Raw genomic sequence first — 57,671 nt, forward strand, 5'->3', positions numbered from 1 at the left:
GTCTTATTCATTATAATTTTAAATCAAATATTAAAAAACATCCTCCATAAAAATAAATTATGGAGTCATCAACCATTTATAAGGATTAGTGATAATAAATTATGGAAAATACAAATAAATCAAGAAAATACATATTAAAAAAAAGCCCTGTCGCTAAATTTGTTGCATCCGCGCTGTTTATATTAGGGAGTCATTCAGCGATAGCTAACGTGAATGGACAGATAACTCACAGAGATAATGTTAATGGCCGCAATATAGCCCTAACTAATAATGAGATAGCACAAAACTCAGTAATCAATGGAGTAGGTAGCTTAACACTCACTGATAAAGCCAAGGCAATTAATACCCAAGTTAATACAAGTAACCCTTCCGCAATTTTTCATTTAACAGATAACAGTAGTGCTAAAAATAGTAAAATCAGCCATGGTCTTATGGTGCTATCAGACCAAGCCACAGCTTTAGTGACGTTTGTTGGTCTAAAAAAAGGTGAAAAGCCTGGAGATAATAAATTACCTGGGAAAATGTATATACGTAAAGACGGAAAAGCCCAGAATACAACAATAAGTTCAGGAGGCGTCGTCCGCATCGAAAATAATGGCACAGCAGAAAACACGACTGTACTTAAAGGAGGAAAACTACTTATTACAAACGAAGGGGAAGATATAAAACTGGTTGGGACGATAATGAAAGGAGGAGAGCTGATACTAGAGAGTGATGTTACGCTTGAGGGTGAAACAAAAATCCTCCCAAATTCAACGATAAACACTGATGGTCATAAAATTAAAAATAATGGGGATCTTCACTTCGCGGGAAAGGGTAGAGAGATCACCGCCACTATAGAAGGTTCTGGCTCATTAACAATAAATAATCCAAAAGACACATTCATCTTAAAAGGAGTAAATATTGATACTAACCACAATGATTATTCATATTCCGGCTCCACAAATATAACAGCAGGACACCTTAAATTGTCACAAGCAAAATTCACTAATAGTACAATTACCGGAGAGAAAGACACAAAACTAATGTTAGAAAACAGTTTCCTCGATACTACTGTTTCAGGGGGATATATTAGTGTCGATATTGATGGGGAAAGCACATGGCATAATAGAGAGAATTCCAGTATCGGAAACCTGAATATACATGGAGGCGGGAATTTAAATCTCAGTTCTTATCCAATAAAGATAGGCGCCCTTAACATACCTGATCAACCGTTAGCTAACCAACTGACCATTAACGGAGATTATCACAGCGACGGCGGCACTCTGACTTTTTATAGCAAGCTGGCGGGGGATGACTCCGAAACTGACCGTATGATAGTTGAAGGTAATACATCGGGTCATACCAAGGTCAAAATTAATAATTTAGGCGGTGCAGGGGCGAAAACTGATTTAGGTATTCTATTAATCGAGGTTAAAGGTCAATCTGATGGTGATTTTAAACAAGTGGGCCGTAATCCCGCCGGTGCATATGAATATTTTCTCAGACGTGGTAGTGAAGTTGATAGTAGAAAGAACTGGTATATGATCAGTGATGCTCCAAGTGTTGATAAGAAACCTATGGCAGAGGAAAAGATAGAGGAGGCTATACCAAAAGTAGGTAACGAAGGAGATAAAGCCAATAAACCAAACGTTAATCCACCCACTACTGAAAAATACTCTGACAAGACAGTATATGAGTTACTAGCTACTACTATTTCAGAGATCCTAGAACATAAAGAAAAAGAGAAGACTGCATCAGCTAATGCATTTCAAACAACCGCTCCAACAACTGAAATAGAAAACGAACCAAAGAATATTTCAGTGGGTAAATCTCCTGAAGCTACAAAAAATATCTCGCCAAAAGATATTAATGTTGTGGCAACATCAAACAAACCCGCAGTCGCAGTTGAAAATAGAAAAAATATTCCGCAAAAATCCTATAAGCCCATTTATCGACCTGAAAATGGCAGTTATATTGCCAATCTCTCAATGGCAAGAAATCTATTCACTTCTGACCTGGAAAACCGCTCTGGTAACTATAAATATAAAGATGCCGCTACCGGAGAATGGCGTACCTCCAGTATGTGGATACAGACTCAGGGCGGAATAAAACAGTTTGGTAAAACCGTTGACCAACTGAATATCAAAGGAAAATACTACTCGATTCAGCTTGGCGGCGATGTTGCTCAGTGGGATATTGGCACCCAAGGCAGTGGGCGAATCGGTATGTTGGCCGGATTGGCTAAAGCAACGAATCACAGCAAATCTAACATTACAGGTTATTACTCCAATGGTTCCGTTAATGGCTATAACCTTGGTGTATATGCAACCTGGCTAACCGATCAACAAAATAAGACAGGGCTCTACATTGATACCTTAGCGCAATATAGCTGGTTTAATAATGCCGTTAACGGTCAAGAACTGGCAGAGGTAAAATATAAATCTTCCGGTTTCACCAGTTCAATAGAAAGCGGTTATACCTTTAATATTGGCAGCACTGAGCAATTGAGTTACTTCATCCAACCTAATGCAAAAATTACCTGGGTGGGAATAAATGCTCAAACTCATACTGCAACCAATAAAGACACCATCAATTATACGAATAGAGGCCAATTGATAACGCGTATTGGTGCCAAAACTTACCTGCAAACCACCAATAATTCAGATCAACAATTCATGCCATTTATTGCTGTTAACTGGCTTCACCAAAATCACAATACCGGCACACAACTTTCAGGGAAAAGTGTTGAAAACAGCAGCAAAAATAGTGCTGAACTCAAAATTGGCGTAGAAAGTAAAATTGACCAACGGCTGCATGCCTGGGCAAATATCAATCATCAGATTGGAAATTATAATACCAGCGATACTAATGCCTTGGTTGGCATAAAATACGCTTTCTGATAGCAACAAAAGATACCTGTAAATTTATTGCAGGTATCGTTCCTCTAGCAAAAGTTTACCGGTTTTGTCTAACCCAGCGGAAAACGCTATTATCACCATTAATACACACAAAACCATTGGCAGCCAGAGCACATGCATATGCAGGAACTGACCTATCTGCAAGGTTATCCAGAACACTTACAGTCTCAGGTACAGCAACTTATCAATGAACAGCGGTTAGGGAATGTATTGCGCCAGCGTTACCCGCAACCTCATGATTACAATACAGATAAAATGCTGTATCAATATACTATTGATTTAAAAAACCAATACCTGCGTAATGCCCAACCACTCAGTAAAGTAGCCTATGACAGTAAAATTCAGGTGATGAAACATGCGCTAGGGCTGCACACCGCTATCTCCCGAGTGCAAGGGGGTAAATTAAAAGCCAAAGCAGAAATCCGGGTCGCTACGGTATTTAAAAATGCCCCTGAAGCCTTTCTGAAAATGATCGTGGTGCATGAATTAGCACATTTGAAAGAGAAAGATCACAACAAAGCGTTCTATAGTTTGTGCTGCCATATGGAACCGCAATATCATCAGTTAGAGTTTGATACGCGCCTGTATCTGACACACTTGGATCTGTTTGGCACTATTTACTAGCTTTTAAAAACCAATCCGTTGATCGCGGGGCGGTTCAATGTGTTTTTCTTCGGTAGGAATGGAGTTCACTATGATTCGCTTCGCTGTTATTGGTACCAACTGGATCACCGCGCGCTTTGTTGATGCCGCCCACGAAAGTGGCAAAATGAAACTGGCGGCTGTTTACTCGCGCAAATTGGAGCAAGCTAAAGAGTTTGGTGATAATTATAACGTTACTGAATGCTTTGATAATCTTGAAGCCATGGCAGCAAGCGAGCAGATTGATGCGGTGTATATCGCCAGCCCAAACTCATTACATTACTCCCAAGCCAAATTGTTCCTCAGCCATAAAAAACACGTTATTTGCGAAAAGTCATTAGCCTCTAATTTTGCAGAAGTTGAAGCTCTGGTTACCTGTGCTCGCGAGCATGAAGTGGTGTTATTCGAAGCCTTTAAAACAGCCTATCTGCCTAACTTTATTCAATTAAAACAGTCTCTGCCGCGTGTGGGGAAATTGCGTAAAGCCTTTATCAACTTCTGCCAATATTCCTCACGTTACCAGCGCTATCTGAATGGCGAAAACCCTAATACCTTTAATCCAGCATTTTCAAATGGCTCTATCATGGATATCGGTTACTACTGCCTGGCAAGTGCTTTGGCATTATGGGGTGCGCCTAAATCCGTGCTGGCGAGCGCGAGTTTACTACCGAGTGGTGTCGATGCGCATGGTACGGTTTGCCTAAATTACGGTGATTTTGATGTGGTTATTATTCATTCAAAAGTGAGCCAATCCGATATTCCTAGTGAGATTCAGGGCGAAGATGGTTCATTAGTTATCGAAAGCATCTCTGAATGCCTGTCTGTGGCTTTTACCCCCAGAGGCAGTCACTCTCAAGATCTGACGCTACCTCAGCATATTAATACTATGCTGTATGAAGCTGAGGTTTTTGCCAATCTGGTTGAAACCAATCAGGTGGAACACGATGGCTTGCAACTGTCATTACTGACGTCACGTATCCAGACGGATATCCGCCGCCAAACAGGGGTTATCTTCCCAGCGGATTCCCAACCACCGGCGGTATAACCAAAGTCATTGGTGTTGCTGGTAAGCTGCATATATGAAGGATGTATAGTTAATATTTTGTTTCAGAGATTGACCTGTCGGCCGTTTTCCATTATTTTTGCGCGGCAAAGGGGAGTAACTTCATTGCCGGTTTGCCGTCATTACGGTGCGAAAGCACCCGGTTACCGGGCAACCTCATTAATGTACAGGTACCTGCTGGAGCTTTTACATTAATAGAGTTGTAAGTGAGACCTTGCCGGAAGGCGAGGTTTGCTTGCAGCTCAGACATAGCGGCTGGCGTCTTCCGACGTTGGCCGTTTTTGTTTTTATGAGGTTCCTTAATGATGAATACTGTAGGTACTCCCTTATTGTGGGGTTGTTTTACCGTTGTTGTGACAATTATGCTCGCCATCGACTTATTGTTGCAGGGGCGTCGTGGTTCACAAACCATGACTCTACGTCAGGCTGCCTGTTGGTCGCTGGTGTGGGTGAGTCTGTCTTTGCTATTTAACGCCGGTTTCTGGTGGTATCTGACCGAAACTATGGGCCGCGAAATTGCTGATAAGCAAGCGCTGGCCTTTCTGACCGGCTATCTGATTGAAAAAGCACTCGCTGTCGATAACGTTTTCGTCTGGCTGATGCTATTTAGCTATTTTGCTGTTCCTGCCAATTTGCAGCGCCGAGTGCTGATTTATGGTGTTTTAGGTGCGATCGTGCTGCGTACTATCATGATCTTCGCCGGAAGCTGGTTAGTATCGCAATTTAGTTGGATTTTGTACCTGTTTGGTGCGTTCCTCCTGTTTACCGGTATCAAAATGGCATTGGCGAAGGAAGACAGTACACCGATCGGCGAGAAGCCGCTGGTACGCTGGATTCGTAATCACCTGCGCATGACTGACGAGTTACATGGCGACCGCTTTACTGTGCGCAAAAATGGCCTGCTCTATGCCACGCCATTAGTATTGGTATTAATTCTGGTTGAACTGAGCGATGTGATTTTTGCCGTCGACAGTATCCCGGCTATCTTCGCAGTTACCACCGATCCCTTTATTGTTTTGACCTCTAACCTGTTTGCGATTTTGGGCCTGCGCGCCATGTATTTCTTGCTAGCAAATGTGGCTGAGCGTTTCTCCATGTTGAAATATGGCTTGTCCGTCATTTTGGTCTTTATCGGTGTCAAAATGATGATTATCGATTTGTTCCATATCCCTATTGGCATTTCATTAGGGGTGGTAGCAGGTATTCTTGCCCTAACATTGTTAATTAATACGTGGGTAAATCATCGTGCAGATAAGCGTTTTGCAGCAGATAATACTACCGATAAATAGTTAGCATCACGATACAATATATTATGTGGGGCAGCCTCTGCCCCGCATTTATCTCGCTTATTTCGCCAGCAACCAAACGTTATTGCCATCACACAAATGTAAACAAAATGTTATGCAAATTTGATCTGCATTGGATTTTGCTGATTGTTTCTTTCCTGCGCAACAGATTCCCTTATACTATCAAAGCAAACACACCCAGTTACAAATAATACAAAGTTACAGGTGTGAAAACTCTACCCCAAATAATTCGAGTTGTAGGAAGGCGGCAACTGAGTGCATCCCGATGAGCTTACTTAGGTAAGTGATTCGGGTAAGCGAGGGCAGCCAACGCGCATACAGCTTGAAGTATGACGGGTATCAGTGCGTGGCCCCGTTCCGGCTCATGCGCTAATTAACTAAAGATTGGGAAGAGGTATCACTGGAAACTATGGAAAAAACACAGTCTGGCTTTATCGGATTTATTCTCCGCGGCAGTTTGGTTAAACAGATTCTGGTCGGGTTGATTGCCGGGATTATTTTAGCGCTGCTATCAACTCAGGCCGCATTGGCCGTGGGTTTACTGGGTACATTGTTCGTCGGCGCACTAAAAGCGGTCGCCCCCGTTCTGGTGTTAATGCTGGTTATGGCCTCTATCGCGAACCATAAGCAAGGTCAAAAAACCAGTATCCGCCCTATTCTGTTTTTATATCTGTTGGGCACATTCTCAGCAGCCCTGATTGCGGTTGCTGTTAGCTTTATGTTCCCATCCACTTTGGTATTAGCCACCCAGAATTCGGATATCGCCGCTCCGGGCGGGATTGTGGAAGTAATGAAAGGCTTGCTCAATAGCGTGATAGCAAACCCAATCCATGCGCTGCTGAATGCGAACTATATTGGTATTCTGGCCTGGGCTGTTGGTCTGGGAGTTGCTCTACGTCACGCGGCAGATACTACCAAGGCATTGATTAATGATATGTCTGATGCCGTCACTGTGGTGGTACGTGTGGTTATCCGCTTTGCACCATTAGGTATTTTTGGTCTGGTGGCATCCACGATGGCCGAAACCGGCTTTGGCGTATTGCTGGGCTATGCACAACTGCTGGTGGTATTGATTGGCTGTATGTTACTAGTCGCATTAGTGGTCAACCCACTGATTGTTTACTGGAAAATCCGCCGCAATCCCTATCCACTGGTCTTCGCCTGCCTGCGCGAAAGTGGCGTTACCGCTTTCTTTACCCGCAGCTCAGCCGCGAATATTCCCGTGAATATGGAAATGTGTAAGAAGATGAACCTGAATGAAGATACCTATTCTGTCTCCATTCCATTAGGTGCCACCATCAATATGGCGGGTGCTGCTATCACGATTACCGTGTTAACACTGGCAGCCGTTCATACCTTAGGTATCGCCGTGGATTTGCCAACCGCGCTGTTATTAAGTGTGGTGGCTGCAATCTGCGCCTGTGGAGCATCCGGTGTTGCCGGTGGCTCATTGCTGTTGATCCCACTGGCTTGCGGCATGTTTGGTATTCCCAATGAAATCGCGATGCAAGTGGTCGCGGTTGGCTTCATTATCGGCGTATTGCAGGATTCAGCTGAAACTGCGCTGAACTCGTCAACTGACGTTATTTTTACCGCTGCCGCCTGTCAGGCAGATGATGCCAGATTAGCAAATCCAGATCCGCTGGCGAGCCGTAAATCAGCCTGAAGCACATTATCGAGATAACTATCGGGGGCAATTTGGCCCCCGTTTCTTATTATTTTGCAGCTTTATTTTCGACGAGAAAAGGGTCTATCCCTTGCCGTTGCAGGCGATAAAAACGAATAATATTAAAGCCGTTAAGCAGCAAGAAACTGCCCTCAATCAATGAACCGCCGATCGAACCCAGCCAGACGTTATGAATAACCCAACAAACGGTGGATACCCACATCACGCAGCGGGTTGTCAGGCCTGTGGTGCGAAATATCGCCCAGGTGCTGATAACGGTGCCAAAAATTGGCAAGATCTCGACTGCATGTTGCATACGCCAGAGACCAAAAGCCAATATCAGAATAATAAACACCAACATAGCAATACTGCTGCGGGTCTTAGCCGCGACCAGATTTCGTAGCGCATTCAGCATAGCGCTGCTACCGGCAGCACTGGCTCCCATCAGGAAGAAATGGCAGCCAATAATGGCACTGTAAGCAGAAAGTTGCAGCCTGAAACGCCGCTCATCGCGGTTGAAGAACATGGTAATGCCGACAAAAAATGCCAGCACGCCAACGGCTTGAGCAAACCAATAGAAAGTCATGAAGGGATAATCCTGGTGTACGGTAACCGTACAAATTAATAAGCAAACGGCACTCCCCTTCGTGCTTGAAGTCGCAGGAACTCGCTACCTGCGACTTCAATACCTTGGGCAGAGTGTCTTATCCATAAAAAATAAAACACCGTTTCATATTAATCAAAAGGCACAATATTTACAAGGTGACACCGCTTTTAAAGATTGCCAGTTCACGGAAGTCATTGACTTCATTGCGCGCGGGTTTGCCATTGGCAATGTCGACAATCAAATCAATAAACTCTGTCAGCAAATCATCCATTGACGTACCGTGAATCAACTTACCGGCATCGAAATCAATCCAATGGGGCTTTTTAGCGGCCAGTTCACTGTTAGTTGCCAGTTTCACTGTCGGCACAAAACCGCCATAAGGTGTACCACGTCCAGTACTGAACAACACCATATGACAACCAGCACCCGCTAAGGCACTGGTGGCGACTGCATCATTACCCGGCGCACTGAGTAAATTCAGTCCTGGGCGCTGTAAACGCTCACCATACTTCAATACGTCAACCACTTTGCTCTGGCCCGCTTTTTGGGTGCAACCCAGCGATTTTTCTTCCAGCGTCGTGATACCACCGGCTTTATTGCCCGGTGATGGGTTTTCATAAATCGGCTGGTTGTGCGCAATAAAGTACTGTTTGAAGTCATTGACCATGCTGACAGTCTTTTCAAACGTCGCTTCATCACGGCAGCGGCTCATCAGAATCCGCTCAGCGCCGAACATTTCCGGCACTTCGGTCAGAACAGAGGTTCCGCCATTGGCAATCACATAGTCGGAGAAGCGGCCCAGTAATGGGTTAGCGGTGATACCTGATAGCCCATCAGACCCCCCACATTCCAGACCAAATTTGAGTTCACTCAATTTACCCGCAACCCGTTGATCATTGCGCATCACCTGATACAAAGCATGCAGATGCTCAAGACCAGCTTCAACTTCATCATCCTGTTGCTGACAGACCATAAAGTGCACGCGATCTTCATCCACCGGCCCCAACGTGGTTTGGAAAACGTCTACCTGATTGTTTTCGCAGCCCAAACCAATGACCAGCACTGCGCCAGCATTGGGATGACGCACCATGTTTTGCAGCATGGTGCGGGTATTTTCGTGGTCCTGACCCAGTTGTGAGCAACCGAATGGATGACTGAACAGATAGACCCCATCAATACCTTCAGCGTCTTGTGTTTCTTTCAGAAAACGTTGTTGGATCTGACGGGCGATCCCATTCACGCAACCTACCGTTGGAATAATCCACAGTTCGTTGCGAATACCCACATCGCCATTGGCCCGGCGATAGATCTGCACCTCGCGATCCGCCATTTGTGGTGGTAACTCACTGAATTCTGGCTGATATTGATACTCATCCAGATCACTGAGGTTAGTTTTAGCATTTTGTGAATGAATATGTTCGCCGGGCTGGATCAGGGTTAATGCATGGCCGATCGGCAAACCATACTTCACGATCATTTGCCCAGGCTCAATGGTCGTTAAAGCAAATTTATGACCACGCGCTACTGGTTGAGCCAATTTAACACTGAATTCTCCAATTTCGAGAACATCATCAGCGGCTAAATCTTGCAGTGCGACAGCGACATTATCCAACGGGTGAATTTTTATAATATTTTGCATAGTTAAACCTTTAGCTGTACGCCGCAACCGCAGCTCTCATACCGCTGTCAATGATGGTTTGTAGTTGTTCTGTTACTTGATTTGCCAGTTGTGGTACCGCAGTCAGATCCTGCCCCCAATGGGCGGTATCAGAAAGCACGGTATTCACCAATTCAGCCAGCTTGATATCACCGTGTTTTACACCATTCCACAGGGTGGAATAACGTTCCAACCAGTGAGCATCATCCTGCAACGGGTAAGTTTGACCATCACGTTCACCACGATAAAAGGCAATCAGAGCGGCCAGTGCAAAAGTCAGGCGTGGCGGCAACTTGCCTTGCTGCTGCTGATAAGTTAGCAATTGCGGCAAAATGCGGGTGCGGAATTTGGTCATGCCATTCAAGGCAATAGACAACAACTGATGCTGAATGAACGGGTTACGGAAACGGCTCAATACTGCCTGAGAGAATGACAACAGCTCGTCTTCCGGTAAATCCAGAACCGGGACAATCTCTTCGGTAATGGTTTTTTCGACAAAGCTGCTGATTTGCGCGTCATTCATCGTCTGACCAACAGTGTCCAGCCCAGCCAAATAAGCCACCGGCACCAGCGCAGTGTGCGCGCCGTTCAGAATCGCAACTTTGCGTTCTTTATAAGGTTTGATGTCATCGACGATACGCACATTCAGGTCTAACTTATCAAGACGAAGTTCTTGTGCTAATTCTTTTGGCCCTTGGATAACAAACAGATAGAAGTATTCAGCGGTATCCAGGAAGCTGTCTTGATAGCCCAATTCGGCTTGCAGTGCTGCCACTTCATCACGCGGGTAACCTGTCACAATGCGGTCAACCAATGTCGAGCAGAAGGTATTGTTTTCAGTCAACCACTGCGTGAATGCCGCAGGCAGCTGCCAATGGCTGGCATAGCGCAGAACTAATTCACGCAGTGCTTCACCATTATAATCAATCAGTTCGCAAGGCAGCAGCACCCAACCTTTATCCGCCGCACCGGAGAAATGCTCAAAACGTTCGAACAGTAAACGGGTCAATTTAGCTGGGAAAGAGCTTGGCGGCGCATCGCTGAATTGATCCGCTTCATTCCAGGCAATACCGGCTTCGGTGGTATTTGAGAACATAAAGCGGATATTAGGATCACGCGCCAGCGCCAAATATTCATCAAACTGGCGGTAAATATTGATTTCACGGTTAACCGAACGGATCAGGCGGGATTCACGCACCGCTTCGCCTTGTTCGTTCAGACCGCGGATCACCGCAGTATACAGGCCATCCTGAGTGCTGAGTGATGGTGGAAAATCGGTGTCGATCGGGCGGATCACCACGATCCCGGCATTCAGATCGGTGTGCTCATTCAGTAAATCAATCTGCCAGTCAACAAAGGCTCGCAGGAAGTTACCTTCACCGAATTGAATGATTTTGTCGGGGTGGCTACGGCCAGGAAAGTCACGACGGTTCAAAGTTTGCATCAGGATTCACCTCATAACGCATACAGCCGGGCGTTAAATAAACAACGAGTTAATATTATGCGGGGCTGATATTCAGCCCCGAGATTATTGTTAGATATTTATCACTGAAACAGCTCAGCGATTACAGTTCGATGGCGAAATATTGCTTAGCGTTATCAAAGCAGATGTTTTTCACCATAGAACCCAGCAGTTCAATATCTGCCGGAGCTTCGCCATCCTCGACCCAACGGCCAATCATTTGGCACAGAATGCGACGGAAGTATTCATGGCGGGTATAAGACAAGAAGCTGCGGCTATCTGTCAGCATGCCAACAAAGCGGCTTAGCAGACCAAGCTGTGCCAGTTGAGTCATTTGACGTTGCATGCCATCTTTTTGGTCATTGAACCACCAGCCAGAGCCAAACTGCATTTTCCCGGCTGCACCTTCGCCCTGGAAGTTGCCCACCATGGTGCCGATCACTTCGTTATCTCGTGGGTTCAGGCAGTAAAGGATGGTTTTCGGCAGCGCATTACGCAGACCTTGTGCATCCAACAGGCGAGATAACGGCTGCGCCAATGGCTGGTCATTGATGGAGTCAAAGCCGATATCCGGCCCGACCAGGTTGAACATGCGGCTGTTATTATTGCGCAGTGCACCGATGTGATACTGCTGCACCCATTCACGGCGGTGATATTCGCCAGACAGGAAGAGCAACACGGCGGTTTTGAACTGTGCGGCTTCTTCAATGCTTGGCTGGTTACCCGCCAGGCGGCGAGCAAGGATGCCGTCCAGAGTCGCTTCATCTGCTTCACCGTAAACCACCACATCCAGCGCATGATCAGATACTTTGCAACCGTGAGCGGCAAAGTGATCCATACGTTTATTCAGCGCGGTACACAAATCGGCAAAGCGACTAATTGACGTGTCAGCGGCAGCTTCCAGGCGCTGCATATAGTCGTTGAAACCTGCGGCTTCAATATTGAAGGCTTTATCCGGACGCCAGCTTGGTAAGACTTTGATATTGAAACTGCCGTCAGCGGCAATCGCTTTATGGTGGCGCAGATCATCAATCGGGTCATCAGTAGTACCGACCATTTTGACATTCATCTGCTGCATGATTCCGCGCGCAGAGAAGCTGTCCTGAGCCAGCAGTTCGTTTCCGCGCTGCCAGATTTCGTCAGCGGTGGTTGGGGACAATAACTTACCTGTAATACCAAACGGACGGCGTAATTCAAGATGCGTCCAATGGTAGAGCGGGTTACCAATAGTATGAGGAACCGTTGCCGCCCAAGCATCAAACTTCTCGCGATCACTCGCATCACCGGTACAGAAACGCTCAGCCACACCATTAGTGCGCATCGCACGCCATTTATAGTGGTCACCTTTCAACCAGATGTCATACATATTCTTAAAGCGGTAGTTTTCTGCAATCTGTTCTGGGGGTAAATGGCAGTGATAATCATAGATCGGCTGATCTTTTGCATAGTCATGATAGAGACGACGGGCAAATTCGGTGTCGAGCAAAAAGTCTTCGGTCAAAAACTGCGCCATATTAGGTTCCTCACTTGAGTACATCTAGAGTACTGCTTTCTGTTATCGCGAAGTTATCACACCAATTTCATCTATCGTCCAGTATTTTTTGTAGATAGAGATCGCAAAAATCTAACAAAAAGAACAAATACCCAACATTTATAGTCCATTTAGTCCCTTGCGGCACTAAGTCTGCTGGGTTCTATTATTCCCTAATTGAAAAGTGGTTTTTGTGATATCACTCAACTTTTAAATCTGTATGACAAGTTATTGTTGCGTCGCCATCAGTCATCTCATGCGTATTGTTCATCAAACACACTGATTTGACCTAAATGGAAATATCGAAGAGTGAGCGTCGTACCAGCACTACGGTCGCAAACAAAAGAAGGGATAGCCGAATAGTTGAAGTTGGCACAGCACGGCCAGCCTCAATTCAATAAGAAGAGCCAGGTACCACCGCGATGTCGGATTGGACCAAATTGCGCCATGAAACGTCACGACAGGCGGCGTTTCATGGCAGTAATCTAAGACTGGGAGAAAGTTATAAATGATGCGTAAAATTAAAGGCTTACGCTGGTACATGATCGCGTTGGTCACCGTTGGCACCATATTAGGTTACCTAACCCGTAACGCTATTGCCGTTGCCGCACCAACGTTGCAAGAGCAGCTACATATCACCACTCAGCAATATTCTTATATTATTGCCGCTTATTCAGCCGCTTACACTCTGATGCAACCGGTAGCCGGTTATATTCTGGATGTGATGGGGACGAAAGTCGGCTATGCCATGTTTGCCGTTATGTGGGCTATATTCTGTATGAGTACCGCATTAGCCAGTAGCTGGGGTGGTTTAGCGATCGCTCGTGGTGCTGTGGGTGCAGCAGAAGCGGCGATGATCCCAGCGGGTCTGAAAGCGACCAGTGAATGGTTCCCGGCAAAAGAACGTTCCATTGCTGTTGGCTATTTCAACGTAGGTTCTTCTATCGGCGGCATGATTGCACCACCATTAGTGGTGTGGGCTATCGTGATGCATAGCTGGCAGATGGCATTTATTATTACCGGTGTGCTCAGCCTGATTTGGGCCATTGCCTGGTTAATCCTGTACAAACACCCGAAAGATCAGAAAAAACTGTCTGATGAAGAACGTGAGTACATCCTGAGTGGTCAGGAAGCGCAGCACTCTACTGCAAACTCCAAAAAGATGTCTGCAATGCAGATTATCCGTAACCGCCAGTTCTGGGGTATCGCCATCCCACGTTTCCTGGCAGAACCTGCCTGGGGGACATTCAACGCGTGGATCCCACTGTTCATGTTCAAAGCTTATGGCTTTAACCTGAAAGAAATCGCCATGTTTGCCTGGATGCCAATGCTGTTTGCCGATCTGGGCTGCATTCTGGGTGGTTACCTGCCGCCTCTGTTCCAGAAATACCTAAAAGTTAACCTGATTGTTTCCCGTAAGTTGGTGGTAACAATGGGTGGTCTGTTAATGATTGGGCCGGGGACTATTGGCCTGTTCACCAGCCCTTATGCCGCTATCGCCCTATTGTGTGTTGGGGGTTTTGCTCACCAATCACTGTCTGGCGCGCTAATTACATTATCGTCTGATGTCTTTGGTCGTAACGAAGTTGCCACCGCCAATGGCTTGACGGGTATGGCGGCCTGGACTGCCAGTACGCTGTTTGCTCTGGTGGTAGGTGCTTTGGCGGATACCATGGGCTTCAGCCCACTGTTTGCCGCACTGGCAGTATTTGATGTGTTGGCAGTGGTGGTTATCTGGACGGTGCTGCAAAACCGCCCGGCAGCCGAACCGGCTATCGATCCGGTACAACAAACACCAGCCGGACAGAACTAATTCAAACCTCGATTTAAAGCGATAAACATCACCCGCCCGGTAAAATCTGCCGGGCTTTTTTATACCCGCACCGCCCTCTTTTACCGCACATTTTCCATCATAACTGTGATAGCAATAACTAGAACCCAATAGGGATAAGTGGTATAACAAGTCCCATTATATCTCCTTCGGGATATCATGCCTTCCAGACAAAATGAGCCGCAAAATTTGCGGCCTCAATTGATCCAAGAGCCTTAATCATGGAATTCACAGAAACCAGACGGTTGTACCAGCAGTTAGCCGCAGAGTTAAAGCAGCGCATCGAAGCCGGTGTTTATCCGGTGGGCGATAAATTGCCCGCAGAACGCTACATTTCCGAAGAAATGAATGTCAGCCGCACCGTGGTTCGTGAAGCGATTATCATGCTGGAAGTGGAAGGTTACGTAGAAGTGCGCAAAGGCTCCGGCATCCATGTGATGTCGAATAAACAAAAGCACTTGGTTATGCCAAACCAGGGTATTGAATTCGCCACCGCAGGCCCTTTTGAGCTGTTACAAGCACGCCAATTGATCGAAAGTAACATAGCCGAATTTGCGGCCACGCAAGTGACGCGACAAGATATCGTGCAATTAATCGAGATCCAAAAACATGCGCGGCAAGAGGATCGTTTTCGCGACTCGCAGTGGGATTTGAAATTCCATGTACAGGTAGCGCTGGCGACGCAAAACACCGCTATGGCAACAATTGTCGAGAAGATGTGGAGCCAGCGGGTACATAACCCTTACTGGATCAAACTGCATGAGCATATCGATGATAAGTCGATCGAGAGTTGGTGCGAAGATCACGACAGGATCCTTGAAGCTCTGATGCGTAAAGATCCTTACGCCAGCAAGCTTGCCATGTGGCAACATCTGGAAAATACCAAGCAGATGCTGTTCCGTGCAACCACCGATGATTTCGAGTTTAATGTCGACCGCTACCTCTTCACAGAAAATCCGGTTGTTCACCTTGATATCCCCAGTGTTGCCAATAGCGTTGCTAATAGCAAAAACTGACTTCTAGCCTATAAAGCGATAACCCGCAGGGGGAGAAACTGCCCCTCTTCTTTCTCCTCCCTGCAAGATTAAGCCGCTTTAAGGTCAGCCAATGTCGAGTTCTGTCAGCAAACGTCAGTGTTATACCTGTTTTTTAACTATTGCTTAAAAAACACTCAATTAGCCTCTATATTTCCCTGTTTCATATCCCGCGATTTTGCTAAAGTGGCAGCACTTTTTTATTCGGATGTTTTGGGAGCGAAACGCAAAAATATGCGCTGGTTGTTTGCTCTGTTTATTGCAGTGTCTGGCTGGGTCAGTTCGGCTTCCGGCAACTTGCTATCGCCCACGCATCCCGTATCAGGTATAGCGTCATCTGCACCTGACTGTCACTATGTCAGTGGCGCGTCGTCATCCGTAAATGTATTTTCGTCAGATCTGCGTCTGCAAAAAAAAGCCTTTTATTCTCAATTACGTCTAATGGGTATGCCCGCCAAAAAAACCGCCATAAAAAATCGGTTGGGTACGCTTAAATTTGCCGGTCCAGTTAATCCTTCGCTCGTCAACAACATCTGGCATGGCACATATCTGGCTATGTCTCGCAGTCATCGTGCGGATGAGATCTATAAACAGCCGCGGCAGTCACAGCCTCTGCTGAATTATTCCAATTGGATATTCTATGCATCGACACAGCAAAATCGTGTGGGTGGCTGGAAAGAGAGCAATACTCAATATAGCGGGATGCTTACCTACCACATTATGGCGTGATGCTTTCTCTGTTTTCGTAATACGTGGGCATCGCAACAAGAAGTAAATTTACCTCAAGATATCAGCGAATTGGTTTGCTCTGGTTCATTTATCATAACCATCGCTAAAACACGAAAAACCATCAGATACTTTTGTGATCGTGTTTATATCCATAACGATGCATACAACAAACAATGACGTTTTAGGAATACCAGATGGATATCATTAAAGAACTCTTACATGCTTTATGGGCACAAGACTACGAGACACTGGCAAACCCGTCGTTAGTATGGGCCATCTACATCCTGCTATTTGTGATACTTTTTCTGGAAAATGGCTTGCTCCCGGCAGCCTTTTTACCTGGCGATAGCCTGTTAATTCTGGTGGGTGTACTGATTGCGAAAGGTGCCATGAGTTTCCCGGTAACACTGGTGGTATTAACTACCGCAGCCAGTCTGGGTTGCTGGGTCAGCTATATTCAAGGGCGATGGCTGGGGAATACAAAAGTGGTGCAAGGGTGGCTATCCCACCTGCCCGCTCATTACCACCAGCGCGCTCATAACCTGTTCCACCGCCATGGGTTATCCGCGCTGTTAGTCGGGCGTTTCCTGGCATTCGTGCGCACCTTACTGCCAACAATTGCTGGCCTTTCCGGCCTGAACAATGCCCGTTTTCAATTCTTTAACTGGATGAGTGGTTTCCTGTGGGTGTTAATCTTAACCACCATGGGCTTCGCTTTTGGCAAAACACCGGTTTTCCTGAAATACGAAGACGAAGTGATGTTTGTCCTAATGTTGCTACCTCTGGCACTACTGGTGATCGGCTTGTTTGGTTCTCTCTATGTGCTTTGGCGCAAGAAAAATGCCACTCCAGTGAATGATAACAATGACAAAGGTAAGTCAGAGTGATTAACCTCCGTGGCCGTTTTGGCCGCCCAGTCTGGCACTATCTTATCCTGCCGGTGACCTTGTTGTTGCTGGCAGCACTGCTGTTTACGCCCATTATTATGCGCACAGAAAGCGCGCTAAAAATTCGCCCTAATCAGCAGGGGCTGTCATTACCTGATGGGTTCTCGCTATACCAGCACCTTGATCAGCGGGGGATTCGTATCAAAAGCATCACTCCAGAGAATGACAGTTTGGTAGTGAGTCTTGAGTCTCCGGAACAGCAACAAGAAGCGATTACAGCTTTACAAGATATCCTGCCAAGCGGTTATGTCATTGTCTCCAGTGAGTCAAAGAAACGTCAGCGTTTATTGCCCGCATTCAGAAATAACTTACAAAGTGTAGGGTAATCTGCATCATGGGGAGTTATCTCCCCGTCATTTGATCTTCGTTATTACCAATTTATCCCCGTCATACTTCAAACTGCATGTGCGTTGGCTACGCTCGTTACTCGGCCCGTCCATGGGCCTCGCCTCTGTGAGGCCGCTGCAAACAGCGTTCAAATCGGTTCCCGACCGATTTGTCACCCGAATCACTTACTCATGTAAGCTCATCGGGATTCATTCGCTTGCCGCCTTCCTGCAATTCGAATTATTTAGGGGATATCCTGCTGATATATGATTAATCTATAAAAAATCCTGTAGTAAACTTGGGTATCATATAATTCAGCGCTATGCTTAGTCATTCACGGCAACCTATTTCACCCCGATTCTTGTTGTAAAAGGAAGCAATACCATGTTGTTACGTACCGTTTTTTCCCTACGGGCCTTTCTCCTGCTGGTATTACCGATGATTGCATTTGGCAGTATCGCCCAGACAAATGAATGCGATACCAAAGCCAAAGAGATCCAACAGCAGATTGATTATGCCAAACAACATGGCAATACCCGTCGCGCCGCAGGTCTGGAAACGGCCTTGCAACAAGTTAAGAATAATTGCACGGTTGAAAGTCTGGAAGCCGACCGTCAGAGCAAAATTAAAGAGAAGCAGCACAAAGTCGCTGAGCGTAAGGAAGAACTAAAAGAGGCTCAGCAAAAAGGTGATGCTGATAAAATTACCAAACAACAGAAGAAGTTAACGGAGGCGCAAGCTGAGTTAAAGCAAGCTCAGGCACAGAAGTAGCGACTCCGGGTTTGCATACAGACACAGTGAATCATTTGGGAATTATTAGGATGATTAACCTATCAACTTCCAAAGAAATTCACTAGATTAGATATTCATCTCAGTTATGTTAAGGAGCTATTACATGCCACAAGATAAAACCTCTGAACATTTGCGCGCTGAACTTAAGTCACTTGCGGATACTTTGGAAGAAGTGCTGCAATCTTCGACCGATAAGCCGAAAGCTGAGTTAGATAAGCTGCGGGCCAAAGCGGAAAGCGCGTTGAAAGATACTCGTGAACGTCTGAGCGAAACGGGCGATAGAATCGCCGCCCAAACCAAAGAAATTGCTGATAAAGCTGACAACTATGTCCATGACAACCCTTGGGCTGGCGTAGGCATCGGTGCTGCTGTTGGCGTGGTGTTAGGCGTTCTATTGTCTCGCCGCTGATTATGGCTGAACTTCCTCAAACTCAGGGCCCCGGTAAAGGGGTCCTCGATACTGTCCACCGCATCGCCACCATCGTGGTTGGCATGGTTGAAACCCGTGTTCGACTAGCAGCTATTGAGCTGGAAGAAGAAAAAGCAACACTGATTCAGTTGCTGATGATGGCCGGGATTACCCTGCTGTTGACTGCTTTCGGCTTGATGAGTCTGCTGGTGTTGGTGATATGGGCAATTGATCCTGCTTATCGCTTAGTTGCGTTAGGGTCGACAACGGCAGTGCTCTTAGCACTGGCGATAATTGGTGTTATCTGGACACTCACCAAAGCGCGCCGTTCCACCCTGCTGGGGTCAACCCGCAAGCAACTGGAAACTGATCGCGAATTATTGGAGAAAGAGCGTTGAGTCGCCGTCAATTAGCACAGGAAAAGGCCGCATTGTTACGGGAGATCCAGCAACAACGTCTGGATCTCGCTAACAGCGCCGCGCATTGGATTGAAGTCACCGCACCTTATGATCGTGGCTGGGCGAAAATCGTCAGTATGCGAAAATATTTGATGGTGGGTTCAAGCCTGGTGGCGCTATATGGCATCCGCCATCCCAGTAAGTTAATCCGCTGGTCGCGCAGAGCGGTCAGTGCATGGGGTGCTATCCGATTGTTTCGCAGTACTTTTTTATTACGTTGATCCCCATTCTACTGTACTGTACTGACCAGCAGCCATTATCTTATGTTTGATAAAACCAGTCTATAATTCAGCCTGCTAGCAGTATCTTTCCCTATAAGCAGGCTTTTATATTCTGTCACTTCAATTTTTTTGATAAAAAACGACAGTTTTACTTGCTAACAACTTATCAACTTCTCGACTAACATTCTCTCATCAAGTCAGGGCGTTTGCAGAAATACACCGGCAAACAATCATATATATATTTTTTGATTAAAAATTAACGCCAGCAGATGCCAGGCATTAATACAAAACACTTTTTGGAGAAGTCGTCGATGAACAAATTACAAGATACTGGCCTGTTGGTAGCACGCATTTTGATGCCAATTCTGTTTATTGTTGCCGGTTACGGCAAAATGGGTGATGCCTATGCCGGGACCCAACAATATATGCAAGCAATGGGTGTCCCTGGTTTCTTCCTGCCACTGACTATCCTGTTGGAATTTGGTGGTGGTTTGGCCATTCTGTTTGGTTTCCTGACTCGCACCACCGCACTGTTCACTGCCGGTTTCACCATTCTGACCGCACTGATTTTTCACACTAACTTTGCGGAAGGTGTTAACCAACTGATGTTCATGAAAAACCTGACCATCGCTGGCGGTTACATTGTCTTAGCAGTTGCTGGCCCTGGTGGTTTCAGTATCGACCGCCTGCTGGGTAAGAAGTGGTAACACTGCTTTTACCCAAAGCACACTTAAGCAATTACGCCCTATCATTAGATAGGGCGCATTTTTTAGAGAGGAACATGAGATGGGACAACTTGTAGACGGCATTTGGAAAGACATCTGGTATGACACCAAATCTACCGGTGGTCACTTCAAGCGCAGTACCTCACAGTTCCGCAATTGGGTCACGGCTGATGGCCAGGCTGGGCCGCAGGGCAAAGCCGGTTTTACAGCCGAAGCAGACCGCTACCATTTGTATGTTTCTCTCGCCTGCCCGTGGGCACACCGCACTTTGCTGTTACGCACTCTGAAAGGCCTGGAGTCACTGATTTCGGTTTCCGTGGTGCATCCGCTGATGAAAGAGCATGGTTGGACATTCGGTGATGATTTCCCCGCCGCCACCGGCGACTCGCTGTATCACCTTGATTACCTTTATCAACTCTATTTGCGTGCTGACCCTCACTATAGCGGGCGCGTCACCGTCCCGGTGTTATGGGACAAACAGCAGCAAACTGTTGTTAGTAATGAGTCAGCCGATATTATTCGTATGTTCAATAGTGCGTTTGATGGCGTAGGTGCCAGAGCCGGGGATTATTATCCACCCGCATTACGCCGCGATATTGATGACATCAATGGGTGGGTCTACGATCAGGTCAACAATGGCGTGTATAAAGCGGGCTTTGCTACCACCCAACAAGCCTATGACGAAGCTGTCAATACCCTGTTTGATGCTCTGGCGAAGCTGGAACAGATTCTGGGGAAACAGCGTTATCTGACCGGTGATCAACTTACCGAAGCTGATTTGCGTTTATGGACCACACTGGTGCGTTTTGATCCCGTGTATGTCACACATTTTAAGTGTGATAAGCATCGGATCAGCGATTATTTAAATTTGTATGGTTTCCTGCGTGATATTTACCAGATGCCGGGCATTGCCGAAACAGTAGATTTTGCTCATATCCGCAATCACTATTATCGCAGCCACGGCACTATAAATCCTTATGGGATTATCTCCATCGGCCCACAGCAAGATCTGCTGGAACCGCATGGCCGAGATACCCGTTTTGCTTAGTTAACCGGTTAACGCACAGTAGCCGTTTATTTATTCATAAAGAGTTTAGGGATCTCGCGCAGACACCACGACTTAGCCTCCCCCATACTGTCACGTCGCCAGGCCATAATGATATCGGCCTCGCGGCTGTATTCTGGCCCGACAACCCGTAAGCGCCCCGCTTCAATATCTTTCTCGACCATTTCATACGGCATGGTCGCCACACCTAGACCGGCCAACAATGCCCGCCGTTTATCTTCGATGGTGCTCACCGTCAACCGCTGCTGTTTATCCAGCAATTGCACGGTCAACACCGGCCGTTCACGAGCAGTATCGGCTACAGCAACACCCCGGTATTTCACCCGTGTTAACTCTGACAGTGGCTCTGGCTCCAGATGGATGGGATGGTCAGGGCTGGCCACATAAACGCTGGTGACTTTGTACAATTTGCGGCTGTTAATTTCCGAAGATGCGCGAAAATGCATGTCTGGCGCAATCACAATATCCGCCCGCCCTTGCTCCAGCCGTTCCCAGGCACCTGCCAATACTTCAGTAAAAATAGAGACTTGTGTGTTCGCCTTCTGCGCCAGTCGGTCAACCAGCGGGAACAGTTTCCATGCCGGAGACAAAGCTTCACTGACGATAGTGATATGGGTTTCCCAACCACGCGCCAATGCCTCAGCATCGGTGGTCAGCTTATCGGCAGCTTCCAGCAGCACCCGACCGCGATCCAACAGCATACGCCCTACATTGGTAAACTTGGTGCGATGCCCGGAGCGGTCGAACAGCACCACATCCAACTCTTCTTCGAGTTTTTGCATGGTGTAGCTCAACGCCGAAGGTACACGCCCCAATTCATCGGCAGCCGCAGCAAAACTGCCACGGCGGTCAATGGCATCCATCACTCTCAACGCTTCTAACGTTAGCGCCCGATCTTTGCCCATCGTTTTCTCAATCAGGAAATTTGAATATAGTGACCAGATTAACTGGCTAACAATCTGGCGTCCAGACGCTTACCATTTGTTTATCGATTAATATCAGGAAAGAGCGATCATTGTCATGATTACATGCAGAACAGCAAAACAGTGCGGGCAAGCTGACTTTGGTTGGCTCCAGGCGCGCTATACCTTTTCATTCGGCCACTATTTTGATCCGAAATTATTAGGCTACGCTTCACTGCGTGTGCTGAATCAGGAAGTTCTCGCGCCGGGTGCATCATTCCAGCCGCGAACTTATCCACGGGTTGATATTCTGAATATCATCCTACAAGGTGAGGCAGAATATCGGGATAGCTTAGGTAACCATGCGCGCGGCAAAACTGGCGATGTCCTGTTATTTTCTACCCAGCCGGGTGTGAGCTATAGCGAGCATAACCTCAGTGCAGACAAACCATTAACGCGAATTCAGTTATGGCTCAATGCTTGCCCCGAGCAAGAAAGTCAATCGGCTCAGCAGCTTTCACTATGTACCCAACCATTAAGGCTATTGGCTTCCCCTGACGGTGAAAAAGGCAGCCTGAAGCTGCGCCAGCAAGTGTGGATTCATCATTTGGATTTGGCCGTAGGTGAACAATATACGATTGATTTGCACGGCCCGAGGGCTTATCTGCAATCTATTCACGGAACCGTGGAAGTGGCAGGCCCGCAAGTGAGCGAAGCTCAGCGTTTGACCTGTGGTGATGGCGCTTTTGTGCAAGAGGAACAGCATTTAGTGATTAAAGCACAAACCCCCCTGCGGGCATTGCTGATTGATTTACCAGAATGACCGGGTATTCGCCCGGTCAATTTTAAATGCCGCAGTAGTATTTATATCTATCAGCAATGAGCTACTTACGCTTTCAATGACGCCATATCAATCACAAAGCGGTATTTCACATCACTTTTCAGCATACGTTCGTAGGCATGATTAATGTCCTGAATATTAATCATTTCGATATCTGAAGCAATGCCGTGCTGCGCGCAGAAATCCAACATTTCCTGGGTCTCCGCAATACCGCCGATGCATGAACCCGCCACCGAACGCCGTCCCAAAATCATCGGCAAAGTGCTCACCATCGGGCTGATATCCCCCAGGAAACCGACAAACACCAATGTGCCATTAATATTCAGTGTCGGCATATAGGGGTTGATATCATGCACATAAGGCACAGTATCAATAATCAAATCAAACTGCCCTTTGGCCGCAGCCATTTGTGCATCATCGGTCGATAAAACAATATGATGAGCGCCCAAACGACGAGCATCCGCCTCTTTGTTAGGTGAGCGGGTAAAGAGAGTCACGTCAGCACCGAGCGCATTAGCCAGTTTCAAAGCCATATGACCCAATCCGCCCAGCCCCACTACGGCCACTTTACTACCTTTACCCACCTTCCAGTGGCGCAATGGTGACCAGGTGGTGATGCCAGCACACAACAGTGGTGCAGCCGCTTTCAGATCCAGGCCAGCGGGCATCTTCAACACAAAATCTTGTGATGCCACAATAGCTTGTGAATAGCCGCCATAGGTTGGGGTATGGTCATGGCGGTCAATGCCATTGTAGGTCTGAACATTCCCTTCTTCGCAATACTGCTCTAACCCCTGTTGACAGGGTTGGCAGTGTCGACAGGAATCTACCATACAGCCAATACCAGCAAAATCGCCGACTTTGAACTTAGTGACATCCTTACCCACTGCGGTGACGCGCCCAACCACTTCATGACCGGGAACAATAGGATAGGTACTAAATCCCCAGTCATTACGCGCCTGATGCAGGTCAGAATGGCAAACGCCGCAGTAGAGCACCTCCATCACCACATCATCTGGTCGAGGAGCACGACGGGTAAACTCAAAGGGTGCCAGAGGCACTTTTGCTGACGTGGCAGCATAACCGAGTACTTTCATTGTCATGGTGTATCTCCGGTATCATAAACACTGTGATTTGCAGCTCAATAAACCTTGGTAAACTGTATAACTGTAGACGCTACGAGCCATTTCACCGTGATTCCTGAGGGAGTTCAGGTGACAGATCAAAGTCCGGTCAGTTTTTCCAGTGCTTCAGGGTAGCGCTCCCCGGTTAATGTCACTTTTGCAGCAGCACTGTCAATTTGCTGAAGGTCTGCGGCAGTCAGCTCAAGGTTGGCAGCAGCGATATTTTCTTCCAGCCGATTGAGCTTGCGTGTTCCTGGAATCGGCACGATCCACGGTTTTTTCGCCAGTAACCAGGCCAAGGCGATTTGCGCCGGTGTCGCACCTTTTTGCTGTGCCACATCTTGAAGCAAAGTTATCAGCCCCTGATTCGCTTTTAAGGCCTCCGGCGTGAAGCGCGGCAGCGAGCGACGGAAATCATCACTGGCAAACTCGGTGGTTTCCGTCATTTTACCGGTCAAATAACCTTTACCCAGCGGGCTGTAAGGCACCAGGCCAATACCTAATTCTTCCAGCGTGGGGATAATTTCCAGCTCTGGTTTCCGCCACCACAATGAATATTCACTCTGTAGCGCGGTGACTGGCTGAACCGCATGAGCACGGCGAATCGTTGCCGCCCCCGCCTCGGACAAACCAAAGTGTTTAACTTTACCTTCTTTAATTAAGTCTTGTACCGCGCCAGCCACATCTTCGATCGGCACATTCGGATCAACACGATGTTGATAGAACAAGTCAATAACATCAGTTTTCAAGCGCTTAAGAGAGGCTTCCGCGACTTTCTTGATATGTTCAGGTCGGCTATTCAAACCTACCCATCTTGGCCCACCATTTGGATCGGCCTGAAAACCAAATTTGGTCGCAATTACCACTTTATCGCGCAAGGGAGCCAGCGCCTCACCCAATAATTCTTCATTGGTATAAGGCCCATAAACCTCGGCGGTATCAAAGAATGTCACACCAAGATCTACTGCTTTGCGTAGCAATGAAATCATTTCCTGTTTATCTGTTGCCGGGCCATAACCAAAACTCATTCCCATGCAACCTAAACCCATTGCTGACACTTCCAGATTACTGCGACCCAATCTGCGCTTTTGCATTGTTTTACCCCTGTCAGTTGTTATTTACCATCACAAGGCATTCACCAAATGAATATCGGTTGCAGAAAAGGTAGCAAATGCCTGAATGGAGTATTAGAGGGGTAAATGCGCATGAGTATATGAATATTATTCATAAATTGAGCTACACTCGAAAGTCTCAGTGCTAACAGGCAGAAACCATGATGCTAAAAGAGAATTTCAACGATTTAATTTCATTTCTTATGGTTGCCAGAGAGCGTAGCTTTACTAAGGCTGCGGCAAAACTGGGAGTTTCCCAATCCGCGTTGAGCCACTCGATTCGCGGGTTGGAGGAGCGCCTTGAGCTGCGCTTGCTGACCCGTACTACTCGGAGTGTTGCCCCGACGGAAGCTGGCGAAAAACTGGCAAATAGCCTCGAACCCCGTTTTGCAGAAATTGAGAGCGAGCTGAATGCGCTAAGTGAGATGCGGGCGCGCCCTGCGGGAAATATTCGTATCACTGCCGGTGAACATGCCGTTGATTCAGTGCTCTGGCCAGTATTGAAATCCTTCCTCACCGAATACCCTGATATTAATGTAGAAATCACGGTCGACAATACCTTAACCGATATTGTAACAGGCCGTTTTGACGCGGGCATCCGCTTGGGAGAGCAGGTCGCAAAAGACATGGTTGCCGTGCGGATTGGGCCGGATATGAGTATGGCGGTGGTCGGTTCCCCCTCTTATTTGGCTAAATATGGTATCCCCACCACGCCAGCAGATTTACAAAACCATCGCTGTATCAATATGCGCCTGCCAACTATGGGTGGCCTGTATGCGTGGGAGTTTGAAAAAGAAGGGCGTGAGTTAAAAGTACGTGTTGATGGTCAGCTAACTTTCAATAGCATACGACAACGTATTGATGCCGCCATCATCGGCTTTGGTCTGACAATGGCACCGGAAGATGCCGTGAAAGCGGAAATTGCTAGCGGCAACTTGATTCGCGTACTGGAAGAGTGGTGCGAGCCTTTCCCCGGTTACTATCTTTATTACCCCAGCCGCAGGCAACATACCACCGCATTTTCGTTACTCGTCGACGCCTTGCGTTATCAGCGCTAAATCCAAACAAAAACCCCGCCGAAGCGGGGTTTTGCGGAATGAGTGGAGTTGACCGGTAAGCCGGGTTCTGTCGTGGACAGTCATTCCTCTAGGCCAGCAATCGCTCACTGGCTCAAGCAGCCTACCCGGGTTCAGTACGGGCCGTACCATGTGAACCCCTATTTGGCCTTGCTCCGGGTGGAGTTTACCGTGCCACGGACTGTTGCCAGCCGCGCGGTGCGCTCTTACCGCACCCTTTCACCCTTACCTGATCCCACTTGCGTGGGCCATCGGCGGTTTGCTCTCTGTTGCACTTGTCGTAGGCTTGCGCCTCCCAGGCGTTACCTGGCACCCTGCCCTATGGAGCCCGGACTTTCCTCCCCTTCACCTGTCTCCCCCGAAAGGGACGGCAGCGAAGCGGCGACTGTCTGGTCAACTCCGCGGCGGATTATAGTCACATTAGCGCTGGATGTCATCTTCCTGTTGCACTTGATCGCCATCCAACTGTTCAAGTGCGTACTTATAAAGCGCATTCTTTTTCACGCCGTGGATTTCAGCAGCCAGCGCAGCAGCTTTCTTCAGTGGCAGCTCTTTTTGCAACAGCGCCAAAGTGCGCAAGGCGGCGGCAGGTAGTGCATCATCAACCTGCACTTTATGGCCTTCGACTATCAGCACCATTTCGCCACGGCGGCGGGTTTCTTCTTCCTGAACCCAAGCCAGTAACTCGCCAACTGGCGCGCCGTGGATAGACTCCCAGGTTTTGGTCAGTTCTCTGGCAAGTACCACATAGCGTTGTGGGCCAAGTACGGTTACCATGTCCTGTAAACTTTCCAACAAGCGATGGGTTGATTCGTAGAAGATCAGTGTTCGAGGTTCCTCAATCAGCGCTTGCAGAGTATCCTTACGTCCTTTGGTTTTCGCTGGCAGGAAGCCTTCGTAGCAAAAACGATCTGAGGCAAGACCCGCGGCGGAGAGTGCGGTAATCGCCGCGCAAGCGCCCGGTAATGGCACAACGCGGATGCCAGCTTCACGGCAACGGCGCACCAAATGGTAGCCCGGATCGTTAATAAGTGGCGTACCTGCATCTGAAACCAGCGCAATACTCTGGCCTTCTTGCAGTTTCGCCAGTAACTGATCGGCTTTTTGTTGTTCATTATGGTCATGAAGTGCAAACAGGCGGGCGTTGATCGCGAAATGCTGTAACAACAACCCTGTATGACGTGTATCTTCTGCCGCAATCAAATCAACGCCTTTCAGTACCTCTAACGCCCGGTGGGTAATATCCCCTAAATTACCGATGGGGGTAGGTACCACATAAAGCGTAGATGCAGAAATCACTGCTCGATCGTGTTGATTCATTGTTTCATCCGAATTACCGATTTAATATTGAGCATCTTGAAAAAAACATCACTGGATACAGTATGCTTTCCTCAACATTCGTTCGTTCCAAAGCAGGGCTTGTCCCTGTTGTTCTGGCTGCGTTGATACTGGCAGCTTGTTCAGGCAGAGCGCCACAGACGCCGCCACCCACAAATATACAGGACGAAGCAAGCGCTAACTCTGACTATTATCTGCAACAGTTGCAACAGAGCAGTGATGATAACAAGGCTGACTGGCAATTACTCGCCATTCGTGCCCTGCTACGCGAAGGGAAACTCCCTCAGGCGGCAGAACAGCTCGGCACTTTGCCCGCCAATCTGAGTGACACGCAGCGCCAGGAACAGCAACTACTGACCGCAGAACTGCTGGTAGCCCAGAAAAATAATCCTGCGGCTGCCGATATTCTGGGCAAGTTGGATGCAACACAGCTCTCAGCTAACCAACAGGTTCGCTTCTATCAAGCACAAATTGCCGCCAATCAGGGTAAAGCAACCTTGCCGCTGATACGTGCCTTTATTGCTCAAGAACCCCTGCTAAAAGACAAAGCACATCAAGATAATATTGATGGCACCTGGCAAGCTCTGGCACAGCTCACGCCACAAGAATTGAATAATATTGTCATTAATGCAGACGAAAATGTGCTGCAAGGCTGGCTGGATTTGCTGCATGTATATCAGGATAACAAGCAAGATCCTGACCTGCTGAAAGCCGGTATTAAAGATTGGCAAAACCGTTATCCACAAAATCCGGCAGCAAAAAACTTGCCAACGGCATTAACGCAGATCAGTAATTTCAGCCAGGCATCTACGGCGAAAATTGCCTTATTACTGCCATTAAGTGGCCCGGCACAAGTCTTTGCTGATGCCATCCAACAAGGTTTTACTGCGGCGCAAAATGGCTTACCAGTAAATGCCCCGACTCCTGTCACTCCAGATGTAACAGCCACAGCGCCAACTGATACCACTGAAACACCGGTGACTGATATTGCCACGCCAGCGCCAGTGGCACCCCCTGTTGCCACCAGCAATGCACAGGTAAAAGTCTACGATACCACCACTCAGCCAGTTGCTGCTTTGCTGGCACAAGCCCAGCAAGATGGTGCCACATTGGTGGTCGGCCCACTGCTGAAACCTGAAGTGGAACAACTGAGTGCGACCCCCAGCACCCTGAATATTCTGGCGCTGAATCAGCCGGAAGTTAGCACTAACAGCCCGAATATCTGTTACTTCGCCCTATCTCCAGAAGATGAAGCTCGCGATGCCGCGCATCATTTGTGGAGCCAGGAAAAGAGAATGCCATTGTTGCTGACCCCGCGTGGAGCCTTTGGTGATCGCGTTGCCAAAGCCTTCGCAGAAGAGTGGCAGAAACAAGGCGGGCAGACGGTATTGCAGCAAAACTTCGGTTCAACTGCTGAGTTGAAACAAGCCATCAACAGCGGCGCGGGTATCCGCCTGACCGGCCAACCGGTAAGTGTTTCAAGCGCGCCTGCCGCTGCACCAGAATCTGTCACCATTGCCGGTCTGACCATTCCGGCACCGCCAGTCGATGCACCCGTAGTTTCAACATCTGCCGGCGGTAATATTGATGCGGTGTATATCATTGCTACCCCTGCCGAGTTGACACTGATTAAGCCGATGATTGATATGGCGACCAGCACACGCAGCAAACCTGCGCTGTTTGCCAGCTCACGCAGCTATCAGGCAGGCGCTGGCCCGGATTACCGGCTGGAAATGGAGGGCATTCAGTTTAGTGATATCCCATTGATGGCTGGGGCAAACCCTGCGCTGATGCAGCAAGCGGCGGCCAAATTTGCCAACGACTATTCACTGGTACGTTTGTATGCCATGGGCATTGATGCGTGGACATTATCGAATCATTTTGCTGAAATGCGCCAAATTCCTGGTTTCCAGGTGAGCGGAACTACCGGTGATTTAACCGCATCAGCCGATTGTGTTATCACCCGTAAATTGCCTTGGCTGCAATACCGTCAAGGTATGGTAGTACCGGCGGCGTAAAGTGATTCGGGTGAATAAATGAATCCCGATGAGCTTACTCAAGTAAGTGATTCGGGTGAGTGAACGTAGCTAACAACCCTGCAACTTCAAGGACGAAGGGAATATGAGCCAAAGGGATACTGGCACACACTACGAAAACCAAGCCCGTCAGTATCTTGAGCGGGCAGGTTTAGTGTTTAAGGCGGCGAATGTCACCTATCAAAGTGGTGAGATTGACCTTATCATGCGCGATGGCGCTACCTGGGTATTCGTTGAAGTGCGCTTTCGCCGCAATGCCCTATTCGGTGGCGCTGCCGCCAGTGTCACTTACAGCAAACAACAACGGCTGCTCCGGGCCGCCGCCATTTGGCTGGCGCAGCGAAACGCCTGTTTTGCCACTACACCGTGCCGTTTTGATGTTTTTGCCATCACTGGTAGTAAGTTAGAATGGCTACCAAACGCCTTCAATGCGGATTATTGATGATTTTTCTCCGGTTTCCTGCCGGAATTATAAATATTAAGTGAGTTAAATCAACGTGTTGGATAGAATCAAAGGTTGCTTTACAGAAAGTATTCAAACCCAGATTGCCGCGGCTGAGGCGCTGCCCGATGCCATATCCCGTGCAGCAATGACGTTGGTTCAGTCACTGCTCAACGGCAATAAAATTCTCTGCTGCGGTAATGGGACTTCTGCGGCTAACGCGCAACACTTTGCGGCCAGCATGATAAACCGTTTTGAAACAGAACGACCAAGCCTGCCTGCAATAGCACTGAATGCTGATAATGTTGTGCTGACGGCCATCGCCAATGACCGTTTGCATGATGAAGTCTATGCCAAACAGGTGCGCGCGCTCGGTCACGCCGGTGATGTTTTGCTCGCAATTTCCACTCGTGGCAATAGCCGTGATATTGTGAAAGCGGTCGAAGCCGCAGTTACCCGTGATATGACCATTGTTGCGCTGACAGGTTATGATGGTGGTGAACTGGCTGGCCTGTTAGGTCAGCAGGATGTTGAAATCCGCATACCTTCGCATCGTAGCGCTCGGGTTCAAGAATTACACATGCTGACTGTGAATTGCTTGTGTGACTTAATTGATAACACTCTATTTCCCCATCAGGACGATTAAAGGAGCACGAATGAAGGTTGGTTATATTTTTGCCATGCTATTCAGCGCCCTGCTATTACAAGGTTGTGTCGGTGCTGTCGTAGTTGGCAGTGCGGCTGTTGCAACTAAATCTGCTACAGACCCTCGCTCTGTCGGCACTCAGGTTGATGATGGCACACTTGAAGCCAGAGTCGTCAACGCGCTGAGCAAAGATCAGCAGATAAAGAGCCAAACACGTTTTGTTGTGACCGCTTATCAAGGAAAAGTTTTGCTGACCGGGCAATCGCCAACTGCTGAGCTGTCTAACCGCGCCAAGCAAATTGCGGCCGGTGTTGATGGTGCCACAGAAGTGTATAACGAGATGCGCCTGGGTAAACCGGTCGATCTGACCACGGCATCTATGGATACCTGGATTACCACCAAAGTCCGGTCACAGTTGCTGACCGCTGACTCGGTTAAATCCTCCAATGTAAAAGTGACCACAGAGAATGGCGAAGTGTTCCTGTTGGGTCTGGTGACTCAACAAGAAGGGCAATCAGCCGCTCAGATAGCCAGCCAGGTCAGTGGCGTTAAGCATGTGACTACTGCATTTACTATTGTAAAATAATCAATTAGTTATCCTATTATGGGCTTGGAGAAATCCAGGCCCATTTCTAGCTATCCAAACCATCAAACCATCAAACCATCAAACCATCAATCTAAATCATTCGCCTGTATGAACTCTTTCCCACCCAATTGCCGCATTTGGCGCAAAATCCACTGTTGGCGGGAAATAACATAACCGGATGGTGCATTCACCTTAAAACGCAGTGGATTGGGCAGCACTGCGGCTAATAGAGCGGCTTCTGATGCACTCAATTTACTGGCCGGTTTATTGAAGAAATGGCGAGCAGCCGCTTCAACGCCAAAAATACCGTCACCAAACTCCGCGATATTCAGATAAACCGTCAGAATACGCCGCTTGGTCCATACCAACTCAATACCCGCAGTCAATCCGACTTCCAGCCCTTTGCGCACCCAGCTACGTCCATCCCACAAGAACAGATTTTTGGCCGTCTGTTGCGATAAAGTTGAAGCACCGCGGATACGGTTTTGGTTGCGCTGATTATGGGCTAAAGCTGACTCGATAGCATCGACATCAAAGCCCCAATGCTCAGGGAATTTTTGATCTTCAGCAGCCATCACCGCCAGCGCCATGTAGGGTGAAATTTCATCCATCGGCACCCAATCAGAGTGTGCGACGTACGAAAAATCGCCGGTCACCCAGGCCCCTAACTGCCTTTCAATCATGACCATGGAAAACGGAACCGGCAGGAAAGCAAAAATCAAAATACCGGCCAGCCACAGGGCAATAATGCCAATGACAGCCCGTTTCCCCCAATACCAAAGCCAATTTAATCCGCGGCGGGCTGAAATCATTCGGTTAAATCCAGCACCTTCGCCACCAGCTTATCAATTCCTTTTGCTGCTTCAGAAATGGATTTTGCCGACATATAAGCGGGTGTAGTGACCACTTTATTCTCTGCATCGACCACTACGTCATCAGCAGGGCAAATAACATGCTCGCCCCCCATAATTTCAATCGCCTCAATGGTATCGGGATCGTTACCAATCGTTAGACGAATAGATTTACCCAACAGCTTTGGTAGCATAACGGGAGAAATACACATAAACCCAATTGGTTTGTTCGTCTTATGCATTGATTGAATTAGCTTATATAAATCTGGATCGATAGCACATTCAGAACCCTTAACAGCAAAATCGCTGAGGTTCTTTGCCGCGCCAAAGCCACCAGGAACAATAAGGGCATCCAAGTCATCTGCATCGGCGGAGGAAAGAGGTTTAATCAGGCCACGGGCAATGCGTGCGGACTCCACTAAAACATTCCGCTGTTCGGTGGTTTCTTCACCGATAAGATGATTAATAACATGGAGTTGTGGCTTATCTGGTGCGAAGAATGCAATACGTGCTCCAGCGCGATCCAATGCCAATATAGTTAAGACAGACTCATGTATCTCTGTGCCATCGAAAACGCCACATCCGCTGAGCACCACACCGACTGTTTTCATCACACCTCTCCTTTTCCCACGCTGTCAATTGCTTAACTCGTTCTGGTGACAAAGACGTGTCTCTATCACATATTTTAATGAATCTTGTAACAAGAGCGCTTACATTTGCTATGTTATTGCTTGTATGATGTATGGAAGAATACTGACAACCTGCATATTCACTCGAAATCGAAATTATTACGCAGGTTGACGATTTCCCTGGTGTTGGCGCAGTATTCGCGCACCCCGGCCTCGGTCGGGGTTATTTTTTTTCAGCTTCTGCCGCCCACTCACGTAACACCTGAACATCATTACGCCATTCTGATTTTAATTCATCGACCCAATCTTGCACATTGTCCCACCATGCTGGCAGTGTCGGGGTTTGAATTTGCTGGGCAAGCTGCTGGATATGGCGCAAGCCAACAGAGCCGGCCGCTCCTTTAATTTTATGCGCTTCCTCTGTAATACCTTTTTGATCTCGCGCCGTCATGTTTGAATCCAATACCGCCAAATAGCTCGGCATCATTTGTTCAAACATTTCCAGACTTTGATGAATTAATTGTGGACCAACCAAATCGATGTATTGTTCCAGCATGGCAGTATCAAGTAACGATTCATGGGTTTGCATCACAATGTGTTCCTGTTTTTTAGCGGCAGAAGAAGGCTTATGATCCCAAAATTGCTTAATCATGGCCGTGAGCGCAGGAACGGATAACGGCTTACTCAGCACATCATCCATTCCTGCATCTAAATATTCTTTTTTGTCTTTAAGCACGTTAGCGGTCAAGGCCACCAATGGCGGTAAGGATTGCTGCCCATAATCAGCCCTAATTTGGCGGGCGATATCCAACCCACTCATATCGGGCAATTGAATATCCAGCAGCACTAAATCAAAATCATCTGGTTTGAACATCGCCAGGGCGTCATGGCCATTCATCGCCACCTCGACACTGTTGCCCAGTTTCTCCAACACCGAGCGCGCAACAATGACATTCAGCTCAATATCTTCTACCAGCAATATGTGGAGAGCTGGGAGCGGGGTATCGTCGCCTGATGGGGCGCTAGACGCGGCCTGCACGGCGGGGGCTTTAATGGTCAGGGTAAAGCATGAACCGGCGCCTTGGGTGCTTTTTACCGTGATATCGCCGCCCATGCTTTGCGCCAGACGTTTAGATACCGCCAGCCCAATACCGGTGCCGGTTGCCGGACGGCCGCCATTACTATCTTTTACCTGATAATACATGGCGAAAATCTTGTCCTGCTCATCTTCAGGGATCCCCATGCCGGAATCTTCTACTTCGAAAATCAAGCGGTCATTGCTCTCGCGCCGAACCCGCACCACAATTTCACCTTGCTGGGTAAACTTCACTGCGTTGCCGATTAAGTTCCACAAAATCTGACGCAAGCGGGTGCCATCGGTAATCACTTTCTCCGGCAACGGCAACTGCGGTTCCATAATGAATTTCAGCCCTTTCGGTTGCACCAATAGGCCAGAAAGGTTCTCCAAATCCGCCATAAAACCAGTAAAATCAATTGGTTGATTATCCAACTGAACTTTACGCCGCTCCAACTTATCCATCTCAATAATATCGTTGAAGATATTACCGAGAGTAATCGCACTGACATGAATGGTTTTCAGGTATTTTAGTTGTTCGCTGTCTAATTCGGTGTCTAACAGGATGCGGCTGAGGCCCACAATGCCATTAAGCGGTGTCCGCAGCTCATGGCTGATGGTTGAGATAAAAGTCGTTTTATCCCTACTGGCATTCTCCAGCGCGTCCTGGTAGCGCTTACGCTCGGTTATATCGCGCCCAAACCCCATCAACCCATGTCGTTTACCTACTCGGTCATAAAACGGCACTTTTCGCAATTCAAAACAGGCTTTACGCCCATCGGGATACACCAACCACTGCTCATAGGTCAGAGAAACGTTGTGACGGAAAACTTTCTCATCGGTTTCCATGACTTTTTCGGCGATGTCTGGCGCATAGACATCTTTAGGGGTCAAGCCGACCAACTGTTTCTCACTTTTGCCGGTCAGCAGTTCCATCGCCCGGTTACAGCCGGAGAACTCATTATCCTCGTTACGGTAATAAACTAAATCCGGTGAAGCATCCAAAAAAGAGCGCAATAAGGCTGACTGCTGCCCTAATTCAACCTGTGCCTGCTCACGGTGGCCCATCTCTTCTTTTAGTTTATCGACCACTTGCAGGTGAGCTTTTTCCGCCTTTTCGCGTTCGACAATTTCCTGATTGAGTTGAGCAATGTTTTCCGTCAGTTGCTTATTCAGCTCCAAATCGCGATGACGCATCACTTCAAGCTTATCAACCAATCGGGATAAGCGCTGGCGCGACTCTTCCAGTTGCTCAACCACCACCGACAGGAAATACACCGCCCATGGAGTTATCAGCAGCCCAAAGAAAATGGAACGCACCAGATCGAGGGTTTCCACCGAGCCACTCAATACGAATGTCACCGCCATCTGAACCACCATGGCCAGTAACACCAGCACAGATGCCAGCAGCAGTGAGAAGCGAACCAGCCCTAACTTAACCATTAAATCAACGTAGTACTGGGCTAATACCCTGATTTGCTTCATAGCAACCCCTGTCAGTGTTTATCTGATAAATCATACCGTAAAACCACAAATAGATAAGCCAGGTTGCTCAGAAGTGTGGAAAAGATTGCAAATCACAGGGAGAGATTGGGAAACAACCGCAGTAGCCGATCACAGCGCAGAGGCTTGCCCACCATGGGCCAGCATATAATTATTCAGCTCATTCATACCGGTCCAGCGATTCGCGCACCACAATGGCGCAAGTAACGTTGGCCTGCGGGCACTGGCAGAAATCCGGTGATAAACAATGTCGGCGGGAGTATGACGGATCATTTCACCGGCGGTGAGCACATATTCATCCAGCGTCAGCTCAGGCAGCCGCCCCGCTCGCCATGCCTTGGCCATAATACTGCCCTCGACGATATGCAATGGATGCAGTTTTATCCCATCAACGCCGGTGACCACCACTTTCTCCAACGTTTCCATTGCCTGCGCCTGACTCTCACCGGGTAGGCCGACAATCAAATGGCTGCATACTTTCAACCCTCGGGCACGTGCACGACGGACAGTCTGCTGGTAACAGGCAAAATCATGACCACGGTTAATGCGTTTGAGAGTTTTATCATTGGCAGTCTGTAGCCCCAGCTCTAGCCAGACTTCATAACCTTGCTGGTGATAGCCACTTAATAAATCCAATACTGCGTCTGGCACACAATCGGGCCGGGTTCCCACACACAAGCCGACAATATCAGCTTCTGCCAATGCTTGCTCATACATCACCGCCAGCGCATTGACCTCTGCATAAGTACTGGTATAAGCCTGAAAGTAAGCCAGGTAGCGTTTTGCCCGATTGGCTTTTTTAGCTTGCTCCGCCAATTGCTGCGCAATGCCCTGTTGCTGCATTTGTTCATCAGCGAAGGAGGCCACATTACAAAAAGTGCAGCCGCCACGCCCCAGGGTTCCGTCACGATTAGGGCAGCTAAACCCGCCGTGTAGCGTGAGTTTATGAATTTTTTCACCATAGCGGCGCTGTAAATCCGCACCAAACATATTGACTAATTGCTGCAACTGCATAATCTTGGCACTGCCTGTCAAAAAAGAGCTTTAGGCTACCCGCTAGCGATATAATTCGCGATGACAGAGATCAACTCCCAAGCCCTTGGGTGCAACTGCGCATAACCATTCATTATAAATGCAAATAAAATCACTTGACCGATGATTAAATTTTCTTATTTTCACCCGGTTGTTAGCGCTTCTATTACAATTCAGTGAAAAACAGTGTTAAACACCAAAAAATATAACTAAAGCAGCACATGACTCCGCAATCCCCGCCAGCACTAGCATGGTGCAGAGATTTGTCGATTGCACTATAGTGAGACAGCTCACACTTTGCTGCCTATCCAATGAGGCATGGAATCGAGTAAAAATGCCAATAAAGATATATTTTTCATTGTGATAAACCTCTTCATTACCTTAAAGATAGTTCTTAAGCCTATATTTGACCTGAGTATTCTTTCTCGCTAAGTTGGAAGTCCGCTGGAAGCTTTCTGGACGGGCAAACGTCTAGTCATAATTATGCAGTAATTTAAGACTCCCTCTTAAAACAAGTCTTATACCACTTGTGAGAACCGTCACAAGAGGCCATTGCCGGAGGGCGGAAAAGCAGATTTGCCGCTAAATACGCGCCTGTCAGCCCAACCCGCCTGATGTCGAGATGGCCTTCTGGAGTCGGTTTGTGAGAGTCTCGCAGAGCCTGGGGAGGTTCACTGATATGTTGTACGATAAATCCCTTGAGAGGGACAACTGTGGTTTCGGCCTAATCGCCCACATAGAAGGCGAACCTAGCCATAAGGTCGTGCGTACCGCTATACACGCACTGGCCCGCATGCAACACCGTGGCGCGATACTTGCTGATGGCAAGACTGGCGACGGCTGTGGCCTGCTATTACAAAAGCCGGATCGCTTTTTCCGGATGGTCGCAGAAGAACGCGGATGGCGTTTGGCCAAAAACTATGCCGTCGGCATGATGTTTCTCAGTCAGGATGAAGAACTCGCCAAGGCAAGCCGCCGCATTGTAGAAGAAGAATTGCAAAACGAAACGCTGTCGATTATCGGCTGGCGTGAAGTGCCGACCAACCCGGATGTTCTTGGTGAAATCGCCCTCTCCTCCCTGCCTCGGATTGAACAAATTTTTGTGAACGCCCCTGCTGGCTGGCGTCCACGCGATATGGAACGTCGCCTGTTTGTGGCGCGTCGCCGTATTGAGAAACGCATTGCAAACGACAAAGATTTCTACGTTTGTAGTTTCTCAAACCTGGTCACGATCTATAAAGGCTTATGTATGCCTGCGGATCTGCCCCGTTTTTATCTTGATTTGGCTGATCTGCGTATGGAATCAGCTATCTGCCTGTTCCATCAGCGCTTCTCAACCAACACCGTGCCGCGCTGGCCACTGGCTCAGCCGTTCCGCTATTTGGCGCACAATGGCGAGATCAACACTATCGCCGGTAACCGCCAATGGGCGCGGGCGCGTGCTTACAAATTCAAAACGCCATTAATCCCCGACTTGCAGGATGCGGCCCCTTTCGTCAATGAGACCGGCTCGGACTCCAGTTCACTGGATAACATGCTGGAGCTGTTCCTCAGTGGCGGGATGGACTTGATTCGAGCTATGCGTCTGTTAGTGCCACCAGCCTGGCAGAACAACCCGGATATGGATACCGACCTGCGCGCCTTCTTTGACTTCAACTCCATGCATATGGAGCCATGGGATGGCCCGGCCGGGATTGTGATGTCAGATGGCCGCTATGCTGCCTGTAACCTTGACCGTAATGGCCTGCGCCCTGCGCGCTATGTCATCACCAAAGATAAACTCATCACCTGCGCTTCTGAAGTCGGTATCTGGGATTACCAGCCCGATGAAGTGGTGGAGAAAGGCCGTGTAGGCCCCGGCGAACTGATGGTTATCGACACCCGCAGCGGCAAAATCCTGCATTCCGCCGAAACAGATAACGATCTGAAAAGCCGCCATCCGTATAAAGAGTGGATGGAGAAGAACGTTAAGCGGCTGGTGCCGTTTGAAGATCTGCCTGAAGATCAGGTAGGTAGCCGCCAGTTAGATGACTCACAGCTCGAAACCTATCAAAAGCAATTCGGTTACAGCAGCGAAGAGCTGGATCAAGTCATCCGCGTACTGGGTGAAATTGGTCAGGAAGCGACAGGTTCAATGGGTGATGACACCCCATTTGCCGTGCTTTCCAGCGGCCCGCGTATTATTTACGATTACTTCCGCCAGCAATTTGCGCAGGTCACCAACCCGCCAATCGATCCGCTGCGTGAAGCACACGTGATGTCGCTGGCGACCAGTATTGGCCGTGAAATGAACGTGTTCTGCGAAGCAGAAGGTCAGGCGCACCGTCTGAGCTTTAAATCGCCAATTTTGCTGTTCTCTGATTTCCAGCAGTTAACCACACTGGAAGGGGAACATTACCGCGCTGATCGGCTGGATCTGACCTTTGACCCAGCGGAAACTGATTTGCAACAAGCGGTTTTGGCCTTGTGCGAAGAGGCTGAGCGCAAAGTACGTGATGGTGCCGTGATGCTGGTGCTGTCAGACCGTGCCATTGCACCTAACCGCTTGCCGGTTCCGGCTCCTATGGCCGTTGGCGCGGTGCAAACTCGCCTGGTAGAAAAAAACCTGCGTTGCGATGCCAACATTATTGTTGAAACCGCCAGCGCCCGCGACCCGCATCACTTCGCGGTATTGCTCGGTTTTGGTGCTACGGCGATCTACCCTTATTTGGCTTATGAATCACTGGCTAAATTGGTTGATACCCAAGCTATTGATAAGAAGTATCGCGATGTGATGCTGAACTATCGCAATGGTATCAATAAAGGGCTGTATAAAATCATGTCCAAAATGGGCATTTCAACAGTAGCATCATACCGTTGCGCCAAACTGTTTGAAGCCGTTGGCCTGCATCGTGACCTGACCAACCTGTGTTTCCAGGGCGTGGTTAGCCGCATTGGCGGAGCCAGTTTCAGTGATTTCCAACAGGATTTACAGAATCTGTCCAAACGTGCCTGGCTGAAACGCAAGCCACTGGATCAGGGCGGATTACTGAAATTTGTCCACAACGGCGAATACCATGCGTATAACCCGGATGTGGTCAGCACCTTACAAACTGCGGTTCACAGCGGCGAATACAGTGATTATCAGGTTTACGCCAAGCTGGTGAATGAGCGCCCGATCGCCACGTTGCGCGATCTGCTCGCCATCAAGCCGCAAGGCACGCCGATCCCAGTGGATCAGGTCGAACCGGCAGAATCGCTGTTTAAGCGCTTTGATACGGCCGCCATGTCTATCGGCGCACTCAGCCCGGAAGCCCATGAGTCATTAGCCATCGCCATGAACAGCCTCGGCGGGTTCTCCAACTCCGGTGAGGGCGGCGAAGACCCAGCACGTTACGGCACCAATAAGGTTTCCCGTATCAAGCAGGTAGCATCAGGCCGTTTCGGCGTCACACCGGCGTATCTGGTGAATGCTGATGTTATCCAAATCAAAGTAGCGCAAGGGGCAAAACCAGGTGAAGGCGGCCAGTTACCGGGTGATAAAGTCACGCCGTATATCGCCAAACTGCGTTATTCCGTGCCGGGTGTGACCTTAATTTCTCCACCGCCGCACCATGATATTTATTCCATCGAAGACTTGGCACAGCTGATTTTCGACTTGAAACAGGTCAACCCGAAGGCAATGATTTCGGTAAAACTGGTTTCTGAACCCGGTGTTGGCACCATTGCCACCGGTGTGGCAAAAGCCTATGCCGACTTGATTACTATTGCCGGCTACGATGGTGGTACCGGTGCCAGCCCGCTGTCCTCAGTGAAATATGCGGGTTGCCCGTGGGAACTGGGGCTGGTGGAAACACAACAAGCACTGGTTGCCAACGGCCTGCGCCATAAAATCCGCCTGCAAGTGGATGGTGGTCTGAAAACTGGCGTTGATATTGTTAAAGCGGCAATTCTGGGTGCAGAAAGCTTCGGTTTCGGTACTGGCCCTATGGTGGCGCTGGGTTGTAAATACTTACGTATTTGCCACCTGAATAACTGCGCAACAGGTGTAGCAACCCAGGATGAAAAGCTGCGGCGTGACCATTACCACGGCTTACCTGAGCGTGTAGTGAACTACTTCCAGTTTATTGCCCGTGAAACCCGTGAAATCATGGCCGAGTTGGGTGTGAGCCAACTGGTTGATTTGATTGGTCGTACCGATATGTTGCTTGAATTGGATGGTATCTCAGCCAAGCAAAATAAACTGGATCTGTCGCCAATGCTGAAAACGGCAACGCCACATCCAGGCAAGGCGCTGTATTGCACCGAAAATAACCCACCGTTCGATAAAGGCTTATTGAACAAAGAGTTGTTGGCGCAAGCCGAGCCGTATATTGAAGCTAAACAGAGCAAGACGTTTTACTTTGATATCCGCAACACCGACCGTTCCGTGGGTGCGGCGTTATCCGGCGCGATTGCCGCTAAACATGGCGACCAGGGGCTGGCCACCGACCCTATCAAAGCCTACTTCTCCGGTACTGCCGGTCAGAGCTTTGGGGTGTGGAATGCGGGTGGCGTTGAGCTAACCCTAACCGGCGATGCCAACGACTATGTTGGTAAAGGTATGGCTGGTGGCCGCATTGCGGTGCGCCCTCCTGTGGGTTCCAACTTCCGCAGCCACGAAGCCAGCATTGTCGGCAACACTTGCCTGTATGGTGCCACTGGCGGCAAGTTGTTCGCTGCTGGTCGGGCCGGTGAACGTTTCGCGGTACGTAACTCTGGAGCGATTACCGTCGTGGAAGGTATCGGCGATAACGGTTGTGAATATATGACTGGTGGGATTGTTTGCGTACTGGGCCGTACCGGAATTAACTTCGGTGCAGGTATGACCGGTGGCTTCGCTTATGTCCTTGATGAAGATGGTGAATTCCGTAAACGTGTTAACCCTGAGCTGGTTGAAGTTCTGGATGTTGATCAATTGGCAATCCATGAAGAGCATCTGCGCGGCCTGATCACTGAACATGTGCAGTTGACGGGTTCTAGCCGTGGTGAAGAGATTCTGGCTAACTGGCCGGAATGGGTGACCAAGTTTGCTTTGGTTAAACCGAAATCCAGCGATGTGAAAGCACTGTTGGGCCACCGTAGCCGTTCCGCAGCTGAGCTGCGGGTTCAAGCGCAGTAAGGGGTTGAAATGAGTCAGAATGTTTATCAGTTTATCGACCTACAGCGCGTAGATCCGCCGAAAAAGCCGCTGAAGATCCGTAAAATTGAATTTGTTGAGATTTACGAGCCATTCTCGGAAACACAGGCTAAAGCACAGGCTGACCGCTGTTTGTCGTGCGGTAACCCCTATTGCGAATGGAAATGTCCGGTGCATAACTACATCCCTAACTGGCTGAAACTGGCCAACGAAGGGCGAATTATGGAAGCGGCGGATCTTGCTCATCAAACCAATAGCTTGCCCGAAGTCTGTGGCCGCGTATGCCCGCAAGACCGCTTGTGTGAAGGGTCTTGTACTCTGAATGACGAGTTCGGCGCGGTGACCATCGGTAACATCGAGCGCTATATCAGTGACAAAGCCATTGAGATGGGCTGGAAACCTGATATGTCTCATGTTCACCCGACCGGTAAACGTGTGGCGGTGATTGGGGCTGGCCCTGCCGGGCTGGCCTGTGCCGATGTCCTGGCGCGTAACGGTGTACAAGCAGTAGTGTTTGACCGTCATCCAGAAATTGGTGGCTTACTGACCTTTGGTATTCCGGCCTTTAAGCTGGAAAAAGAAGTGATGATTAAGCGCCGCAAAATCTTCTCCGAGATGGGTATTGAATTCCAGTTGAATACCGAAGTCGGCAAAGACATCACCATGGATGCGCTGCTGCAAGAGTATGACGCAGTGTTCCTCGGTGTGGGCACTTACCAATCCATGCGTGGTGGTCTGGAAAACGAAGATGCATCTGGAGTATATGATGCGCTGCCATTCCTGATCGCCAATACCAAACAGTTGATGGGTTATGAAGCTGCACCTCACGAGCCTTATATCAATATGCAAGGCAAGCGCGTTGTGGTGCTGGGTGGTGGTGATACCGCGATGGACTGTGTACGTTCCTCCATTCGCCAAGGGGCAACTGATGTCGTTTGCGCCTACCGCCGTGACGAAGCCAACATGCCGGGTTCCAAGCGGGAAGTGAAAAATGCGCGTGAGGAAGGCGTTGAATTTAAATTCAACCTGCAACCTTTGAGCATCGAAGTGAACAGTAACGGCAAAGTCTGTGGTGTGAAGATGGTTCGAACCCAACTGGGTGCGCCAGATGCACAGGGGCGTCGCATGGCTGAGCAGATCCCAGGTTCGGAACATGTTCTGCCAGCAGATGCCGTTATCATGGCATTTGGCTTCCGTCCACACAGCATGGAATGGCTGGCCGCTCATGACGTGGCATTGGATAAGCAAGGCCGTGTTGTGGCACCCGAGCGCACTGATAACGCTTTCCAGACCAGTAATCCAAAAATCTTTGCCGGTGGTGATATTGTTCGTGGCTCTGATTTAGTCGTGACCGCCATTGCTGAAGGCCGCAAAGCAGCAGAAGGCATCATGAATTATTTGGAAGTCTGATACCAAAGGCATATACATCCAAAGACATCGAGGGCTGGTTATCCAGCCCTCAGACTGTTGATAAACCTCGATAACTCGATCTTGCAAGGTGAAGGCAGGTAGAAGAGTAAAGCGTCCGCGCCAAGGATGGCGCGGGTCGAGCCCCCAGGGATGGGTTTACGGCGTCTTTACGATCTGCCTGTTTTCACCGTTACGGGCACTTTGTCATTAACCTCAGGGCTGGTTATCCAGCCCTTTTTATTGTGTTTTTTTCGCGCGCAACGCCATTCACTCAAGATTTTGTAACAATCTCACCCGCCTTATTTGCAGCATTTTGACTATGAAGCGCTATAGTAAGGGCCGAGTTTATATTTATTTATGCTTTATGGGTCGACACTTTCCAGCCCCACATAGCTATTTTCCGATACATATTGTTACGCCTGGTTTTAAAGAAAGGATCATCTGTTATGAAATCTCATTTACTTTTCATTGCTGGCGGCTTGCTGGCTATCAGCGGCAGCGCATTAGCAATGTCACTTAATTATCAAGAGGTTGGTTATAACATTGAGGCTCGAGGTGCTCGGGCTGTGGTGGCAGAACTGGCAAAAGCGGGGCAATTGCCTGCGGTCGAGAATAATATCAAGCTAGGTGATGACAACTGGATTGCCATGGCACCTAAACTGGCCGATGGCGGCAATGCAAGTTTCACTGCGGGGATAAAATCAGCTCTCTCTTCGGCGCTAATTTATAACCCAGCCGCGGTACTAAAAGCAGTAAGTGATAGTAAAACACTCACATTATCAGAGATTTGTACTGCACCAGCCGATGCTAAAGACAGTGCCGCTAAAGCCAGTTTCCAACAGCGCGCCACTCATACTCTGTCAACTATCAGAAATAGTGACATGATGAGCCAACGTGATAGCTGCCTGGCCGAATTGAAAAAGTTATCTTAATGGTAATAGTGCAATACAAATAATTAGGGCGGCCAAAGCCGCCCCGATAAAACATCTTGCCCGAAAAATGAAGGTGACTACTTAACGACGCGTAACGCTGGGCGACCACCACTGCGTGGCGGTTGCGGTGGCTCATCATCTGGTGAGTTACCCTCGCCCTGCGGGGCTTGAGTATCGTCCGTGACCAACATCAAATTCTCTGTCGGCGCAGTCTCGTCATCTTCCTCTTCCATGCCGACAAAATTGCCATCAGCATCAGAATCGTAAGCTTCTTCAGGTTCAAACATCGTGCCAGAACCATTTTCACGCGCATAGATTGCCATCACCGCCCCCATAGGGACAGTAACTTGACAGGGAATACCCCCAAAACGGGCATTGAAACTCACACCTTCATTACCCAATTCCAGATTAGCCACGGCACGCGGTGCCACATTCAATACAATTTGCCCATCACGGGCGAACTCCATTGGCACCGAAACACCCGGCCGAGTGACATCCACGACCAAGTGTGGCGTCAGTTGATTATCAATCAACCACTCATAGAATGCGCGCAACAGGTAAGGACGGCGCGGAGACATATCAGACGTCGCCATAAAGATTAACCCCGGGTTTGCAGGCGCATTTCACGTTCAGCTTCAGTCAAAGAAGCCAGGAATGCATCGCGCTCAAACACTCGCGTCATGTAGCCTTTAAGCTCTTTAGAGCCTTCGCCGGTAAATTCAACGCCTAATTGTGGCAAACGCCACAGTAGCGGGGCCAGGTAACAATCGACCAGGCTGAACTCTTCGCTCATAAAGAAAGGCATTTCTTTAAATACTGGCGCAATAGACAGCAGCTCTTCGCGCAACTGCTTACGGGCTGCATCAGCTTCCTGTGCATTACCTTTCTGAATTTTTGCCAACAGAGAATACCAATCCTGTTCGATGCGGGTCATCATCAAACGGCTGCTACCACGTGCAACAGGGTATACCGGCATCAATGGTGGATGAGGAAAACGTTCATCCAAATATTCCATGATGATGCGGGATTCATACAGAGTCAGCTCGCGATCAACCAAAGTAGGGACGGTACGGTAGGGATTGAGGTCAATCAGGTCCTGCGGCAGATTATCAGCTTCAACCTGCTCAATCTCAACACTGACACCTTTCTCCGCCAGTACGATACGTACTTGATGGCTAAAAATGTCGGTCGGGCCGGAAAACAGCGTCATTACCGAACGTTTGTTGGCAGCGACAGCCATGAAAACCTCCAAGATTATCTAGAAAACAATGCGAATAGCCCACGGTGACGTTGCTATCCTGAGTCGTTTTACCGCCGGTTCGCAATCAAGGTAGTTGCTGCCGTAAATAAGCCTTGGTCGAGAAAATAATTCAGCCAGGGAGATACACGGACGCCAACAGTTCGCCGAACAGGCACAAAAGTGGGTGATAGTTTACCAGATTTTGCATGTTTTGTGGGGGTGGTGCTGCGATTTCATCAATAATTGTCTATCAGACAACAGCTTAGCGGTGAAAATATAATGAATGAAATGGTGGAAGTGTGTTTTTCAGCTATTTATTTTGTTTTATATCAATAAAAAAACCCGGTGAGACACCGGGCTTTTACCATTAATCTGCTGCCGTAAAGGCAAAAAATTAACGTTTGGAGAACTGTGGACGACGACGTGCTTTACGCAGACCCACTTTCTTACGCTCAACTTCACGCGCATCACGCGTTACGAAGCCAGCTTTACGCAGTTCACCACGTAGAGACTCGTCATATTCCATCAGTGCACGGGTGATACCGTGACGGATAGCGCCAGCCTGACCTGAAATACCACCACCTTTAACAGTGATGTACATGTCAAACTTGGTAACCATGTCTACCAGTTCCAACGGTTGATTCACTACCATGCGGGCAGTTTCACGACCGAAGTAAACTTCGAGGCTACGTTGGTTAATAACGATTTTACCGCTACCCGGCTTAAGAAAAACGCGTGCAGCAGAACTTTTGCGGCGACCAGTGCCGTAGTATTGATTTTCAGCCATTGCCATAATCCCGATTAAATGTCCAGAACTTGCGGTTGCTGTGCCGCATGATTGTGCTCAGTACCTGCATAAACTTTAAGTTTACGATACATTGCACGGCCCAGCGGACCCTTCGGCAGCATGCCTTTAACCGCGATTTCAATCACACGCTCAGGACTGCGGGCAATCATCTCTTCAAAGGTCGCTTGTTTGATACCACCGATGTGACCGGTGTGACGGTAATAAATCTTGTCTGTACGCTTGTTACCAGTTACGGCAACTTTTTCTGCGTTCAGAACGATGATGTAATCACCAGTATCAACGTGCGGGGTGTATTCCGCTTTATGCTTGCCGCGTAAGCGACTAGCCAGTTCAGTAGCGAGGCGACCCAAGGTCTTACCATTCGCGTCAACAACATACCAGTCGCGTTTTACAGTTTCTGGTTTAGCTGTGAAAGTTTTCATTATAAAAGCTTACCCAATTAATAAGTTACACGTTGGTGAACACCCAAACGTTCAAAAACAGTTGAGGCTCACACGACCATCAGTCCAGCAAACCTACCCCTTCGAATAGCCAATGCTGGCACTATACAAAGTTCTGGGAAAAAAACTTTGTTGTAACGTGGGGTCGCAAGATTATAGAGAAGTCGACGTCAAAGATCGAACTGTTTTTGGCAAGAAAGGTATAAATTAAACATGTTAAGTTAGGGCGAAGAATAATCGCCCAGCACAGAATAGCATTTTAGTGAGCTAAAAGTGAATCACCGCAGTGCTGATACTTTTACCACCAGTGCGGTTACGGCAAGTGCGGTAAAGAGAGGTATTCTTCACTTTGCATCTCTTGTAGCCGTGATAAACAGCGCTGATATTCAAATTTAAGTCGCTCGCCGCAATAAATTTCGAACATTGATGCTTCAGCTGCAATGATCAATTTCACCCGCCGTTCATAAAACTCATCAACCAATGCCAAAAAGCGTCGAGCGGTATTTTCATCTCGCGTCGCCATTTTGTGGACATTATGCAGCAATACGGTGTGATAGATCTTTGATAGCGCGATGTAATCAAGTTGGCTGCGCGCCTCTTCACATAATGTGTGGAAGTCGACTGCCAACACGCCTTGCGCCGCACAAATAGCAGGTAAAGGCCGGTGATTGACCTCCAAAACAGGTGCCTTTTCGCCCTCTTTCTCTTTACCCGCAAGACCCGCAAGTTTGACGAAAATATCCGCCATCGCCTGCTCAGTGTGTGGATTGAGCGGCGTCAAATATAGGTTTGCCTGAGTCAATGTGCGCAGACGATAATCAATACCTGCATCGACATTCATCACATCACAATATTGTTTAATCAGTTCGATGGCCGGCACGAAGCGCGCACGCTGTAAACCGTTGCGATACAAGTCATCCGGTGGAATATTAGATGTGGCGACCAGGGTGATACCGCGCGCAAACAGTGCTTCCAGCAGTGTTGCCAACAGCATGGCATCAGTAATATCCGAAACAAAGAATTCATCAAAACACAGCACATCCGTCTGCGCCTTGAAGCCATCAGCAATAATTTCTAACGGATTTTCATGGCCTTGCAGTGTGGTTAGCTCTTGATGCACTCGCAACATAAAGCGGTGAAAATGCAGACGCAGCTTACGATCCCCCGGCAAACTGTGGAAAAACATATCCATCAGCCAGGTTTTGCCCCGCCCGACACCGCCCCACATGTACAAGCCCTGAGCCGGACGTATTGGCGTCTTGGGCGCGCTGCGGCCCAGTAAGCGCCCCAAACGCCCGCGTATCCCAGCATTGACCACAGGGGCGCTGTGGCGTTGATTCAGTTCCTGATAAAGGGTGTCCAACCGTGCTACGGTGCGCTGTTGGACATCATCAGGTTGGTAGTCGCCGGCATCAATTGCCTGCTGGTAAAGCGCTATAGGTGAACTCGGTTGCATGTTTATCAATAATCCCTGATAAAATAGTTATCTACTTTTTCTGGTACTTTCTTGCTGATTTATCGGGCAATCGCAGCATTTATCGACATGACCACTGCGGAAAAAACCTGATAACCATAGGCAAAGTTGCATCAGGATTCCACTCAGACAAGGTTAACGGTTATAGTGGGTATTATTAAGTGAAAAAGCCCTGCTGAACAATGAAGTCAAAAAAGGAGTCATCATGACCTGGGAGTATGCGCTTATTGGGTTAGTTGTTGGTATTGTGATTGGCGCGGTGGCTATGCGCTTTGGCAATCGTAAATTGCGTCAGCAGCAAGTGCTGCAAAATGAGCTGGAGAAGAGCAAAACAGATTTGGAAGAATACCGCCAGGAACTGGTTGGGCATTTTGCCCGCAGTGCCGAATTGCTCGATAATATGGCTCGCGACTATCGCCAGCTTTATCAGCATATGGCGAAAAGCTCCAATAACTTATTGCCGGACTTGCCAATGCAAGATAATCCGTTCCGCTATCGTCTGACAGAATCTGAAGCTGATAATGATCAGGCTCCGGTCAAAATGCCACCTCGTGATTACTCCGAAGGTGCATCAGGCTTACTGCGTCCGGAACATCAGACCCGAGACTAATTACCTATACCCTAAATAATTCGAGTTGCAGGAAGGCGGCAAGTGAGAGAATCCCGATGAGCTTACATGAGTAAGTGATTCGGGTGATTGAATGTAGCCAACGCACATGTAGCTTGAAGTATGACGGGTACATGTCAAGCTGGCTACGGCACTCACCGCGGTAGTCAGCACATTTACACTTCTATACTTACCTCTTCTTGAATTGCTTTATCCTAACCCCTATATCAAGTGACATCTTAGGGTGCTTATTTTTAGAACAGCAGTAGCCTTTTGAAATAAGTGAATTTTTTAGCTAATTCAGAGTCTGAATTTACAACGGGCCTGTAGCAGCCATCCCCCCTATTCATTCACCGTTAGGTATTGAGAGAGTTTAAATCAATGAAGAAAAAGTCATTACTTCTTAGTGCGCTGGCAATGAGTGTCGGCTTAGGTCTCGCGTCCGTTCCTATGGTGAACGCAGCGGCTCTCCCTGCGGCTGTCGCAGGGCAATCGGTTCCAAGTCTGGCCCCTATGCTGGAGAAAGTGTTGCCAGCGGTTGTCAGCGTTCACGTCTCTGGTACTCAGGCACAACAGCAGCGCTTGCCAGAAGAGTTCAAATTCTTCTTTGGCCCCAATGCACCAACTGGTAAAGAGAGCAATCGTCCATTTGAAGGTTTGGGATCTGGCGTCATCATTAACGCGGAAAAAGGTTATATATTAACCAATAACCACGTTATCAATAATGCAGATAAAATTCGTGTTCAGCTCAATGATGGCCGTGAATATGATGCCAAACTGCTGGGCCGTGATGAACAAACTGATATTGCTTTATTGCAGCTAACCGACGCCAAGAATCTGATCGCCATTAAAATCGCAGATTCTGACAACCTGCGAGTCGGTGACTTTGCAGTCGCCGTGGGCAACCCATTTGGTCTGGGGCAAACTGCGACCTCGGGTATTATTTCCGCACTGGGCCGCAGTGGCTTGAATCTGGAAGGGTTAGAAAACTTCATTCAGACTGATGCCTCTATCAACCGCGGTAACTCGGGTGGCGCGCTGGTTAACCTAAACGGCGAATTGATCGGAATTAACACCGCCATTTTGGCTCCAGGTGGCGGTAACATTGGTATCGGTTTCGCCATCCCAAGCAATATGGCGCAAAACCTCAGCCAGCAGTTGATTGAGTTCGGCGAAGTGAAGCGCGGCTTGCTCGGGATTCGCGGTAGTGAAATGACCGCTGACATGGCAAAAGCCTTTAACATTGATGCTCAGCGCGGTGCTTTTGTCAGTGAAGTCTTGCCAAAATCAGCCGCCTCTAAAGCGGGTATCAAAGCAGGGGACGTGTTGGTTTCTGTGGACGGCAAACCTATCAGCAGCTTTGCTGAGTTACGCGCCAAAGTCGGTACCACCGGGCCGGGTAAAGCCATAAAGGTGGGCTTATTGCGTGATGGTAAACCACTTGAAGTCACCGTAACGTTGGAAAACAGCAGCCCAACCTCAACCAGTGCTGATACCTTATCACCCTCGTTACAGGGAGCATCGCTGAGCAATGGCGAAATTAAAGGTGGCAGCAAGGGTGTTAAAGTTGAAAACGTGACGAAAGGTTCTCCGGCGGCACAATCTGGCTTACAGAAAGACGATGTGATTATTGCTGTAAACCGTGTGCGAGTGAAGGATATCGCAGAGTTACGTAAAGCTATTGAAGCCAAACCGGCTGTCATTGCACTGAATATTGTGCGCGGTGAAGAGAATATTTATTTGTTAATCCGCTAATTTGCAGAAAAATCGGACACAGCACAATGCTGTGTCCGTCAAACTCATGCTATTCTCCGCTTACCTATTCATTCAAGCCTTAAAACTTCATGTTTCTTAAGCTATTGCGTTCTATTATTTTGGGGCTAATTGTTGCCGGTATCTTGCTGGTCGCAATGCCTATGCTCCGTAGTCCGGGCCATTTTTTTTCCGGCAATGGTGATAGCGTAAATGAAGAGGTTCCTGTCAGTTATAACCAGGCAGTGCGCAGGGCAGCTCCTGCCGTTGTTAATGTTTATAACCGCAGTCTAAGCCCTAATCAGGATGGGTTAGCCATTCGAACCTTGGGTTCTGGTGTCATCATGAGTGACAAGGGCTATATCCTTACCAATAAACACGTTATCAATAATGCAGAACAAATCATTGTCGCATTACAAAATGGCCGTATATCTGAAGCATTGCTGGTCGGTTCAGATAATCTGACTGATTTAGCTGTTTTAAAAATTGATGCCGTAAATCTGCCCGTGATTCCCATCAATATTAATCGGACGCCACACATTGGTGACGTCGTGCTGGCGATCGGCAATCCCTATAACCTCGGTCAAACCGTCACACAAGGGATTATCAGTGCCACTGGGCGTATTGGCTTAAGCGATTCTGGGCGGCAAAACTTCCTCCAGACAGATGCCTCAATCAACCAGGGTAACTCCGGCGGTGCGCTGGTGAACACATTGGGTGAGTTGATGGGGATTAACACCCTGTCCTTTGATAAAAGCAGCAATGGTGAAACGCCAGAGGGGATTGGCTTTGCCATCCCGACGGCACTCGCAACCAAAGTGATGGAAAAACTCATTCGTGATGGGCGAGTGATTCGCGGCTATATTGGGATTACCGGTGAGGAATATCCGCCATTCAATGCCAGTGGCAATAGCGGCGAGCGAATCCACGGCATTAAAGTTAACAAGATATCGCCAAATGGCCCGGCGGCGAATGCCAACTTACAAGTAGGCGATATCATTCTTAGTGTTAATAATAAACCTGCAACATCCGTGATCGAAACGATGGATCAGGTGGCAGAAATTCGCCCCGGAACGACCATTCCGGTTTTATTATTACGTAATGGCCAACAAATCACGGCACAAATCACCATCTCCGAATTGGATCAAAACGAAGTTCTTGGTCAGCAACCTGCACCATAAAACCGCTATCAATCGCTAAAAAAAATGCCAGCTCGATCTCATCGGCTGGCATTTTTTATGATGTGTTCAGAAAAAGTTTATTCGCCTTTTACCCGCTCAATTTGGGCACCTAATGCACGCAATTTATCTTCGATACCTTCATAACCACGGTCGATATGATAAATACGGTCAACAATCGTTGTTCCGTTAGCAATACAGCCAGCTAATACCAGGCTGGCAGAGGCACGCAAATCGGTCGCCATAACCTGAGCACCAGACAGCTGCTCAACACCATAGCAAATCACGGTATTGCTCTCGATTTCTGCATGTGCGCCCATACGAATCAGTTCTGGCACATGCATAAATCGGTTTTCGAAAATCGTTTCGGTGATAACACCGGTTCCTTCCGCGACCAGATTCAATAAGCTGAACTGAGCCTGCATATCGGTTGGGAAACCCGGATGTGGCGCAGTTCGCAAGGTCACCGCTTTAGGGCGTTTGCCATGCATATCCAGGCTTATCCAGTCATCGCCAATCTCAATATCAGCACCTGCCTCGCGCAGTTTAGCCAGTACCGCATCCAGCGTATCAGGGCGAGTCTGACGACAAATCACTTTACCGCCAGAGATCGCCGCCGCAACCAGGAAAGTCCCGGTTTCAATACGGTCTGGCAGCACCCGATACACACCACCAGCCAGGCGGGCAACACCTTCGATGGTAATGCTGTCAGTACCTGCACCAGTAATTTTAGCGCCCAGCGTATTCAAGAAATTCGCTGTATCGACAATTTCTGGCTCGCGAGCGGCGTTTTCAATGACCGTGGTGCCTTCCGCTAATGTCGCAGCGCTCATAATGGTCACGGTTGCGCCAACACTGACTTTATCCATCACAATATTCGCCGCTTTCAGGCGACCATCAACGGAGGCTTTAACGTAACCATCTTCCAGCTTGATTTCAGCACCCAACTGCTCCAAGCCGGTGATATGCAAATCAACCGGGCGCGCGCCGATAGCACAACCACCCGGTAAAGAAACCTGCCCTTTACCAAAACGGGCTACCAGTGGCCCCAATGCCCAAATAGAAGCACGCATGGTCTTAACCAAATCGTACGGTGCGCAGAACTCATTCACACCACTGGCATCAACAAAAACAGAGCCGGAAACAGCATTACGCTCAATTTTGACACCTAATTGGCTGAGTAACTTAATGGTGGTATCAATGTCTTTTAGCTTTGGGACATTTTGCAACTCTACCGGTTCTTCAGCCAATAACGCAGCAAACAATATCGGTAATGCCGCGTTTTTCGCTCCGGAAATGGTGACTTCACCGCTTAGGCGAGTCCGCCCCTGCACACGAAACTTATCCATTGTGACCACTCTTTGTTGTCAAAATACTGGTTGTTGTCAAAATACTGATCAGCAAATTCGAATTCACTGCCCGCTTAAGAAACTGCCGACCGGATCTGTAGGCAGTTTGAAGCCAGCAGCATTAAAAGCCGTTTAGTTTGCGATCCCGCTGCCACTCTTGTGGTGTATAGGCCTTAATCGACAAGGCATGAATACGGTTATCAGCGATATATTCCATCAAAGGCGCGTACACAGCCTGCTGTTTTTTCACCCGGCTCATATCGGCAAATAGATCACCGACAGCAATCACCTGAAAGTGGCTGCCGTCACCGGTAACATGTGCTTCTTGTAATGCCAATGCTTGCATCAGCACGTCTTTAATTTCGTTAGTATCCATAAGATTCATTCTATTTTATAAGGAGCATAGCCAGCTCAACATATTAGTGGAATACGGCTTTCTCCGAAACTAAAGAAAAGCCCCTGTTTTGCTATTGCGCACAGGGGCTTGAAAACTTTAGTCTTTTGCTTCGGGAATAAACGGCACAAAAGAGTGCCGACTTAAAACCACTTATCAGGCGTTGGTTGTTTCTACTGGGATAATTGTTTCTACCGGGATGACGTCACGCAGATTGTACAGTTCAATCAAGGTAGATAGCCGATCACTGACACCGGTGATGGTAAGTGAGCTACCCTGTTTGCTGCGCAGCTCACGAAAGTGAACCAGCAGTGCCAGGCCAGAGGAGTCAACACGCCGTAATTGGCTCACATCAATGCGTGTCTTATCGGCCAACAATGCTTCGCGCTGTTGCCATAGAGGTAACAGCGTTTCGCGATCCAATTCGCCTTGCAGTACCAGCGTTTCCTGCTGCGACCGCCAATTCAGTTCATCTGCCATAATCACTGCTTATCTAAGGTTATCGGCTGTTTCGCGGCAATCAGCAACTGTTGGGTCAAGCCATCCACACCTTTCTGGCGCAAGATAGAAGCCCACTCATTTTGCTTGGTACTGATCATGCTAACCCCTTCGGCTATCATGTCATACGCCTGCCAGTGACCCGTTTGGCTGTTTTTACGCCACTGGAAATCTAAACGCACTGGCGGACGACCATTAGGGTCAAGGATGGTCACGCGAATGGCAACGATATTAGCATCACCCAGCGGTTGGTCTGGAGCCACATCGTAGGTTTGGCCGTGATATAACGCCAGGGCCTGGCCATATGCCTGTTCCAGATATTGGCTGAATGCATTGAAATACGCCTCGCGCTGTGCGGGCGTAGCGGCTTTGTAATAGCTGCCCAGCACCAATGCACCGGCATATTTAATCTGTACAAATGGCAATAATTCTTCACGTACAATCGTGCGCAAATAGTCTGGATTCTGTTTAATTTTCGCTTGTTCAGTTTTCAGGCGCGTAAAGGTTCTTTGCGCGGCTTCATCCATCAGACGATATGGGTTGGTTTGGTCGACAGCATGGGCCAGTGGGGCAACCACCAGCAACGCGACCATCAGTAAACGTTTAAACATTCAGATACCCTCTTAAGGATGTTGGGTTGCAGGTAAGCTGCCATTTGCTGCCGCAGGTGCTGATGCCGCTGCTGGCTCACTGGCTGGCGCACCAGAATTACCATCACCGCCGCTCTTGTACAAGAACTGGCCGATAAGGTCTTCCAGAACCAAAGCAGATTTGGTGTCTTGAATAACGCCACCATCTTTCAAAATACCGGTGCCCATGTCGGGATCTTCAAAACCAACATTGAGTGCCAGGAACTGTTCACCCAATAAACCTGAAGTGCGCACCGCCAGAGAGCTGGTGTCCGGGATATGGTTATAGCGCTGCTGGATATCCATCGCCACACGGGGGCTGTAATTTTTGGTATCCAGTGTTATCTCAGCGACCCGACCCACCACCACACCACCAATTTTGACTGGGGAATTGTTTTTCAGGCCACCAATATTGTCAAAATTGGCATAAATCCGGTAAGTCGGCTGATTGCCCACTGCTTTGATATCGGCCACTTTTAAGCAGAGAAACACGACCGCCAGAATAGCAATCAGTATAAACGCCCCTACCCAGACTTCACTTTTCTTCGTTTGCATCGACTCAGTTCCCAAACATCAGTGCTGTCAGCACAAAATCTAATCCCAATACTGCCAGTGACGAATGCACCACAGTACGGGTCGTTGCCCGGCTAATCCCTTCAGATGTTGGGACAGCATCATAACCATTGAATAGCGCAATCCACGTCACGGTAATAGCAAATACCAGACTCTTAATAAGGCAATTCAATAAATCTGTGCGCCACTCAACGGCACTTTGCATCGCTGACCAAAAGAAACCGCCATCAATCCCCTTCCAATCAACACCGACCACAGAACCGCCCCAGATGCCCACCGCGACAAAGATAGCCGTCAATAATGGCATGCTGATAAGCCCCGCCCAGAACCGGGGAGCGACGACCCGCCGCAGAGGATCAATTGCCATCATTTCCAGGCTGGAAATCTGTTCAGTGGCTTTCATCAAGCCAATTTCTGCTGTCAGAGCAGAACCGGCACGACCAGCAAAGAGCAATGCCGTCACTACTGGCCCCAACTCTCGTAGTAATGATAAAGAAACCATCATCCCGAGGCTGGCTTCCGCACTGTAGGTGGTGAGGATCAAAAAGCCCTGTAAGCCCAAAACCATACCGATAAACAGACCGGAAACCACAATAATCAGTAAGGATTGCACCCCAACGCTATATAGCTGTTTAACCAATAACGGCCACTGTTTTCGAGGTTCAGGCCGGCCAACCAGTGCATTAAATAGCATTAAACCCGCGCGACCAAAGGATGCGCAGACATTAATGCCCCGGCGACCTAACGACGCCAATGCCTGTACTAACATGAATACTCCATCCATTTAACCTAACAGCTCAGTTTTATAATCACCCGCCGGGAAACGGAACGGCACCGGCCCGTCGGCAATACCATCAAGGAACTGACGTACTCGCATATCATCATTGGCTTGTAGCTGCTCAGGTGTTCCTTCAGCAATCACATGCTGATCCGCCACAATATAAGCATAATCAGCAATACTCAGCACTTCCGGCACATCATGTGAAACCACCACACAAGTGACACCTAATGCATGATTCAGCTCATCAATCAGTTTTACCAATACACCCATGGTGATAGGGTCCTGACCGACAAAAGGCTCATCAAACATAATCAATTCTGGATCAAGGGCAATTGCCCGCGCCAACGCTGCACGGCGGGCCATACCGCCTGAAAGCTCGGCGGGCATTAAGTTAGCCGCACCACGCAAACCCACGGCTTCTAACTTCATCATCACCGTGCTATGCAGCAACTCTTCAGGTAAATGGCTATGTTCTCGTAATGGGAAAGCGACATTCTCAAATACCGTTAAATCGGTGAATAACGCCCCCGATTGAAACAACATGCTCATTTTCTTGCGCACATCATACAAACGCTGCCGAGAAAGCGTCGGAATATTATCACCATCGAACCAGATTTCGCCGGAATCAGGCGCAAGTTGTCCGCCAATCAGGCGCAGCAGCGTGGTTTTACCAATCCCCGAAGGCCCCATAATCGCCGTGACTTTGCCGCGCGGGACCGTCATGTTGATATCGGCGAATATCGGACGCTCACCACGAGTAAAACTCATCCCGCGGATCTCTATCAAATTCGACGCCAGTTGGTTCATTATCATTCGTCCCTTAGGCCTTTTATGACTCATCTAACCGCCAATGCTACAGCAAATGGCAGTAATGAGCGCAATTAGCATGCATTCTGGCAATTTATTAACGCTTTTTCGTAGCCAAAGTTGCCATAAGTTTTACTTTTCTGGCACTCACGGTCAAAATTAGGGATAAGCAAAAAAGCGTAATGCGTTTTTAGTCATTTTTACCAACGAGTTTATGCCAATGGATCGGGATTATACCCTAAATAATTCGAGTTGCAGGACGGCGGCAACTGAGTGAGCCCCCAAGAGCTTACATGAGTAAGTGACTGGGGTGAGCGAAGACAGCCAACATACCTGCAATTTGCAGTATGACGGGTATATAACTAATAAAGGACTCTGCATGTTTCTTGCGATAACACTATTAATCATTGGCTTGGTGCTATTAGTGTACGGTGCTGACCGATTAGTTTATGGCGCAGCGGTGTTAGCCCGTTCTTTCGGTATTCCGCCACTGATAATCGGGATAACCATTGTCGGCATTGGCACCTCGCTGCCGGAACTGATTGTGTCCGTCACTGCGGCGCTGAATAACCAAACGGATATGGCCGTTGGCAATGTGCTGGGTTCTAATATTACCAATCTCTTGCTGATTGTCGGGGGTGCCGCGCTGATACGCCCACTGACGGTGCGCTCAGAGATTTTACGTCGCGAGTTACCCTTGATGTTGATCGTGACGGTATTGTGTGGTTTCTTGCTGGCAGATAACCATCTTAGCCGGGGCGATGGCGTTATTTTGCTCTTGGCAGCCGCTGCTTTTATTGTCCTGATGCTAAAAATTGCCCGCCTGGCCCATTCGCAAGGAAATGATATTTTCACTCGTGAACAATTGGCGGAGTTGCCGCAAGACAGCAGTAATACCGTCGCATTATTGTGGCTGGTGCTGGCCTTCATTATTTTGCCGCTGTCAGCCAAAATGATTATCGACAATGCCACCGTTATCGCCAGAGTCGCGGGTGTCAGTGAATTAGTCATCGGGCTGACTGTTATTGCCATTGGTACCAGTTTACCTGAACTGGCGACGTTCATCGCCGGTGC

The 57,671-nt window shown here is 48.4% G+C and carries 54 protein-coding genes, 1 other RNA gene and 1 pseudogene (1 of these 56 running past the window's edge); 30 read left to right on the plus strand and 26 right to left on the minus strand.

All coding sequences use genetic code 11. From position 1 onward, the window contains the following. Positions 1-101 precede the first annotated feature (101 nt). The 3 genes from HU019_RS01580 to HU019_RS01590 all read left to right on the plus strand — a co-directional run bounded on the left by HU019_RS01580 (position 102) and on the right by HU019_RS01590 (position 4,587). A complete protein-coding gene (locus HU019_RS01580) occupies positions 102-2,882 on the plus strand; it encodes an autotransporter outer membrane beta-barrel domain-containing protein (protein WP_174848945.1) in 2,781 nt (926 codons plus the stop codon). Between the two features lie 138 nt (positions 2,883-3,020). Beyond that, positions 3,021-3,524, plus strand: coding sequence for a M48 metallopeptidase family protein (locus HU019_RS01585; RefSeq protein ID WP_174848944.1), 504 nt, complete (start codon positions 3,021-3,023; stop codon positions 3,522-3,524). Positions 3,525-3,594: 70 nt separating this feature from the next. Then, a complete protein-coding gene (locus tag HU019_RS01590; protein WP_174848943.1) occupies positions 3,595-4,587 on the plus strand; it encodes a Gfo/Idh/MocA family protein in 993 nt (330 codons plus the stop codon). A 91-nt stretch (positions 4,588-4,678) separates the two neighbouring features. Here HU019_RS01590 and HU019_RS01595 read toward each other — a convergent pair whose 3' ends face one another. Then, on the minus strand, positions 4,679-4,855 hold the full coding sequence (locus HU019_RS01595) for a hypothetical protein (protein WP_174848941.1): 177 nt from the start codon (positions 4,853-4,855) through the stop codon (positions 4,679-4,681). 52 nt (positions 4,856-4,907) lie between these two features. Here HU019_RS01595 and HU019_RS01600 point away from each other — a divergent pair, with 52 nt between their 5' ends. Next, on the plus strand, positions 4,908-5,894 hold the full coding sequence (locus HU019_RS01600) for a TerC family protein (RefSeq protein ID WP_320407034.1): 987 nt from the start codon (positions 4,908-4,910) through the stop codon (positions 5,892-5,894). 427 nt (positions 5,895-6,321) lie between these two features. Then, complete coding sequence (gene sstT / locus HU019_RS01605) at positions 6,322-7,578, plus strand: serine/threonine transporter SstT (protein WP_174848939.1); 1,257 nt, start codon at positions 6,322-6,324, stop codon at positions 7,576-7,578. A gap of 49 nt (positions 7,579-7,627) precedes the next feature. Here the strand turns inward: sstT and HU019_RS01610 are convergent, their stop codons facing one another. The 4 genes from HU019_RS01610 to uxaC all read right to left on the minus strand — a co-directional run bounded on the left by HU019_RS01610 (position 7,628) and on the right by uxaC (position 12,817). Beyond that, on the minus strand, positions 7,628-8,164 hold the full coding sequence (locus tag HU019_RS01610) for a YgjV family protein (RefSeq protein ID WP_174848937.1): 537 nt from the start codon (positions 8,162-8,164) through the stop codon (positions 7,628-7,630). Positions 8,165-8,333: 169 nt separating this feature from the next. Further along, positions 8,334-9,824 (minus strand): UxaA family hydrolase, encoded by a 1,491-nt coding sequence (locus tag HU019_RS01615; RefSeq protein WP_174848936.1) that lies wholly within the window; start codon positions 9,822-9,824, stop codon positions 8,334-8,336. 10 nt (positions 9,825-9,834) lie between these two features. Continuing rightward, positions 9,835-11,286 carry a tagaturonate reductase gene (locus tag HU019_RS01620; RefSeq protein WP_174848934.1) on the minus strand — a complete coding sequence of 484 codons (1,452 nt, stop codon included), beginning with the start codon at positions 11,284-11,286 and terminating at the stop codon, positions 9,835-9,837. 121 nt (positions 11,287-11,407) lie between these two features. Next, complete coding sequence (gene uxaC / locus HU019_RS01625) at positions 11,408-12,817, minus strand: glucuronate isomerase (protein WP_174848932.1); 1,410 nt, start codon at positions 12,815-12,817, stop codon at positions 11,408-11,410. A gap of 526 nt (positions 12,818-13,343) precedes the next feature. On the opposite strand from uxaC, the gene HU019_RS01630 reads away from it, so the two are divergent. From HU019_RS01630 to HU019_RS01680, 11 genes are all read left to right on the plus strand, one after another. After that, the gene (locus HU019_RS01630; RefSeq protein ID WP_072081802.1) at positions 13,344-14,648 is read left to right on the plus strand and encodes an MFS transporter; all 1,305 of its coding nucleotides are present in this window, start codon (positions 13,344-13,346) and stop codon (positions 14,646-14,648) included. A gap of 239 nt (positions 14,649-14,887) precedes the next feature. Then, entirely contained in the window at positions 14,888-15,682 is a 795-nt protein-coding gene (gene exuR / locus HU019_RS01635; RefSeq protein ID WP_174848930.1) for a transcriptional regulator ExuR, read from the plus strand. Between the two features lie 252 nt (positions 15,683-15,934). After that, positions 15,935-16,429, plus strand: coding sequence for a hypothetical protein (locus tag HU019_RS01640; RefSeq protein ID WP_174848962.1), 495 nt, complete (start codon positions 15,935-15,937; stop codon positions 16,427-16,429). Positions 16,430-16,623: 194 nt separating this feature from the next. Then, entirely contained in the window at positions 16,624-17,316 is a 693-nt protein-coding gene (locus HU019_RS01645; protein WP_174848928.1) for a DedA family protein, read from the plus strand. Further along, entirely contained in the window at positions 17,313-17,702 is a 390-nt protein-coding gene (mzrA, locus tag HU019_RS01650) for an EnvZ/OmpR regulon moderator MzrA (protein WP_174848926.1), read from the plus strand. Before HU019_RS01645 ends, mzrA begins: the two co-directional genes overlap by 4 nt. A gap of 385 nt (positions 17,703-18,087) precedes the next feature. Then, positions 18,088-18,474 carry a DUF1090 domain-containing protein gene (locus tag HU019_RS01655; protein WP_174848924.1) on the plus strand — a complete coding sequence of 129 codons (387 nt, stop codon included), beginning with the start codon at positions 18,088-18,090 and terminating at the stop codon, positions 18,472-18,474. Positions 18,475-18,598: 124 nt separating this feature from the next. Further along, a complete protein-coding gene (locus HU019_RS01660) occupies positions 18,599-18,904 on the plus strand; it encodes an ElaB/YgaM/YqjD family protein (protein WP_005164648.1) in 306 nt (101 codons plus the stop codon). A 2-nt stretch (positions 18,905-18,906) separates the two neighbouring features. Then, entirely contained in the window at positions 18,907-19,302 is a 396-nt protein-coding gene (locus HU019_RS01665) for a phage holin family protein (protein WP_174848923.1), read from the plus strand. After that, entirely contained in the window at positions 19,299-19,583 is a 285-nt protein-coding gene (locus HU019_RS01670; RefSeq protein ID WP_005174201.1) for a YqjK-like family protein, read from the plus strand. Before HU019_RS01665 ends, HU019_RS01670 begins: the two co-directional genes overlap by 4 nt. A gap of 311 nt (positions 19,584-19,894) precedes the next feature. Beyond that, entirely contained in the window at positions 19,895-20,290 is a 396-nt protein-coding gene (locus HU019_RS01675) for a DoxX family protein (RefSeq protein WP_004391987.1), read from the plus strand. A gap of 79 nt (positions 20,291-20,369) precedes the next feature. Then, a complete protein-coding gene (locus HU019_RS01680) occupies positions 20,370-21,356 on the plus strand; it encodes a glutathione S-transferase family protein (RefSeq protein ID WP_174848921.1) in 987 nt (328 codons plus the stop codon). Positions 21,357-21,382: 26 nt separating this feature from the next. On the opposite strand, the gene HU019_RS01685 is transcribed toward HU019_RS01680, so the two are convergent. Next, positions 21,383-22,279, minus strand: a complete 897-nt coding sequence (locus HU019_RS01685) for a LysR family transcriptional regulator (protein WP_174848919.1) — start codon at positions 22,277-22,279, stop codon at positions 21,383-21,385. Between the two features lie 115 nt (positions 22,280-22,394). Here HU019_RS01685 and HU019_RS01690 point away from each other — a divergent pair, with 115 nt between their 5' ends. Then, positions 22,395-23,099, plus strand: a complete 705-nt coding sequence (locus tag HU019_RS01690) for a pirin family protein (RefSeq protein WP_174848917.1) — start codon at positions 22,395-22,397, stop codon at positions 23,097-23,099. A 65-nt stretch (positions 23,100-23,164) separates the two neighbouring features. Here HU019_RS01690 and HU019_RS01695 read toward each other — a convergent pair whose 3' ends face one another. Both HU019_RS01695 and HU019_RS01700 read right to left on the minus strand, forming a co-directional pair. After that, positions 23,165-24,220 (minus strand): NAD(P)-dependent alcohol dehydrogenase, encoded by a 1,056-nt coding sequence (locus HU019_RS01695; protein ID WP_320407036.1) that lies wholly within the window; start codon positions 24,218-24,220, stop codon positions 23,165-23,167. Between the two features lie 119 nt (positions 24,221-24,339). Next, positions 24,340-25,335, minus strand: coding sequence for an aldo/keto reductase (locus HU019_RS01700; RefSeq protein ID WP_174848915.1), 996 nt, complete (start codon positions 25,333-25,335; stop codon positions 24,340-24,342). A gap of 182 nt (positions 25,336-25,517) precedes the next feature. Between HU019_RS01700 and HU019_RS01705 the strand changes: the two genes are divergently transcribed. Further along, complete coding sequence (locus HU019_RS01705) at positions 25,518-26,411, plus strand: LysR substrate-binding domain-containing protein (RefSeq protein ID WP_174848960.1); 894 nt, start codon at positions 25,518-25,520, stop codon at positions 26,409-26,411. Between the two features lie 40 nt (positions 26,412-26,451). Here HU019_RS01705 and rnpB read toward each other — a convergent pair. After that, an RNA gene (gene rnpB / locus HU019_RS01710) (RNase P RNA component class A) lies at positions 26,452-26,830 on the minus strand. 19 nt (positions 26,831-26,849) lie between these two features. Beyond that, positions 26,850-27,749 carry a 16S rRNA (cytidine(1402)-2'-O)-methyltransferase gene (gene rsmI / locus HU019_RS01715; RefSeq protein WP_174848913.1) on the minus strand — a complete coding sequence of 300 codons (900 nt, stop codon included), beginning with the start codon at positions 27,747-27,749 and terminating at the stop codon, positions 26,850-26,852. A gap of 62 nt (positions 27,750-27,811) precedes the next feature. Between rsmI and HU019_RS01720 the strand changes: the two genes are divergently transcribed. From HU019_RS01720 to dolP, 4 genes are all read left to right on the plus strand, one after another. Then, positions 27,812-29,785, plus strand: coding sequence for a penicillin-binding protein activator (locus HU019_RS01720; protein WP_174848911.1), 1,974 nt, complete (start codon positions 27,812-27,814; stop codon positions 29,783-29,785). Positions 29,786-29,888: 103 nt separating this feature from the next. After that, entirely contained in the window at positions 29,889-30,245 is a 357-nt protein-coding gene (locus HU019_RS01725) for a YraN family protein (RefSeq protein WP_174848909.1), read from the plus strand. Positions 30,246-30,300: 55 nt separating this feature from the next. Next, the gene (diaA, locus tag HU019_RS01730) at positions 30,301-30,891 is read left to right on the plus strand and encodes a DnaA initiator-associating protein DiaA (RefSeq protein WP_004710884.1); all 591 of its coding nucleotides are present in this window, start codon (positions 30,301-30,303) and stop codon (positions 30,889-30,891) included. A gap of 10 nt (positions 30,892-30,901) precedes the next feature. Next, positions 30,902-31,477 (plus strand): division/outer membrane stress-associated lipid-binding lipoprotein, encoded by a 576-nt coding sequence (gene dolP, locus HU019_RS01735; RefSeq protein WP_005166550.1) that lies wholly within the window; start codon positions 30,902-30,904, stop codon positions 31,475-31,477. Between the two features lie 86 nt (positions 31,478-31,563). Here the strand turns inward: dolP and mtgA are convergent, their stop codons facing one another. The 4 genes from mtgA to mnmL form a co-directional block, all read right to left on the minus strand. After that, on the minus strand, positions 31,564-32,289 hold the full coding sequence (gene mtgA, locus HU019_RS01740; protein WP_174848907.1) for a monofunctional biosynthetic peptidoglycan transglycosylase: 726 nt from the start codon (positions 32,287-32,289) through the stop codon (positions 31,564-31,566). Beyond that, on the minus strand, positions 32,286-32,939 hold the full coding sequence (gene elbB / locus HU019_RS01745; RefSeq protein ID WP_174848905.1) for an isoprenoid biosynthesis glyoxalase ElbB: 654 nt from the start codon (positions 32,937-32,939) through the stop codon (positions 32,286-32,288). Before elbB ends, mtgA begins: the two co-directional genes overlap by 4 nt. Before the next feature lie 241 nt (positions 32,940-33,180). Then, entirely contained in the window at positions 33,181-35,517 is a 2,337-nt protein-coding gene (arcB, locus tag HU019_RS01750; protein WP_174848903.1) for an aerobic respiration two-component sensor histidine kinase ArcB, read from the minus strand. Positions 35,518-35,646: 129 nt separating this feature from the next. Next, the gene (gene mnmL / locus HU019_RS01755; RefSeq protein ID WP_174848901.1) at positions 35,647-36,549 is read right to left on the minus strand and encodes a tRNA modification radical SAM protein MnmL/YtqA; all 903 of its coding nucleotides are present in this window, start codon (positions 36,547-36,549) and stop codon (positions 35,647-35,649) included. Between the two features lie 697 nt (positions 36,550-37,246). On the opposite strand from mnmL, the gene gltB reads away from it, so the two are divergent. The 4 genes and pseudogenes from gltB to HU019_RS01770 all read left to right on the plus strand — a co-directional run bounded on the left by gltB (position 37,247) and on the right by HU019_RS01770 (position 44,067). Beyond that, complete coding sequence (gene gltB, locus HU019_RS01760) at positions 37,247-41,707, plus strand: glutamate synthase large subunit (protein ID WP_174848899.1); 4,461 nt, start codon at positions 37,247-37,249, stop codon at positions 41,705-41,707. A gap of 9 nt (positions 41,708-41,716) precedes the next feature. Then, the gene (locus HU019_RS01765; RefSeq protein WP_174848897.1) at positions 41,717-43,135 is read left to right on the plus strand and encodes a glutamate synthase small subunit; all 1,419 of its coding nucleotides are present in this window, start codon (positions 41,717-41,719) and stop codon (positions 43,133-43,135) included. Between the two features lie 149 nt (positions 43,136-43,284). Next, positions 43,285-43,389 (plus strand): annotated as a pseudogene (locus HU019_RS20495) (gluconate 5-dehydrogenase); the annotation flags it as partial. 192 nt (positions 43,390-43,581) lie between these two features. Further along, the gene (locus tag HU019_RS01770) at positions 43,582-44,067 is read left to right on the plus strand and encodes a hypothetical protein (protein ID WP_019082231.1); all 486 of its coding nucleotides are present in this window, start codon (positions 43,582-43,584) and stop codon (positions 44,065-44,067) included. A gap of 77 nt (positions 44,068-44,144) precedes the next feature. Here the strand turns inward: HU019_RS01770 and sspB are convergent, their stop codons facing one another. From sspB to zapE, 5 genes are all read right to left on the minus strand, one after another. Next, entirely contained in the window at positions 44,145-44,660 is a 516-nt protein-coding gene (sspB, locus tag HU019_RS01775) for a ClpXP protease specificity-enhancing factor (protein WP_174850068.1), read from the minus strand. Positions 44,661-44,665: 5 nt separating this feature from the next. Then, entirely contained in the window at positions 44,666-45,307 is a 642-nt protein-coding gene (gene sspA / locus HU019_RS01780; RefSeq protein ID WP_050077006.1) for a stringent starvation protein SspA, read from the minus strand. Positions 45,308-45,701: 394 nt separating this feature from the next. Next, on the minus strand, positions 45,702-46,094 hold the full coding sequence (rpsI, locus tag HU019_RS01785) for a 30S ribosomal protein S9 (protein WP_005162424.1): 393 nt from the start codon (positions 46,092-46,094) through the stop codon (positions 45,702-45,704). 14 nt (positions 46,095-46,108) lie between these two features. Then, positions 46,109-46,537: a 50S ribosomal protein L13 gene (gene rplM, locus HU019_RS01790; RefSeq protein WP_004710905.1), complete on the minus strand. Its 429-nt coding sequence runs from the start codon at positions 46,535-46,537 to the stop codon at positions 46,109-46,111. Between the two features lie 331 nt (positions 46,538-46,868). After that, positions 46,869-48,011: a cell division protein ZapE gene (gene zapE, locus HU019_RS01795; protein WP_174850067.1), complete on the minus strand. Its 1,143-nt coding sequence runs from the start codon at positions 48,009-48,011 to the stop codon at positions 46,869-46,871. Positions 48,012-48,234: 223 nt separating this feature from the next. Between zapE and zapG the strand changes: the two genes are divergently transcribed. The 3 genes from zapG (at position 48,235) to degS (ending at position 51,569) form a co-directional block, all read left to right on the plus strand. Next, on the plus strand, positions 48,235-48,639 hold the full coding sequence (gene zapG / locus HU019_RS01800) for a Z-ring associated protein ZapG (RefSeq protein WP_005162428.1): 405 nt from the start codon (positions 48,235-48,237) through the stop codon (positions 48,637-48,639). Between the two features lie 378 nt (positions 48,640-49,017). After that, on the plus strand, positions 49,018-50,391 hold the full coding sequence (degQ, locus tag HU019_RS01805; RefSeq protein ID WP_174850066.1) for a serine endoprotease DegQ: 1,374 nt from the start codon (positions 49,018-49,020) through the stop codon (positions 50,389-50,391). An 89-nt stretch (positions 50,392-50,480) separates the two neighbouring features. Then, a complete protein-coding gene (gene degS / locus HU019_RS01810; protein WP_174850065.1) occupies positions 50,481-51,569 on the plus strand; it encodes an outer membrane-stress sensor serine endopeptidase DegS in 1,089 nt (362 codons plus the stop codon). Between the two features lie 77 nt (positions 51,570-51,646). Here degS and murA read toward each other — a convergent pair whose 3' ends face one another. The 7 genes from murA to mlaF all read right to left on the minus strand — a co-directional run bounded on the left by murA (position 51,647) and on the right by mlaF (position 56,597). Next, a complete protein-coding gene (murA, locus tag HU019_RS01815) occupies positions 51,647-52,915 on the minus strand; it encodes a UDP-N-acetylglucosamine 1-carboxyvinyltransferase (RefSeq protein WP_174850064.1) in 1,269 nt (422 codons plus the stop codon). 121 nt (positions 52,916-53,036) lie between these two features. Next, positions 53,037-53,291 carry a BolA family iron metabolism protein IbaG gene (gene ibaG / locus HU019_RS01820; protein WP_050087609.1) on the minus strand — a complete coding sequence of 85 codons (255 nt, stop codon included), beginning with the start codon at positions 53,289-53,291 and terminating at the stop codon, positions 53,037-53,039. 174 nt (positions 53,292-53,465) lie between these two features. Then, positions 53,466-53,789 (minus strand): lipid asymmetry maintenance protein MlaB, encoded by a 324-nt coding sequence (mlaB, locus tag HU019_RS01825; protein ID WP_174850063.1) that lies wholly within the window; start codon positions 53,787-53,789, stop codon positions 53,466-53,468. 2 nt (positions 53,790-53,791) lie between these two features. Beyond that, positions 53,792-54,418, minus strand: a complete 627-nt coding sequence (mlaC, locus tag HU019_RS01830) for a phospholipid-binding protein MlaC (protein ID WP_174850062.1) — start codon at positions 54,416-54,418, stop codon at positions 53,792-53,794. A 12-nt stretch (positions 54,419-54,430) separates the two neighbouring features. Continuing rightward, entirely contained in the window at positions 54,431-54,991 is a 561-nt protein-coding gene (gene mlaD, locus HU019_RS01835) for an outer membrane lipid asymmetry maintenance protein MlaD (protein ID WP_174850061.1), read from the minus strand. Positions 54,992-54,995: 4 nt separating this feature from the next. Beyond that, on the minus strand, positions 54,996-55,778 hold the full coding sequence (gene mlaE / locus HU019_RS01840) for a lipid asymmetry maintenance ABC transporter permease subunit MlaE (protein ID WP_005174247.1): 783 nt from the start codon (positions 55,776-55,778) through the stop codon (positions 54,996-54,998). A gap of 15 nt (positions 55,779-55,793) precedes the next feature. Beyond that, the gene (gene mlaF, locus HU019_RS01845) at positions 55,794-56,597 is read right to left on the minus strand and encodes a phospholipid ABC transporter ATP-binding protein MlaF (RefSeq protein ID WP_174850060.1); all 804 of its coding nucleotides are present in this window, start codon (positions 56,595-56,597) and stop codon (positions 55,794-55,796) included. 379 nt (positions 56,598-56,976) lie between these two features. On the opposite strand from mlaF, the gene HU019_RS01850 reads away from it, so the two are divergent. Continuing rightward, on the plus strand, positions 56,977-57,671 hold the 5' portion of the coding sequence (locus tag HU019_RS01850; protein WP_174850059.1) for a calcium/sodium antiporter. Its footprint extends 280 nt past the window's final position; 695 of the gene's 975 nt are visible here — the first part of the coding sequence; its start codon is at positions 56,977-56,979; its stop codon lies off the right edge, out of view.

Source organism: Yersinia artesiana, from assembly GCF_902726545.1.
GTDB classification, from domain to species: domain Bacteria; phylum Pseudomonadota; class Gammaproteobacteria; order Enterobacterales; family Enterobacteriaceae; genus Yersinia; species Yersinia artesiana.

Coding starts and splice junctions, on each gene's coding strand:
- degS (WP_174850065.1), top strand. CDS start 50,481: ATGTTTCTTAAGCTATTGCGTTCTATTATTTTGGGGCTAATTGTTGCC.
- sspA (WP_050077006.1), bottom strand. CDS start 45,307: ATGGCTGTCGCTGCCAACAAACGTTCGGTAATGACGCTGTTTTCCGGC.
- HU019_RS01765 (WP_174848897.1), top strand. CDS start 41,717: ATGAGTCAGAATGTTTATCAGTTTATCGACCTACAGCGCGTAGATCCG.
- murA (WP_174850064.1), bottom strand. CDS start 52,915: ATGGATAAGTTTCGTGTGCAGGGGCGGACTCGCCTAAGCGGTGAAGTC.
- mlaC (WP_174850062.1), bottom strand. CDS start 54,418: ATGTTTAAACGTTTACTGATGGTCGCGTTGCTGGTGGTTGCCCCACTG.
- HU019_RS01640 (WP_174848962.1), top strand. CDS start 15,935: ATGCGCTGGTTGTTTGCTCTGTTTATTGCAGTGTCTGGCTGGGTCAGT.
- HU019_RS01680 (WP_174848921.1), top strand. CDS start 20,370: ATGGGACAACTTGTAGACGGCATTTGGAAAGACATCTGGTATGACACC.
- HU019_RS01770 (WP_019082231.1), top strand. CDS start 43,582: ATGAAATCTCATTTACTTTTCATTGCTGGCGGCTTGCTGGCTATCAGC.
- HU019_RS01610 (WP_174848937.1), bottom strand. CDS start 8,164: ATGACTTTCTATTGGTTTGCTCAAGCCGTTGGCGTGCTGGCATTTTTT.
- rplM (WP_004710905.1), bottom strand. CDS start 46,537: ATGAAAACTTTCACAGCTAAACCAGAAACTGTAAAACGCGACTGGTAT.
- gltB (WP_174848899.1), top strand. CDS start 37,247: ATGTTGTACGATAAATCCCTTGAGAGGGACAACTGTGGTTTCGGCCTA.
- rsmI (WP_174848913.1), bottom strand. CDS start 27,749: ATGAATCAACACGATCGAGCAGTGATTTCTGCATCTACGCTTTATGTG.
- arcB (WP_174848903.1), bottom strand. CDS start 35,517: ATGAAGCAAATCAGGGTATTAGCCCAGTACTACGTTGATTTAATGGTT.
- ibaG (WP_050087609.1), bottom strand. CDS start 53,291: ATGGATACTAACGAAATTAAAGACGTGCTGATGCAAGCATTGGCATTA.
- zapE (WP_174850067.1), bottom strand. CDS start 48,011: ATGCAACCGAGTTCACCTATAGCGCTTTACCAGCAGGCAATTGATGCC.
- HU019_RS01700 (WP_174848915.1), bottom strand. CDS start 25,335: ATGCAAAAGCGCAGATTGGGTCGCAGTAATCTGGAAGTGTCAGCAATG.
- HU019_RS01665 (WP_174848923.1), top strand. CDS start 18,907: ATGGCTGAACTTCCTCAAACTCAGGGCCCCGGTAAAGGGGTCCTCGAT.
- HU019_RS01645 (WP_174848928.1), top strand. CDS start 16,624: ATGGATATCATTAAAGAACTCTTACATGCTTTATGGGCACAAGACTAC.
- HU019_RS01590 (WP_174848943.1), top strand. CDS start 3,595: ATGATTCGCTTCGCTGTTATTGGTACCAACTGGATCACCGCGCGCTTT.
- mlaB (WP_174850063.1), bottom strand. CDS start 53,789: ATGGCAGATGAACTGAATTGGCGGTCGCAGCAGGAAACGCTGGTACTG.
- mnmL (WP_174848901.1), bottom strand. CDS start 36,549: ATGCAGTTGCAGCAATTAGTCAATATGTTTGGTGCGGATTTACAGCGC.
- HU019_RS01695 (WP_320407036.1), bottom strand. CDS start 24,220: ATGACAATGAAAGTACTCGGTTATGCTGCCACGTCAGCAAAAGTGCCT.
- HU019_RS01690 (WP_174848917.1), top strand. CDS start 22,395: ATGATTACATGCAGAACAGCAAAACAGTGCGGGCAAGCTGACTTTGGT.
- degQ (WP_174850066.1), top strand. CDS start 49,018: ATGAAGAAAAAGTCATTACTTCTTAGTGCGCTGGCAATGAGTGTCGGC.
- HU019_RS01620 (WP_174848934.1), bottom strand. CDS start 11,286: ATGCAAACTTTGAACCGTCGTGACTTTCCTGGCCGTAGCCACCCCGAC.
- elbB (WP_174848905.1), bottom strand. CDS start 32,939: ATGAAAACAGTCGGTGTGGTGCTCAGCGGATGTGGCGTTTTCGATGGC.
- sspB (WP_174850068.1), bottom strand. CDS start 44,660: ATGGCGACGTCTGATATGTCTCCGCGCCGTCCTTACCTGTTGCGCGCA.
- HU019_RS01720 (WP_174848911.1), top strand. CDS start 27,812: ATGCTTTCCTCAACATTCGTTCGTTCCAAAGCAGGGCTTGTCCCTGTT.
- sstT (WP_174848939.1), top strand. CDS start 6,322: ATGGAAAAAACACAGTCTGGCTTTATCGGATTTATTCTCCGCGGCAGT.
- HU019_RS01725 (WP_174848909.1), top strand. CDS start 29,889: ATGAGCCAAAGGGATACTGGCACACACTACGAAAACCAAGCCCGTCAG.
- zapG (WP_005162428.1), top strand. CDS start 48,235: ATGACCTGGGAGTATGCGCTTATTGGGTTAGTTGTTGGTATTGTGATT.
- HU019_RS01655 (WP_174848924.1), top strand. CDS start 18,088: ATGTTGTTACGTACCGTTTTTTCCCTACGGGCCTTTCTCCTGCTGGTA.
- HU019_RS01660 (WP_005164648.1), top strand. CDS start 18,599: ATGCCACAAGATAAAACCTCTGAACATTTGCGCGCTGAACTTAAGTCA.
- HU019_RS01685 (WP_174848919.1), bottom strand. CDS start 22,279: ATGGGCAAAGATCGGGCGCTAACGTTAGAAGCGTTGAGAGTGATGGAT.
- mlaD (WP_174850061.1), bottom strand. CDS start 54,991: ATGCAAACGAAGAAAAGTGAAGTCTGGGTAGGGGCGTTTATACTGATT.
- rpsI (WP_005162424.1), bottom strand. CDS start 46,094: ATGGCTGAAAATCAATACTACGGCACTGGTCGCCGCAAAAGTTCTGCT.
- mlaE (WP_005174247.1), bottom strand. CDS start 55,778: ATGTTAGTACAGGCATTGGCGTCGTTAGGTCGCCGGGGCATTAATGTC.
- HU019_RS01705 (WP_174848960.1), top strand. CDS start 25,518: ATGCTAAAAGAGAATTTCAACGATTTAATTTCATTTCTTATGGTTGCC.
- HU019_RS01580 (WP_174848945.1), top strand. CDS start 102: ATGGAAAATACAAATAAATCAAGAAAATACATATTAAAAAAAAGCCCT.
- exuR (WP_174848930.1), top strand. CDS start 14,888: ATGGAATTCACAGAAACCAGACGGTTGTACCAGCAGTTAGCCGCAGAG.
- mtgA (WP_174848907.1), bottom strand. CDS start 32,289: ATGATTTCAGCCCGCCGCGGATTAAATTGGCTTTGGTATTGGGGGAAA.
- HU019_RS01595 (WP_174848941.1), bottom strand. CDS start 4,855: ATGTCTGAGCTGCAAGCAAACCTCGCCTTCCGGCAAGGTCTCACTTAC.
- HU019_RS01615 (WP_174848936.1), bottom strand. CDS start 9,824: ATGCAAAATATTATAAAAATTCACCCGTTGGATAATGTCGCTGTCGCA.
- mlaF (WP_174850060.1), bottom strand. CDS start 56,597: ATGAACCAACTGGCGTCGAATTTGATAGAGATCCGCGGGATGAGTTTT.
- HU019_RS01600 (WP_320407034.1), top strand. CDS start 4,908: ATGATGAATACTGTAGGTACTCCCTTATTGTGGGGTTGTTTTACCGTT.
- uxaC (WP_174848932.1), bottom strand. CDS start 12,817: ATGGCGCAGTTTTTGACCGAAGACTTTTTGCTCGACACCGAATTTGCC.
- HU019_RS01585 (WP_174848944.1), top strand. CDS start 3,021: ATGCAGGAACTGACCTATCTGCAAGGTTATCCAGAACACTTACAGTCT.
- dolP (WP_005166550.1), top strand. CDS start 30,902: ATGAAGGTTGGTTATATTTTTGCCATGCTATTCAGCGCCCTGCTATTA.
- HU019_RS01630 (WP_072081802.1), top strand. CDS start 13,344: ATGATGCGTAAAATTAAAGGCTTACGCTGGTACATGATCGCGTTGGTC.
- HU019_RS01675 (WP_004391987.1), top strand. CDS start 19,895: ATGAACAAATTACAAGATACTGGCCTGTTGGTAGCACGCATTTTGATG.